This is a genomic window from Prosthecobacter vanneervenii (assembly GCF_014203095.1).
In the GTDB taxonomy this organism is placed as follows: Bacteria; Verrucomicrobiota; Verrucomicrobiia; order Verrucomicrobiales; family Verrucomicrobiaceae; genus Prosthecobacter; species Prosthecobacter vanneervenii.
Genome location: NZ_JACHIG010000001.1, coordinates 517,967 through 574,756, shown reverse-complemented (window position 1 = coordinate 574,756; position 56,790 = coordinate 517,967). Strand labels below are relative to the sequence as shown.

48 protein-coding genes and 1 tRNA gene (1 of these 49 running past the window's edge) are annotated in these 56,790 nt (G+C 61.0%); 22 read left to right on the top strand and 27 right to left on the bottom strand.

What is annotated here, in order from left to right:
• Positions 1-333: 333 nt before the first annotated feature.
• The 3 genes from HNQ65_RS02065 to HNQ65_RS02055 all read right to left on the bottom strand — a co-directional run bounded on the left by HNQ65_RS02065 (position 334) and on the right by HNQ65_RS02055 (position 2,643).
• The gene (locus tag HNQ65_RS02065; RefSeq protein WP_184337809.1) at positions 334-819 is read right to left on the bottom strand and encodes a hypothetical protein; all 486 of its coding nucleotides are present in this window, start codon (positions 817-819) and stop codon (positions 334-336) included.
• Positions 820-933: 114 nt separating this feature from the next.
• Positions 934-1,251, bottom strand: a complete 318-nt coding sequence (locus HNQ65_RS02060) for a hypothetical protein (protein WP_184337808.1) — start codon at positions 1,249-1,251, stop codon at positions 934-936.
• Between the two features lie 312 nt (positions 1,252-1,563).
• Entirely contained in the window at positions 1,564-2,643 is a 1,080-nt protein-coding gene (locus tag HNQ65_RS02055) for a substrate-binding domain-containing protein (protein WP_184337807.1), read from the bottom strand.
• Between the two features lie 394 nt (positions 2,644-3,037).
• Between HNQ65_RS02055 and HNQ65_RS02050 the strand changes: the two genes are divergently transcribed.
• Both HNQ65_RS02050 and HNQ65_RS02045 read left to right on the top strand, forming a co-directional pair.
• Positions 3,038-4,240 (top strand): C39 family peptidase, encoded by a 1,203-nt coding sequence (locus HNQ65_RS02050; protein ID WP_184337806.1) that lies wholly within the window; start codon positions 3,038-3,040, stop codon positions 4,238-4,240.
• 109 nt (positions 4,241-4,349) lie between these two features.
• Positions 4,350-5,141, top strand: a complete 792-nt coding sequence (locus HNQ65_RS02045) for a DUF3313 family protein (protein WP_184337805.1) — start codon at positions 4,350-4,352, stop codon at positions 5,139-5,141.
• Positions 5,142-5,162: 21 nt separating this feature from the next.
• On the opposite strand, the gene HNQ65_RS02040 is transcribed toward HNQ65_RS02045, so the two are convergent.
• On the bottom strand, positions 5,163-6,314 hold the full coding sequence (locus HNQ65_RS02040) for a two-component system sensor histidine kinase NtrB (protein ID WP_184337804.1): 1,152 nt from the start codon (positions 6,312-6,314) through the stop codon (positions 5,163-5,165).
• Positions 6,315-6,326: 12 nt separating this feature from the next.
• On the opposite strand from HNQ65_RS02040, the gene cutA reads away from it, so the two are divergent.
• Entirely contained in the window at positions 6,327-6,644 is a 318-nt protein-coding gene (gene cutA, locus HNQ65_RS02035; protein ID WP_184337803.1) for a divalent-cation tolerance protein CutA, read from the top strand.
• A 4-nt stretch (positions 6,645-6,648) separates the two neighbouring features.
• On the opposite strand, the gene HNQ65_RS02030 is transcribed toward cutA, so the two are convergent.
• Positions 6,649-7,104: a hypothetical protein gene (locus tag HNQ65_RS02030; RefSeq protein ID WP_184337802.1), complete on the bottom strand. Its 456-nt coding sequence runs from the start codon at positions 7,102-7,104 to the stop codon at positions 6,649-6,651.
• A gap of 42 nt (positions 7,105-7,146) precedes the next feature.
• Positions 7,147-8,469 carry a glutamate--tRNA ligase gene (locus tag HNQ65_RS02025; RefSeq protein ID WP_184337801.1) on the bottom strand — a complete coding sequence of 441 codons (1,323 nt, stop codon included), beginning with the start codon at positions 8,467-8,469 and terminating at the stop codon, positions 7,147-7,149.
• A gap of 127 nt (positions 8,470-8,596) precedes the next feature.
• On the opposite strand from HNQ65_RS02025, the gene HNQ65_RS02020 reads away from it, so the two are divergent.
• The 4 genes from HNQ65_RS02020 to purH all read left to right on the top strand — a co-directional run bounded on the left by HNQ65_RS02020 (position 8,597) and on the right by purH (position 13,767).
• Entirely contained in the window at positions 8,597-10,006 is a 1,410-nt protein-coding gene (locus tag HNQ65_RS02020) for a hypothetical protein (protein WP_184337800.1), read from the top strand.
• Between the two features lie 74 nt (positions 10,007-10,080).
• On the top strand, positions 10,081-11,121 hold the full coding sequence (gene sppA / locus HNQ65_RS02015) for a signal peptide peptidase SppA (protein ID WP_184337799.1): 1,041 nt from the start codon (positions 10,081-10,083) through the stop codon (positions 11,119-11,121).
• Between the two features lie 2 nt (positions 11,122-11,123).
• Positions 11,124-11,957: a CPBP family intramembrane glutamic endopeptidase gene (locus HNQ65_RS02010; RefSeq protein WP_184337798.1), complete on the top strand. Its 834-nt coding sequence runs from the start codon at positions 11,124-11,126 to the stop codon at positions 11,955-11,957.
• Positions 11,958-12,228: 271 nt separating this feature from the next.
• Entirely contained in the window at positions 12,229-13,767 is a 1,539-nt protein-coding gene (purH, locus tag HNQ65_RS02005) for a bifunctional phosphoribosylaminoimidazolecarboxamide formyltransferase/IMP cyclohydrolase (protein ID WP_184337797.1), read from the top strand.
• Between the two features lie 30 nt (positions 13,768-13,797).
• Here the strand turns inward: purH and HNQ65_RS02000 are convergent, their stop codons facing one another.
• Positions 13,798-14,814: a hypothetical protein gene (locus HNQ65_RS02000; RefSeq protein ID WP_184337796.1), complete on the bottom strand. Its 1,017-nt coding sequence runs from the start codon at positions 14,812-14,814 to the stop codon at positions 13,798-13,800.
• A gap of 220 nt (positions 14,815-15,034) precedes the next feature.
• Between HNQ65_RS02000 and lgt the strand changes: the two genes are divergently transcribed.
• The 4 genes from lgt to HNQ65_RS01980 all read left to right on the top strand — a co-directional run bounded on the left by lgt (position 15,035) and on the right by HNQ65_RS01980 (position 18,221).
• A complete protein-coding gene (lgt, locus tag HNQ65_RS01995; protein ID WP_184337795.1) occupies positions 15,035-15,946 on the top strand; it encodes a prolipoprotein diacylglyceryl transferase in 912 nt (303 codons plus the stop codon).
• A gap of 115 nt (positions 15,947-16,061) precedes the next feature.
• Positions 16,062-16,640, top strand: coding sequence for an RNA polymerase sigma factor (locus tag HNQ65_RS01990; protein WP_184337794.1), 579 nt, complete (start codon positions 16,062-16,064; stop codon positions 16,638-16,640).
• Between the two features lie 8 nt (positions 16,641-16,648).
• A complete protein-coding gene (locus HNQ65_RS01985) occupies positions 16,649-17,125 on the top strand; it encodes a hypothetical protein (protein ID WP_184337793.1) in 477 nt (158 codons plus the stop codon).
• 52 nt (positions 17,126-17,177) lie between these two features.
• Entirely contained in the window at positions 17,178-18,221 is a 1,044-nt protein-coding gene (locus HNQ65_RS01980) for a S1C family serine protease (RefSeq protein WP_184337792.1), read from the top strand.
• Between the two features lie 81 nt (positions 18,222-18,302).
• Here the strand turns inward: HNQ65_RS01980 and HNQ65_RS01975 are convergent, their stop codons facing one another.
• From HNQ65_RS01975 to HNQ65_RS01960, 4 genes are all read right to left on the bottom strand, one after another.
• Entirely contained in the window at positions 18,303-18,854 is a 552-nt protein-coding gene (locus HNQ65_RS01975; protein WP_184337791.1) for a glutathione peroxidase, read from the bottom strand.
• Between the two features lie 91 nt (positions 18,855-18,945).
• On the bottom strand, positions 18,946-20,490 hold the full coding sequence (locus HNQ65_RS01970) for a hypothetical protein (protein WP_184337790.1): 1,545 nt from the start codon (positions 20,488-20,490) through the stop codon (positions 18,946-18,948).
• A 70-nt stretch (positions 20,491-20,560) separates the two neighbouring features.
• Complete coding sequence (gene glgB / locus HNQ65_RS01965; protein ID WP_184337789.1) at positions 20,561-22,732, bottom strand: 1,4-alpha-glucan branching protein GlgB; 2,172 nt, start codon at positions 22,730-22,732, stop codon at positions 20,561-20,563.
• Positions 22,733-22,742: 10 nt separating this feature from the next.
• Entirely contained in the window at positions 22,743-23,747 is a 1,005-nt protein-coding gene (locus HNQ65_RS01960) for a glycosyltransferase family 4 protein (RefSeq protein WP_184337788.1), read from the bottom strand.
• Between the two features lie 169 nt (positions 23,748-23,916).
• Here HNQ65_RS01960 and HNQ65_RS01955 point away from each other — a divergent pair, with 169 nt between their 5' ends.
• On the top strand, positions 23,917-24,408 hold the full coding sequence (locus tag HNQ65_RS01955; RefSeq protein WP_184337787.1) for a hypothetical protein: 492 nt from the start codon (positions 23,917-23,919) through the stop codon (positions 24,406-24,408).
• Between the two features lie 31 nt (positions 24,409-24,439).
• On the opposite strand, the gene leuS is transcribed toward HNQ65_RS01955, so the two are convergent.
• Together leuS and HNQ65_RS01945 are read right to left on the bottom strand one after the other, a co-directional pair.
• Positions 24,440-27,061, bottom strand: a complete 2,622-nt coding sequence (leuS, locus tag HNQ65_RS01950) for a leucine--tRNA ligase (RefSeq protein ID WP_184337786.1) — start codon at positions 27,059-27,061, stop codon at positions 24,440-24,442.
• Positions 27,062-27,158: 97 nt separating this feature from the next.
• Entirely contained in the window at positions 27,159-28,160 is a 1,002-nt protein-coding gene (locus HNQ65_RS01945) for a M20/M25/M40 family metallo-hydrolase (protein WP_184337785.1), read from the bottom strand.
• Between the two features lie 127 nt (positions 28,161-28,287).
• On the opposite strand from HNQ65_RS01945, the gene HNQ65_RS01940 reads away from it, so the two are divergent.
• From HNQ65_RS01940 to HNQ65_RS01930, 3 genes are all read left to right on the top strand, one after another.
• Entirely contained in the window at positions 28,288-29,298 is a 1,011-nt protein-coding gene (locus HNQ65_RS01940; RefSeq protein WP_184337784.1) for an LpxL/LpxP family acyltransferase, read from the top strand.
• Positions 29,299-29,385: 87 nt separating this feature from the next.
• The gene (locus tag HNQ65_RS01935; RefSeq protein WP_184337783.1) at positions 29,386-30,816 is read left to right on the top strand and encodes an aldehyde dehydrogenase family protein; all 1,431 of its coding nucleotides are present in this window, start codon (positions 29,386-29,388) and stop codon (positions 30,814-30,816) included.
• A 71-nt stretch (positions 30,817-30,887) separates the two neighbouring features.
• Positions 30,888-32,006: an iron-containing alcohol dehydrogenase gene (locus tag HNQ65_RS01930; protein ID WP_184337782.1), complete on the top strand. Its 1,119-nt coding sequence runs from the start codon at positions 30,888-30,890 to the stop codon at positions 32,004-32,006.
• Positions 32,007-32,040: 34 nt separating this feature from the next.
• Here the strand turns inward: HNQ65_RS01930 and HNQ65_RS01925 are convergent, their stop codons facing one another.
• Positions 32,041-33,564, bottom strand: a complete 1,524-nt coding sequence (locus tag HNQ65_RS01925; RefSeq protein ID WP_184337781.1) for a M64 family metallopeptidase — start codon at positions 33,562-33,564, stop codon at positions 32,041-32,043.
• Complete coding sequence (locus HNQ65_RS01920; protein ID WP_184337780.1) at positions 33,561-34,049, bottom strand: hypothetical protein; 489 nt, start codon at positions 34,047-34,049, stop codon at positions 33,561-33,563. The genes HNQ65_RS01925 and HNQ65_RS01920 overlap by 4 nt, the downstream gene beginning before the upstream one ends.
• A 267-nt stretch (positions 34,050-34,316) precedes the next feature.
• Between HNQ65_RS01920 and HNQ65_RS01915 the strand changes: the two genes are divergently transcribed.
• Entirely contained in the window at positions 34,317-35,288 is a 972-nt protein-coding gene (locus tag HNQ65_RS01915; protein WP_184337779.1) for a tRNA dihydrouridine synthase, read from the top strand.
• A 137-nt stretch (positions 35,289-35,425) separates the two neighbouring features.
• Here HNQ65_RS01915 and HNQ65_RS01910 read toward each other — a convergent pair whose 3' ends face one another.
• Positions 35,426-36,499 carry an NHL repeat-containing protein gene (locus HNQ65_RS01910; RefSeq protein ID WP_184337778.1) on the bottom strand — a complete coding sequence of 358 codons (1,074 nt, stop codon included), beginning with the start codon at positions 36,497-36,499 and terminating at the stop codon, positions 35,426-35,428.
• 128 nt (positions 36,500-36,627) lie between these two features.
• Here HNQ65_RS01910 and HNQ65_RS01905 point away from each other — a divergent pair, with 128 nt between their 5' ends.
• Both HNQ65_RS01905 and HNQ65_RS01900 read left to right on the top strand, forming a co-directional pair.
• A complete protein-coding gene (locus HNQ65_RS01905) occupies positions 36,628-38,586 on the top strand; it encodes a sialate O-acetylesterase (protein WP_184337777.1) in 1,959 nt (652 codons plus the stop codon).
• A 39-nt stretch (positions 38,587-38,625) separates the two neighbouring features.
• Complete coding sequence (locus HNQ65_RS01900; protein ID WP_184337776.1) at positions 38,626-40,026, top strand: MBL fold metallo-hydrolase RNA specificity domain-containing protein; 1,401 nt, start codon at positions 38,626-38,628, stop codon at positions 40,024-40,026.
• A 75-nt stretch (positions 40,027-40,101) separates the two neighbouring features.
• Here HNQ65_RS01900 and HNQ65_RS01895 read toward each other — a convergent pair whose 3' ends face one another.
• The 11 genes from HNQ65_RS01895 to HNQ65_RS01845 form a co-directional block, all read right to left on the bottom strand.
• The gene (locus HNQ65_RS01895; RefSeq protein ID WP_184337775.1) at positions 40,102-40,797 is read right to left on the bottom strand and encodes a hypothetical protein; all 696 of its coding nucleotides are present in this window, start codon (positions 40,795-40,797) and stop codon (positions 40,102-40,104) included.
• Positions 40,798-40,834: 37 nt separating this feature from the next.
• Entirely contained in the window at positions 40,835-41,581 is a 747-nt protein-coding gene (locus HNQ65_RS01890; RefSeq protein WP_184337774.1) for a Bax inhibitor-1/YccA family protein, read from the bottom strand.
• A gap of 219 nt (positions 41,582-41,800) precedes the next feature.
• Positions 41,801-43,420, bottom strand: a complete 1,620-nt coding sequence (locus HNQ65_RS01885; protein ID WP_221306015.1) for a CTP synthase — start codon at positions 43,418-43,420, stop codon at positions 41,801-41,803.
• Positions 43,421-43,454: 34 nt separating this feature from the next.
• Positions 43,455-44,210, bottom strand: a complete 756-nt coding sequence (gene kdsB, locus HNQ65_RS01880; RefSeq protein ID WP_184337773.1) for a 3-deoxy-manno-octulosonate cytidylyltransferase — start codon at positions 44,208-44,210, stop codon at positions 43,455-43,457.
• Positions 44,211-44,359: 149 nt separating this feature from the next.
• Positions 44,360-44,641: an SWIB/MDM2 domain-containing protein gene (locus HNQ65_RS01875; protein ID WP_184337772.1), complete on the bottom strand. Its 282-nt coding sequence runs from the start codon at positions 44,639-44,641 to the stop codon at positions 44,360-44,362.
• Between the two features lie 304 nt (positions 44,642-44,945).
• A complete protein-coding gene (locus HNQ65_RS01870; RefSeq protein ID WP_184337771.1) occupies positions 44,946-45,842 on the bottom strand; it encodes a hypothetical protein in 897 nt (298 codons plus the stop codon).
• Positions 45,843-45,966: 124 nt separating this feature from the next.
• Positions 45,967-47,217, bottom strand: a complete 1,251-nt coding sequence (locus HNQ65_RS01865) for a hypothetical protein (protein WP_184337770.1) — start codon at positions 47,215-47,217, stop codon at positions 45,967-45,969.
• Positions 47,218-47,238: 21 nt separating this feature from the next.
• Positions 47,239-48,402, bottom strand: a complete 1,164-nt coding sequence (locus HNQ65_RS01860) for a hypothetical protein (RefSeq protein ID WP_184337769.1) — start codon at positions 48,400-48,402, stop codon at positions 47,239-47,241.
• 1 nt (position 48,403) lies between these two features.
• Positions 48,404-49,459 carry a zinc-dependent alcohol dehydrogenase gene (locus tag HNQ65_RS01855; RefSeq protein WP_184337768.1) on the bottom strand — a complete coding sequence of 352 codons (1,056 nt, stop codon included), beginning with the start codon at positions 49,457-49,459 and terminating at the stop codon, positions 48,404-48,406.
• Positions 49,460-49,538: 79 nt separating this feature from the next.
• Entirely contained in the window at positions 49,539-50,888 is a 1,350-nt protein-coding gene (locus HNQ65_RS01850) for a phenylacetate--CoA ligase family protein (RefSeq protein ID WP_184337767.1), read from the bottom strand.
• A 208-nt stretch (positions 50,889-51,096) separates the two neighbouring features.
• Positions 51,097-52,491 carry an AMP-binding protein gene (locus HNQ65_RS01845; RefSeq protein WP_184337766.1) on the bottom strand — a complete coding sequence of 465 codons (1,395 nt, stop codon included), beginning with the start codon at positions 52,489-52,491 and terminating at the stop codon, positions 51,097-51,099.
• A 216-nt stretch (positions 52,492-52,707) separates the two neighbouring features.
• Here HNQ65_RS01845 and HNQ65_RS01840 point away from each other — a divergent pair, with 216 nt between their 5' ends.
• From HNQ65_RS01840 to HNQ65_RS01825, 4 genes are all read left to right on the top strand, one after another.
• Positions 52,708-53,607, top strand: a complete 900-nt coding sequence (locus HNQ65_RS01840; protein ID WP_184337765.1) for a sterol desaturase family protein — start codon at positions 52,708-52,710, stop codon at positions 53,605-53,607.
• A 97-nt stretch (positions 53,608-53,704) separates the two neighbouring features.
• Positions 53,705-53,779, top strand: a tRNA-Arg gene (locus tag HNQ65_RS01835).
• A gap of 551 nt (positions 53,780-54,330) precedes the next feature.
• Positions 54,331-55,296, top strand: a complete 966-nt coding sequence (locus HNQ65_RS01830; protein ID WP_184337764.1) for a FecR family protein — start codon at positions 54,331-54,333, stop codon at positions 55,294-55,296.
• Positions 55,297-55,383: 87 nt separating this feature from the next.
• Positions 55,384-56,790, top strand: partial view of a beta strand repeat-containing protein gene (locus tag HNQ65_RS01825; protein ID WP_184337763.1) — the 5' end (the start) only. It continues 3,786 nt past the right edge of the window; only the first 1,407 of its 5,193 coding nucleotides appear in the window; it begins with the start codon at positions 55,384-55,386; the stop codon falls past the right edge of the window.

The window sequence follows — 56,790 nt, the reverse complement described above, 5'->3', positions numbered from 1 at the left end:
ATTTCAAACGACCATACTTAACCTGCCCCCCGGAAAAAGTTTCCAAGTTTCCATCCCTAGACATGGAAACTCGGAAACTTTTGGGGGCGTGACAGCAGATGGCAGGAGGTGGCACCCAGCGCCTCAAGCAGGACGATGCTTGAGGAGTGCCTGGAAAGCGGATGAATGGAGCCGATGGGAGGCTGGCTGGAGGACCTGCCATCGGCTGGGTGGCTGACAAGGCGGGGTGGCGGAGACTGAAGAGCGTTGTGTGTTGGCGGTGTGCTGCGGGCTTGGAGGCCCGCGCGCGCCCTAGCGGCTTGTCTTTCGCCCCCACCTGAGCTGAGTCATGGATCACTTGAGGTGCTTCCGTACCGACTCGCTGACGGCTTCGCCGAGGACTTCGGTGCCGTTCAGCACCTGCACATGGAAGCCGTGGTATTTTTTACCGGATTCTTCCACGAGCTTGTAGCTCCTGCGGCCTGAGCGCTCGCTGTGCGTGCGGACGTAGTCAAAGGCCACCTTGGGGGTCTCCACATCCACATAGTGGCCGCTGGGGTCCACGGTGATCTTCATTTCGCCGGATTTCTCCACGTTGACGGTGTCGGCACCGCGCCGGAGGTTCGCGGCGTAGAGGGCCCATTTCAGCGTCACTCCATCGAGCTTGGTGCTGGTGAAATTGGTGACGCGCACCCTGAGCCAATGGGTGCTGACGTATTCTTCTTTTTTGATGTCGGCTGACTTTTGCTGGACCTCGGGTTTGACGGCGACATCGACTGAACCGGCAAAGGCGGCACTGGCGAGCATGAGGATGCAAAGAATGGAAAGACGGGTGTTCATGGAAGTGGTTGGTGGAATGGGATGACCTCGGCGGGCGACGGACACTTGCGGCCTGAGATGACGAGATCGGCTCAACTCAGCCGCGCAGGGATGAAGGCGGAAACCGCAGCCTCTTCAGCAGCGCTCCTGGCACAGCCAGCGGTGCCGGCGTATGCCCAGGTGAATTTCCCAGCACGCGGCCTCTTTGAGCACTGCCACCCAGCCTGCTGAGATCTGCCGTGACATCCCCTGCCAGCCTGCCGCCGCCAGCGGGTCGCATTCTGAAAGCGGGTGCTCAGGCACCAGGTCCTGCTTGAACTCGGTTTCATCATCATCCAGGACACAGACCAGAGGCGCGGAGCCCTTCACCACGAGGGCCGCGCACCAGCCGGACTGCTCCATGCCGAGCATGAGCAGAATCAGGAGGGTGGGGATGAACAGGCACCAGCGCATGGGATGGCGGATGTGTGTGTCTGTACAACGAAAGGGCGTCGTGGTGGCTATCACAGGCTTTTTAAAGCTTCCTCCGGGGCTGGGGAGCCGCCGGAGGTTCCCACTGAGAACGGTGACTTTGCAGCCTGCCCCTATTGTCCCGGGAAAAGTTTCCAAGTTTCCATGCTATAGGATGGAAACTTGGAAACTTTTTGGGGCATGGCATCCGGGCGCATGAGAGAGAAAAGGAGAGAAGCTGGACTGTGGGTCCACGACCAGCGGAGAGAGGCTGCGCCCAAGGGCCCATGACACAGAGCCCCCCTGCCCCATATCCTAGGCCCGCTGAGCCGCCGCCGGGCCGATGGTGCCGCCGTGGATGAAGGTGGAGGGGGTGTTGATGCAGCGGGTGTCGGGCCGGCCGTGGCTCACGTTGGAGGCCCACTGCGCCACACGGCGGAGCATTGGGCGGGTATCCCACGCGATGCATGAGACAGGCGGATGACAGTGCACAAAGGCGGTCTCGTAGTCGGTGCAGACGAGGGAGACATCTGCAGGCACGCGGATACCACGACCTGCCAGAAACTGCAATGCGGCGACAAAGTAGGTCATTTCATCCACGATGAGCGCGGAGGGCGGCGTCACCCGGAAGAGCGCCTCCAGCAGCCGCTGAAAGCCCTCTGGCGTCTCCTCCCAGTCCGGCAGGTAGTAGTCGCTGGGCGGGATGCCGTGGGCATACATGGCTTCAAGAAAGCCGCGCTCCGAGCGCCCGGGCTCGGGCACGCGGCGCAGGCGGCGGCAGAGCAGCACGATGCGGCGGTGCCCCAGGCGGAGGAGGGTCTCTGTGGCCTCGGCGTAGGAGCTGGCCTTGTCCGGCCCCACGGAGGCGATGGGCACCCCGTGGCGGTGCCCGAAGAGCGCCAGAGCGGACAGCGGCTGGGTGGAAAACCACTCCAATATATTGCGCGAGCCCGACCCGATGATCCAGGCATCCGCCGGGGTGCGGCGCACCAGGGAGGCCACGCGTTTTTCATCAAAGCCCAGGTCCGTCATGGAGCGCTGGGTGTACTCCAGGGTGTGCCCGGCCTCGGTCAGGGCGTTGTGCACCTCGATGACGAGAGGGTATTTGGGATCATGCTTCGGGCTCTCATTGGTCAGAAACATGATGCGCAGCCGGGTGCCGGTGGCGCGCACGCTTTCATGGATGAGGCGGGTGCGCCCGGCGCCGCGACTGACCAGCACTCCGGCGGCCTCCAGCTGCTGCAGCGCGGCCTCCACGGTCTTGTTGTTCACGCCCAGCTCGTTGGCCAGCCGGTGCTTTCCCGGCAGGCTGTGGGTCCAGCGCCCGCGGTGGATCTCTGCCTGCAGATGCGCGGCCACCTGATCGGCGATGCTGAGGAATCCAAAGTTCTTCATTTCAAGCAACAAACTTGGCCGTTTTTAGGCCAGGTGTAAACCCTGCATGAACCTGTTCCTTCTGCAAGGGGGCATGAAAATTGCGCGTGCTTTGCATGAACCTGCAGCAAATCCCCCAATCGCCCTTCCTGCGTGTGGCCACTGGCCAGCTCTATAATGAGCCTGCCCAGCCGCAGGCAGCAGTGATGCCCTCAACCGCCTCGTGTGGCTGCTGGGCAGGGCAGGCGCTGCCGTAGCAGCCCCCTATTTGCCCCCATACCAGCCCAGACAGATGATCGTCCCCTTTCCACCCGTTTTTTCCGAGGCTCCCTCCGCACGCTCAGCCGCGCCATCGCAGTCTATGAGGACCGAGTCGGTGCCTGGGCGCTGTCTCCAGGCTGAACCCTGCGCTGCGGTGGAGGCCCCTGCCCTGACTGAACTGAGGTCCAAGGCCGAGCTGGGCGACTCCGCCGCGCAACTGGCCCTGGCCGTATGCCACCGCGATGGCCGGGGTGTGGAGCGCTGCGGCACCGAGGCGCTGCGCTGGGCCAAAAAAGCCGCCGAGCAGGGCCTGGCGGAGGCGCTGGACTTCATCGGCTCCCTTTACTTCAGCGGCACGCTGGTGGAGCACAATCCCGCGCTGGCGGTGGGCTACTTTGTGGCGGCCTCTGACCAGTGCGCGCAGGCGGCGTGGAATCTGGGCCAGTGCTGGTTTGCCGCCCTGGGCGTGCCGCAGGACATCCCACGGGCGCTGGAGACGTGGGAAAAGGCTGCCGCCATGGGCCATGGCCGCGCCGCCTCCGCCGCAGCCATGGCCTGGCTCTCGGGAGAGGGTGTCTCTCCGGAGCTGGCACGCGCCCGCAGCCTGGCACAGCGTGCCGTGGATCTGGGAGACCCTGCAGGCCACATCGTGCTGGGAGAACTGTGCTTTCAGGAGGGAGAGCTGGACCAGGCGCGTGCGCTGTGGGCACGCGTGGCGCAGATGCACCCCGTGCGCACCAGCAGCAATCCCGAGCTGCCCTCGGGCGAGATGTCTGCCCAGCAAGGCGCGGACCTGCTGCGGCTGCTGGAGGTGAGGCTGGCACGCCCCCGGCCGGGAAGTCAGGCGCTGCTCACAGTGCCGCACGTGCACCAGGGCTGGAACAACTGCGGTGCCACCAGCTGCGCCATCCTGGCCCGGTCACAGGGACACACTGTGGGCGCATGGCAGTTTAAAAAGCTATGCCCCTCGCCAATGGGCACCGGCACCGACTGGGACGAACTCATGAAGGCTGCAGCCAAAATAGGTCTGCGCTGGAAGCTTTCCACCTTCTCGCCTGACGAAGCGGGGTTTGCCCAGGCGGCGGCTTTTGTGCGTAGCGAGGTGGATTCCGGCAGAGCCGTGGTGGTGGACTTTAAGTACACTGGCTCACGCTACCCCAGTGGCGTGGCGGGCCATACGCTGCTCATCGTGGGCTATCTGGCCGCAGAAGACCTCTATATCCTGTGCAATCCCGCCATCGCCACCCCGGGGCTGCAGCTCATCTCTGCGGCCGATCTTGCACACTACTGGTGTTCAGATCACTACAGCCACAAAGCTATGGGCGTGCTCGCGCGGCCGGTGATCTCTCTAGCATGAGCGCATGGATGTGAGAGCCATGCTGAGCCCGTGGTGAAGGCTCTAGGTGTGGCAGAAATCGCCACACTTTTCCCCATGCAGTGCGTGCCCTGCGCGTGCAGAGTCAGCCATGAGCTTTCCCCCCGGCTCTCCCCTTTCCCGCTGGCTGCCGCTGCTGCTGGGCTGTCTGGCGCTGTGCCTGTGCTCGTGCCGCACCGCCAAGAGTGTGGTGGCCGCTGTGGAGGTGAAGCCCTCGGGCTTTCTGACGCACGCCAAGGAGATGAAGGAGGACAAGCGCTCCCCCTTCCTGCTGAACTGGTGGACGACCAGCAAGGCCCAGCAGGCTGCTGCTGACAAGTGCCGCAAGATCTACATCGCCCCCGTGGTGCATGAAAACGTGCGGCCGGACAAAACCGTGGTGGCCGCCGTGGAGCACGATGCCGGCTGGCGCAGACGCCACCTGCCCGCCCTGGCAAAGTACATGCGCAGCCAGTTTGAAGACGCCTTTCGCAAGGCCAAGGACCCGCGCTACACCGTGGTGGACTCCCCTGCCCCCGACGCGCTGACACTGGAGCTGTCCCTCCTGGAATGGGGGCCGAATACCTACACCGGACTGATCACGCGCCAGGCGGTGGACTTTTTCACCCTCAACTTTGGCGGCGAGGTGGCGCTGAGAAACACCCGTGGCTACACCGCCATCGAGGGGCGTGTGGTGGAGCCGCGGTCGCGCCAGCCGGTGTTTGAGTTTGCCGACAAGGAGTACGCGCAGGTGGTGGTGCTCATCTCCATCCAGGACTTTCGACGCTCCGGTCAGGCCCGCTTTGCCACCCAGCAGTGGGCCAGGGAGCTGGAGCAACTGCTGCGAGCCAAGCCGGGCGAAAAAGTGGCCCACAGCCTGCCCGTGGTGTTGTTCAATTATTAGCCGCCTTCTGTCAGGGGCAGTCTAGGCTTTCTCGCTCTTGCTCTCCTCCAGCATGCGGATGCTTTTCTCCACTAGGGGCAGCCAGAGACTCACGCGGGTGCCGAGGCCTTCGCGGCTTTCCACATCGATCTCGCCACCGTGCTCGCGCACGATGCGGCGGACGATGAGGAGGCCCAGACCGGTGCCGGTACTGCGGGTGGTGGAGAAGGGCTGGAAGAGCTTGCCCATCTGCTCGGCATTGATCCCCTTCCCCGTGTCGTCAAAGCTCAGGCGCACCTCGTAGTCGGTGAAGGTGCCGCTGATGGTCAGGGTGCCGCCTTTGGGCATAGCCTGGCAGGCATTGCGGATGAGGTTGTACACCGCCTGCTTCATCTGCCCGGCGTCGAGCAGCAGCGGGGGCAGGTCGGCACGGAGTTCGAGCTTGAGCTTCACCTTGGCGGCCTCGATCTCCGGCTGCAGGAAGCGCACGCACTCGTCCAGCAGCTCGCGCAGCTGCACGCGCTGGAGCTGGGGCTTGGTGGGGCGGATGGCGGCCAGGAACTGGCCGATGATGAAGTCCAGCCGCTTGATCTCGCCGGTGGCCACGTCCAGGTGCTCCTGCAGGCTGGCCCCCTTGGCCCCCATCTTCTTGAGGCGGCGCTCCAGCAACTGCAGGTGAATGGTGAGGGAGTTGAGCGGGTTTCCAAGCTCATGGGCCACCCCGGCGGCCATCAGGGTGAAGGCATTGAGGCGCTCGCTTTCCAGCTGCTCCTCGGTGCGCTTGCGGGTCTCGGTGACGTCGCGGATGAGCATGACAAAGCCCTGCGGGGCGTCGTCGTCGATGCTGGTGATGTAGAAATTGAGGTAGCGGTTTTCCGGGTAGAAGACCTCGAGGTCGCGGCTGACCACGGTGCCGGGAATGAGCAGCTCGTTCCAGTCCAGCCCGCGCACGCCCTGGGCCAGGCGCTGTCCCAGCACCTGATCACGCTCCATGCCAAAGAAGGTGCAGGCGGCGCGGTTCACGTAGGTGACCTTGGCCTCGGCATCCAGCAGGATGACGCCCTCCTGCAGGGCCTCGAAGACCTTCTCCTGAAACTTCTTTTCCCGCGCCAGCTCCAGCACGATGCCCTGCACCTCGCCGGGCTCCAGGCGGTCCATGCGTTTGATAAGCTTGTCGATGAACGCAGATCTCATAGGTTGGCGGGAATGAACGACCTCCTCATTGTCCTTTGCACCTTCCCGGATCTCGGGAAAGCCCGCGAGACTGGCACGGCGCTGGTGGAAGCGCAACTCGCCGCCTGCGTGAATCTCATCCCCGCCGTGGAATCCATCTACCGCTGGGAGGGCAAGGTGGAGACCGCAGCCGAGGTGCTGGCGGTATTTAAGACGACGAGCGGGGCGTGGGAACGCTTTGAATCACGCCTGAAGGAGCTGCACCCGTATGAGGTGCCGGAGATCGTGGCGCTGAGGCCGGAGGAGGTGAACCCAGCGTATGCGCGCTGGGTGGGGGAGAGTGTTGTATAAGATGCTACACGTGAATTGTTAGTCGTCCGTACTCGGGCGACTTGGTTACACGAAAACTCTGACGAAGCCCCTGTTTCATATACTCGCAGATTGGTTGCTCACCGGATTCGACAGCCCGGCACAGATCATAATGTGAGCCGCTTCGGAGCGGCTCATAAACTACAGTGTTTGCCCCAGGTGCTAGGATGGGAGTCTGCAAAACTCCCGCGCCACCACCTCGATAGTAAAAGGTGTTCTCATTGACTGGGAGTTCGAGAGAATCAGCAATGCCTTGCAGCCGCTTCTTGAATTCATCTGGGCTGCAGAAGTTTTTGTTTTGGAAGAGTCTGACCACCGCAGCTCTTGCTGCTTCGGTCTCAATATCTTCATAATGATTGACCATTATGGCTTCCCACGCCGCAGGAAGAAGCTCGTCTTCTGCAGCTTTACGAATGTAGTTAGCCAATTCTGATCGTGACATGCCTCCAGCCAGAACACTCGATTCTTCGCAAAGAAAAACCAATCAAGCTCCCAGCACCTCACTCAGCGCACGCTGAATCCGCGCCAGAGCCTTTTCCTTGCCGATGAGGTGCGCGATGGTCGTCACACCTGGGCCGCGGGACTGCCCGCTGAGGGCGAAGCGGAGGAGGGGCATCATCGCGCCCGGCTTCACGTTCAGCGCCTTCGCAGCTGCTTCGACGGCATCGTGGACGCTTTGCTCAGTCCATTCAGCAGCCTGTGCGAGGTGCTCGCTGGCAGCTTTGAGGAGGCCCGGGTTTTCGGGCTTGGCTTTGAGCTTGGTCACCACATCCGCCTCGAAAGGGTAGTCCTCGCGGAAGAAGTAATGTACCCATTCAGGAAACTCGGTGAGGAGGCTCACCTTTTCGCGCACGCTGTGCACGGCGGCGGCGGCCATGGCGTCATCGGACCATGACAGGCCTGCGTCGGTGAGGAAGCGGCGGGCGCTTGCCAGCAAAGCATCGGGGCTGAGCTCGCGGAGGTACTGCGCGTTGAACCACTGGGCCTTTTTGAGGTCAAACTTGGCGTTGCTGCTGTGGATGGAGCTGGCGTCAAAGAGCGCGGTGAGCTGCTCGCGGCTGAGCTTTTCGCTCTCGGCCTTGGGGGTCCAGCCGAGCATGCAGAGGTAGTTGAACACGGCGTCGGGCAGAAAGCCGGCGTTCATGTAGCTGTGCTCAATGGCGCTGCCGGCATCGCGCTTGCTCATCTTGGTGCCGTCCGGGTTCAGGATCAGCGGGATGTGGGCGTAGGTGGGCGGGGTGGCACCGAAGGCGTTGAAGAGGTCGATGTGCTTCCAGGTGTTGGAGAGGTGGTCTTCGCCGCGCAGGACGTGCGTCATGCGCATTTCGATGTCGTCCACCACGTTCACAAAGTGGAAGATGTAGCTGCCGTCCGGGCGGCGGATGGTCATGTCCGGCTCCTCGGTGGGGGCAAAGGTCACGTCTCCGCACACCAGATCGTGCACGGTGATGGCGGTGCGGCTAAATTTGAAACGCTGCGCGCCATCGGGCTCGGCATAGACGCGGCCTGCGTCTTCCAGCTTCTTGAAGTAGGCGTCGTAGATGTGCTTGCGCTGGCTCTGGAAGTAGGGGCCGCAGTCGCCGCCAGCCTCGGGGCCTTCGTCCCAGTCCAGGCCCAGCCAGCGCAGGCCTTTGATGATGCCAGCGGCGGCTTCGGCGGTGTTGCGTGCGCCGTCGGTGTCTTCCACGCGGAGGATGAAGGTGCCGCCTTCCTTGCGGGCCATGAGCCAGTTGAAGAGGGCCGTGCGGGCACCTCCGACGTGGAGGTCACCGGTGGGGGAAGGAGCAAAGCGGACGCGAATGGACATGGGTGGAAGGTGGTAGTGCGGGCAATCCTGCCCGCTCGTAAGGGGCGGAGACAATAGCCGGGATTCGCCAATTCAAATTTCAAATCTCAAATTTCCAAATGCGGTGCTGTTGTTTATGCTCGGAGCCATGAAGAAGATCTCCCGCATCCTGCTCATCCTCGTCGGCCTGGGACTGCTGCTCGCGGTGGCGGCACCCCTGGGGGGTGTGTGGTGGCTGCGCCAGTATGTGAGCAGAGAGCGGCTCGTGCAGATCACGGAAAAGGCGATCAATGCCCGTGCGGACCTGCAGGATGTGACGCTTTCCGTCTTCACCTGGCCGCCTAGCCTGCGCCTTTCGGGCATCAAGCTGGCGCAGCGCGACCCGCACGCAGGCACCCCACTGGCCTCCCGCCCGCCACTGGAAAACGCCGACGTGAAGATCGAGATGGCCTACCTGGAGTTGGAGCCGAATGCTCTTTGGCGCAGGCAGTTTGAGCCAAGGGTGCTGCGCTTTATCGGTGTGTATGTGGATGAGCGCATCAGCCCGCAGGAGGGCAGCTCCCTGCAGCGGCTCTTTCTTCCCTCCCCAGAAAAGCTGGCGCAGATGCCGCCCCCGCAGGTGCCACCGCAGGAGGAGGTGCCTCGGGCCATCCCCGTGCAGCCTGCGCCGCCTGCCGACCCTGCACCACCCAAGGGCAAGGCGCAGCGTGTGGGCCTGCAGGAGATCAGCATCGAGCAGGCTCACTTTCGCATCTCCAATAGCGGTGCGGAGTCGCAGTTCAATGCGGACGTGAGCGACTTCAGCCTCTCCTTTACGGACATCGACATCGATCCAAACGACCTCATGGCGCACAACCGCCTGCACCTTCGGCTGGCAGCCAAGGCGGTGGTGGATGGCGTGACCAAGATCGGCGGGCAGGTGCGGCAGGTGCGCTTTGCTGACATGACGCTGCATGGCGAGGGCGATGTGAATCCGGTGGACCCTGCCACCATGCTATGGTCGCCTGCGGCGGATCTGAATCTCACGATCGACCGTGGTTCCACCATCGGCGGAAACCTGACGATCGGTGAGACCGCCGGTCAGCACCTGGACAAGCTCATGAAGTATGGCATCGATATCAGCGCGGTGCGCATCGGCGGCACGCTGGCGCAGGATGTGCATGCGCATGTGCTCTATCGTGAGCAGATCATGCGTTTTCTGGACGACACGCAGTTTGTCCTGCCAGATTACGAATACACCATCAAGCGCGAGTCATGGATGGACTTTGCCAAAGACCAGCAGGGGCTGCTGACGCGTCTTTCGTGCGGAGATGCGCTCAAGCACAGTCTCATGCAGGGCATCGCCAGCCGCGGGCTCGGCAGCGCTGTATCCCAGTTTGTGGTGGGGCTGCTGTCAGACAGCCGTGGGCGCCTGAGCTTTGATCTCACCGTCACCGGTTCCCTTTCTCACCCGCAGGTGACGCCGGATATTGTGAAGAAGCTTAACAACATCATCGGTGACGATCTTGAAAACAAGGCCAAGGGACTCATCAATACCTTTAAAGGGCTGTTCAAGTAGCGGGTGAAATAGCAGGAGAATTTGTCTCTTGAGCGCTTGGCAAGGCGGGGGCTGCCGCGTAGCATCCGCGCACTATGAGCAACAAATCCTATGGATGCCTGATCGTGCTGCTGCTGCTCGGGCTCATCGTCAGCCTGGGGCTGAATGTGGGCCTTTTTATGAGCAAGCTGGACTTTGACGTGAACGCGGACACGGGCCTGGTGACGACTGCAGCCAAGCCCAAGCGCAAGCTGCACGAAGTCACCGTGGAGTCCTCCAAGAAAACCACGCAGGACAAGATCGTGCACATCGACCTGGAGGGGGTGATTTCCTCCATGAGCATGAGCGGCCTCTTTGCCGAGGCGATGCCGAGCGTGGAGAGCATCAAGAATGCTTTGGAGCAGGCCGTGGGGGACAAGAACGTGAAGGCCATCGTGCTGCGCATCAACTCTCCCGGCGGTGAGGTCACGGCCTCGGACATTCTTTACAATGCGGTGAAGAAGGCGTCCAAGGAGAAGCCGGTGGTGGTGTATATGGACGCCATGGCGGCCTCCGGCGGCTACTACGTGTCCTGCGGTGCGAGCAAGATCGTGGCCAGCGAGACGACGCTGACCGCCAGCATCGGCGTTATCATTGAGACAATGAATTATAGCGAGCTCTTTGGCAAAGTGGGCCTGTCCATGAACGCCTTTACCAGCGGTGCCTTCAAAGACTCCCTGAGCGGCGCACGCCCCATGCGCGAGGATGAAAAAGCCTATGTGCAGCATCTGGTCATGTCGATGTATGACCGCTTCCTCGGCATCGTGTCTGAGGCACGCGGCGTGCCCAAGGATCAGCTCAAGAGCACCGTGGCCGACGGCCGTGTGGTGACGGGGCGCGAGGCTCTGGCCGCCAAGCTGGTGGACCAGATTGGTTACGTGGAGGACGCCTACGCGCTGGCACGCACGCTGGGCAAGACCACCGATGCCACCGTGGTGAAGTACCGCCATGAAGTGAGCTTTTTTGAGGCCTTCAGCATGGCCTCCGCCAAAGCTGGCGCGCAGCCCGCCAAGGTGCAGCTGGATGTGAGCAGCAGCCTCATGCCCAAGCTGCTGCCAGGTGTGCCCTACTACCTGCCACCCAGCTTTGCCCACTGATCATGCTGGACGTTTACTCATACGGAGTCCTGCACGATCTGGCTGTCTATGTCAGTGTGGCCACGGCTGTGGCGTTGTTTGGTTACCGCATGCTGCGGCAGATGCGCCCGGAGGTGTCGTGGAATCATGAGGGCTCGGTGCTTTCCCGCCCCTATGGTGCGCCAGATCTGCTGGTGCTGGCAGGCATCGGGCTGGTCTTTATCCTCTCCATGCAGCCACAGAAAGCGGAGGGGGCAGCAGCGGCCGCGGCAGTCAGCGACAGCACTCTGATCGTGGGCATGATCTTCAACCTCATCGTCTGTGCCGGGCTGCTGCTTTACCTTTTCCAACTACGCGGGCTGAATCCTGCGGAGCTCTTTGGCCTGCAGCAGGTGCATTGGCGCTCCATCATGTTCACGGTGGGCGTTTTTTCCCTGATCATCCTGCTGACCATCAATCTGGCCTCCGCAGCCACACAGACGTGGCTGCAGGGTTTCTGGCCGGACCTGGAGCCGCAGGAAACGGTGAAGGCGTTTCAGGAGTCAGACGGCATCGGTTTCAAGCTGCTGGTGGTGCTGATGGCAGTGGTGATCGCACCGCTGGCGGAAGAGACGATGTTTCGTGGTTTTGTGTATGGCGTGCTGAAACGCTACACCGACGCGCCCTTTGCCGCGCTAGCTTCCTCGCTGATGTTTGCCATCATCCACCTGCATGTGGGCAGCCTGCTGCCGCTGTGGATGCTGGCCGTACTCTTCTGCCTGGCGTATGAAATCACCGGCTGCCTGCTGGCCCCGATGATCCTGCATGCCATCTTCAATGGCGTGAGCATCCTGGCGATGATGTTTGTGGACAAGTGAGGTGAAACAGAGCGGCCTAAGCCGCGCCCGCTCAGAAGCAAGCTGGGGATGTGGCTGGGGCAGTGGTGAAGGTTTATGGATGTTTAATTGTATGCCTAGGGCATTTATTGGGATGACTGGTGCCGCAAGTCATGTTCGCCCCAATATATTTCTCATGTTTTCGGCACAGGAACGGCTCGTGAATTGAGCTTGGCACCCCCGGATTTCTCCCTTTACTCCGCCCTCCCCAAATCCTTCTTTTTTCTCCCAAGACACATTCCCACTCACGCTCATGCCCATCGCCCGCGCTCTGCTTTCTGTTTCTGATAAAACCGGCCTGCTTGACTTTGCCAAAGGACTGGCGGCGCTGGGAGTGGAACTGCTCTCCACCGGCGGCACCTCGAAGCATCTGAAGGACGGCGGCCTGACGGTAACGGATGTGTCCGACCACACCGGCTTTCCGGAGATGTTTGACGGCCGCGTGAAGACCCTGCACCCCAAGGTGCACGGCGGCCTGCTGCAGCGCCGCGACAATGACGAGGACAAGAAGAACGCCCAGAAGCACAACATCCCCTGCATCGACCTCGTGGTGGTGAACCTCTACCCCTTTGAGCAGACGATCGCCAAGAAGGACGTGACGCTGGAGGAGGCCATCGAAAACATCGACATCGGCGGCCCGTCCATGCTGCGCAGTGCGGCCAAGAACCACCGCTGGGTCACGGTGATCACCGATCCTGCCGACTACGCCGTAGTGCTGGAAGAGATGAAGGAGCATGCCGGCGACACCACGCTGGCCACCCGCGAACGCCTTGCCTGCAAGGTCTTTCAGCGCACCGGAGCGTATGATTCCGCCATCGCCGCGTATCTCAACAAAGAGCAGACCACGCAGAAGACCTTCAACCTCAGCCTGCCGCTCTACGCCGAGCTGCGCTACGGGGACAATCCGCACCAGAAGACCTCCCTCTATGGCAACTTTGGCGACTACTTCGTCAAGTTGCACGGCAAGGACCTCAGCTACACCAATGTGCTGGACATTCATGCAGCGGCGGAGATCGCGCTGGAATTCCGCCGCCCCACGGTGGCCATCCTCAAGCACACCAACCCCTGCGGCGTGGGCTGCGCGGACGAGGATCTGCGCGAGGCCTGGCAGAAGGCCTTTGAAACCGACAAGCAGGCCCCCTTTGGCGGCGTGATCGTGGTGAACCGCAGCATGACCATCGGCCTGGCCCGCATCATTTCCGAGATCTTCACGGACGTGATCATCGCCCCGGACTTTGACGCAGACGCCCGCGCGCTGCTGCAGAAGAAAAAGAACCTGCGCCTGATCCAGATGCTGCCCGGCGTGGCCGAGGCGCTGAGCGAACCCATCATCCGCTCCGCCCCCGGCGGCGTGATGGTGATGGACAGCGACCCCCGTGCGCTGGGCCTGGACGACCTGGAGTCCAAGGTGAAGACCATCCGCCCGCCGACACGCGACGAACTGGAGGCCATGCGCTTCGGCTGGCGTGTGGTGAAGCACGTGAAGTCCAACGCCATCGTCTTTGCCACCCATGACCGCACGCTGGCCATCGGTGCCGGTCAGATGAGCCGTGTGGACTCCTGCCGCATCGCGGTGTGGAAGGCCAAAGAAGCCGGACTTTCTCTCAAGGGCAGCGTGGTGGCTTCAGATGCCATGTTCCCCTTCCCGGACGGCCTCATCGCCGCCGCCGAAGCCGGTGCCACCGCCGCCATCCAGCCCGGCGGCTCGGTGAAGGACGAGGAAGTCATCAAGGCCGCCAACGAGCACAAGCTGGCGATGTGCTTCACCGGCGTTCGCCACTTCCTGCACTAGGAAAGCTGGGCCAGAGAGCCTGGCCCAGCGTTACCTTTTCCGCGCCAGTTCCCTGCCAAACTTGAACGCACGGGCCGCGGCATCTGCGGCCTCCTTGTCCCCCGTGCTGGCGCTGTAATAGAGCAGTGCCAGCACCACCTCGCCGTAGTTGACGCTTTTCTCGTGGCCTAGAAAGGTTTCTCCGCCGGGGCGAACGCGGGTGTTTTCAGCGGTGCTCACCTCGCCACTGGGCAGGATGCGCTCCAGCTCCCATTTCATGCCACGAGCTACCACTTCATCGATGCGGAGATCGGGGAGGTGCATTGCCAGCACTTGGAGTTTGAGCAAGTTCACTGCCTGGTAGCTGGTGTCGCCGCCACCGCGCTCGTCAAATGCGCCGTCCTCCCTCTGCATCTTCAGCCCGGCGGCGATAAAACGTTTTGAGACGGGCACGAGTGATTCATCATGCGTGAGCAGGGCGGCGAAGCCGAAGGCCTTGGCGTCAAAGAAGAGGCGGTTGGGAGCTTTGGAGTCACCACGGGCCAGTTCGGCCTCACCTGCCGCCAGCCAGTGGGCCGCGCTTTTGATCTTGGGCAGCAGGGCGTCGATGCGTTCTTTGAAATGATCGGCCAGCGGGCTCTCGCGCACGACGAGCAGCGCCTCGCACAGCTCGCTGAGCCAGAAGGCAGTGCCGGAGAGGTCATCGCCACGGGATTGAGTCCTGCCCTGGAAGGAGCCGCTCTCAAAATTGCCCTCCGGCTTTTGCCGGGCAAACGCCGTATCGATGGCGCGCCAGGCCTCCTCGGCCGCCGACTTGTCTCCCCGCGCCGCGCCGACGGAGAGCATGAGCATGGCTCCGCGTTGCAGAGCGGCATGGATCCAGCCTTCCCGGCGATTGGTCCCCACGAGTCCGCTTTTGTCCGGCCGCCCGCTGCCTGCCAGGGCGTCCATGATCTCCCGCGGCATGCCAGCCAGCATTTGCGCCTGGGTTTTGCCGCCAGCCCGCAGGGGCGGGCTGGCCAGAAGGACAAGCACAAGCGAAAGCGTGAAGAGAAGACGGTGGCGCATGGTGATGGGAGGCGTCTAATGAAAAGGAGGAGCATGGCGGCTGCACGCTGTCTTTTGGCATAGTTTGCGCGAACCGCTCATGTGCAGCGCCCCCGCCGCAGGGCGGACCTGCATCTGGATGGTTTTGTTCCTTGTGCGGAGGCCGCTCCTGTTCATGCCTTGGTGCATGCCGCTGGCCTATTATCTGCACGACCTCAGTCCTTTTGTATTCCACACCCCCATGCGTTGGTACGGGCTTGCCTACGTCACAGGATTTTATCTGACCTACCGGGTGATGCTGCTGCTGGCAAAGCGCGGACTCTCAGAGATCAAGCCGGACGCGGTGGCGGATTTCATCACGCTGGTGGCGCTTTTCGGTGTCGTGGTGGGCGGACGTCTGGGCTACATGCTGCTCTACGACTTTGACCACTTTATTCATGAACCTTGGTCGTTCTTGATGCTGATGCAGGGGGGCATGTCTGCCCACGGCGGCATCGCGGGGGTGGCGCTCTTCTGCCTTTGGTACTCGTGGAAGCATAAGATCTCCTGGGTGGGGATCGGAGACACCTTGGTGTGTGGCGCGCCGCTGGGCATCTTCCTGGGCCGCATTGCCAATTTCATCAATGGTGAGCTCTTTGGCCGGGTGACAAATGTTTCCTGGGCAATGAAGTTTCCAGGCGAATTGACACACCAGGACTTTGTGACCCAAGGCGGTGATCCAAACCTGGCTCACGAAATCTACATGCGTGGCCTGCAGCACAGCCCGGATATCATCGCCTATTTTGAGCAGCATCGCGGTGGTATCGCGGAGTTGGAGGCCGTGCTGCATCCGCGTCATCCCAGCCAGCTCTATGAGGCGCTGGGAGAGGGGCTGCTGCTGAGTGCGGCGCTCACCTTCATCCGCCTGCGTTTCCCGCGCATGCGCCAGGGCATCATCACCGGCCTGTTTTTCATCCTCTACGCCATCGCCCGCATCTCCCTGGAGTGCGTGCGGCAGCCGGACAGCGGCTCTGAGCCCATCCTAGGCCTGACGAAGGGGCAGTTCTTCTCCACCTTCATGGTGGTGGTGGGCGTGCTCTTCATCGTCTATGGCATTTTCTGGGGCAAGACGCCGTCAGGAATTCCTGTGGCGGCAGAGCCAGAGAAGTCCTGAGGCAGCTGCGGGCGGCTCAGGGGTGGAAAAAACTGTGTTTTCGGCATACAATAGCCGGACCCGGCGGCGTTAGGCCTGTTGGGTAGCATACTCACATACTCCCCCCTGCCCCCGCATGGAAACCGCCTTTGACTGGAAACAAACCTTTGAGCAGCTCTCTCCACAGCTGGTGCTGTACGCACGCCAGCTGGTGGACTCTCGTGCCGATGCGGAGGACGTGGTGCAGCAGGCTTTTGTGCGCTGGTGGCGGCGCTTTCCTGACGGGGACTCCAGCCACATCCCGCTGTTGTATGCCGCCGTGCGGACCATCGCGCTGGATCAGCGCCGCAGCGACCAGCGCCGGGTGAACCGGGAGGCGAAATCCGAGATCGCCGTGGCAGGAGAGCACGCGCCCGCCTTTGATCCGCTGCCAGAGCAGAAGGAGGCGGCTGACATCGTGGAAAAGGCGCTGCAAACACTGCCCGAGGAGCAGCGCGAGGTGGTCACTCTCAAGCTCTGGGGCGACCTGACTTTCAACGAGATCGCCGCGATGACCAAGGAGTCGATCAACACCGTCTCCGGCCGCTACCGCTATGCCCTGCAGGCGCTGCACAAAAAGCTCAGCCATCTGCGTGCCGACCTCCTCGGCGCTGTCCCCTCTCACGCCCCGAACATTCTCCCCTTCTCTCAACCAACAGCCGAAGCAATGCCATGAACAACGACATGAACGACTCCGAACTCGAGAGCCTGCTGCGCGGTCTCTCTCCGGCCAAAGCCTCCCCCGCCCTGATGCGCCGCGTGGATGAAGAACTGCAGCTCGACATGAGCTGGCTGGGCTCCACCGCCAAGCGCCCTGCGCGCCGCGCACCGCGCTGGATCAGCTCAGTGAGCTGGGCAGCCATGGGGGCAGCAGCAGCCGTGACCGTCATGAGCTGGCTGCCGCAGCCCGCTCAGAGCACCGCTACGCTGGCCGCCGCACAGCCTTCCCCTGCTGTGATGCCTGTCTCGACCTCCACCACCAGCCTGCGTGAGTGGGAAGAAGATGAAAGCCCGCGCTACAGCCGCAAGCAGTCTGCGGACAAGCACTTCATCGTCGTCTCCCGCGAGATGCAGACCTGGGGAGATCCCCGCTATGGCGCACAGACGACCATGGAAATCTCCAGCAAGAACAAGTTGCTGGTGCCTGTGACCTTCCACTAAGCGGCCCCGCGCCTGCGCAGTTTTCCAGCCTTCAACCACCACTCATCGAGTCATGAAAATGGCATGCATGCTTCTCTTTGCCTGCATCAGCGCCACGTTTCTGAGCGCACAGCAGGTGGACTCCGGCACTCAGGCCGGCGGCACGAACGCATCCGCACCGCCGGGCCGAGGTCCAGAGCCGCAGTCGCACTCTGAGCAGAAGCTGGTGCCCTACATCAGCGTGCTCACCCGTGAGGTGCCCGCCGAGCTGCGTGCGCAAATCTCATTGCAGGAAGGCTTTGGCCTGTTGGTGAGCGAGGTGATCCCTGACTCCCCGGCCAAGGCTGCTGGCATCAAGGTGCATGACGTGCTCGTCAAGTTTGATGACCAGCGGCTGGTCAACATGGAGCAGCTCATGGCGCTGGTGCACAGCCGAAAGAAAGGCGATGTCGTAAGCCTGAGCGTGATCTCCGGCGGCAAGGAGACTCAAATCACTCTCACTCTTGGCGAACACGAACCGCGGCCTGCGGACCATCAGTCGAAGCACGAAGGCTTTTTCCAGCGCCTCTGGCCACGATTCAACAGCCCGCAGCAGCATGGTGGCAGTGAGGACCTGGGGTCCGTCAAGGAACGGCTAGAACGCCTTAAGCAGGAATTGCGTGAGTTCCAGGAACGCATGCAGCAGTGGTCCGAGAATGGTGCTGGCTCTGTGCAGCAGATTCCGAACTTCAAGCCGGGTGCCCATTCGAAGCGCCGCAACGAAACCGGCATCACCGTGCCACCGGGTTCCTCCCAGCGTTTGAGCTTCCAGCAGTCCCATAACTCCACCAGTGTGACCCGGCGCGATGACTCGGGCGAATACATCCTCAAAAACGAGGATGGCAAAAAGATCTTCACCGTGCGTCCGCCCAATGGCCCGGAACAGAGCTGGCCTATCGAAACTGAAGAGCAGCGCGAGGCCATTCCTGAAAAATTCCGCGACAAGCTGAAGCTCATGGACGGCCCTGGCAGCGGCGTCCGCATAGAGGTGCATCCTGTTCCTGAGCAAGGCGCTCCTAAAGGCGGTGCCAGCGCCCCCGCCTTACCCGCCTCCAAAGGCAAGACAACCTCGGCGTAAGCGCAAAGACCCTATAAACGCGGCGACAGCCTTTCAGCCGTCGCCGTGTTCTGAATAAGAGATGGCTAACGTGAAGTCCTCTTACTTCGCAGCCAGTGCTTCCTTGATCGCGCTGGTGACTTCCGGGGCATCTGGCTCCACGCCGGGCTCAAAGCGCTTGAGGATCTTGCCATCCTTGCCCACGAGGAACTTGCCGAAATTCCATTTCACATCGCCTGGGAAGGGAGAGGTGGGGCCGCTGAGCAGCTGGTAAAGCTCACACTTGTTGGGGCCCTTCACGGCCACCTTGTCAAACATCGGGAAGGTCACCTTGTACTTGAGGGAGCAGAACTCCTTGATCTGCTCATTGGTGCCGGGCTCCTGGCCGCCGAAGTCGTTGCACGGAAAGCCGAGAATGGCCAGGCCGTCTTTCTTGAACTCCTGATTGAGTGCTTCGAGCTTCTTGTACTGCGGAGTCTTGCCGCACTTGGAGGCCACATTCACGATCAGCATCACCTTGCCCTGATAGGTTTTCAAAGAGGTGTCTTTGCCATCAATGTCCTTGAGCGGTACATCATAGACAGACTTGGGGGTATCGGCTGCGCTAAGAGACACGGCCAGAAGAAGGGTGGAGGCTAGGGTGAGAAGTTTCATGGGCCGAAACCAACGCCGCTACCGGCATGAGTGTTGCGCCGAACTTGGTTTTCCTACCCTGAGGAATGAAGCTATCAGCATCCGCTTTGGCTCACTGTGCCGGAGGCAGCACCTTCAGGTGCACAAAGCGCCGTCCGGTGGCGCTGGCAGGCAGCGTGGCCTTCACCTGCTGAATGAGGCCGTTGTCAGAGAGAATGGTTTCAGTGACCCCGGCGCTACTCCACTGGGTGGGGTCCAGGGTGTCGTTCCACTCAACGGCGAAGGTGGTGCCGGAGTTCAGCGCATCCAGGCTGCGGGTGTAGGTGTATTCCAATGATCCTGCGCTGTTCACCGTCGTGGTGGTGCTGGCGCTGTTGTTTGAGAAAGTGGGATTCTTGCCAGTGGCAAACTCAATCAGGTTGGGCACGCCATCTTTGTCCGGGTCGGCATTGTCAGCAGCCGTGTTTGCCCCCTGCGTGGTGCCAAAGAAGGTCTGCCGCCAGTTTTGCAGGATCGTGGGGGTGGTAAATGTGGAGGTGCTGGAGAGGTAGGTGTTGCCCGCGCTGTCGATGGCGTAAACCCGGTAGGCATAGGTGGTGCTGGGAGCTAGCCCGCCTGTCGGCAGACTGAAGCTGCCAGCGGAGCCTGGCTGGCCGCCGAAAGCGATCTTGGTCACGCCGGCTGCTCCCAGGGTGGGGGCGCTGTTGACCGAGTTCTGGGAGTAAATCACACCGCGTTCAACAATGTTCTGGCCATCCACATTTCCGATGCCAATCAGCGACACAACGGCACTGGAGAAACTGCTGCTCGTAGAGGGTTTTCCCACTGGGGTGCTGCCGAGAGTGGCTACATTGATAGTGCCGCCAGTCTGAGTTGTAGTGGAGCCTGAGGTGACCAGAGCCAGCCCGGTATTGCCCAAGGTCGTGCCACCTGCCGCAGTCAGGCTGGTGCTGCCCACCAGGGTCAGACCTGAGACGGAAAGGCCAGCAAGATTGAAAACGCCCCCGCTGCTGATAATGAGCGTGCCGGAGGTGGGAAGAGTCCCGATGGAACTGAGCATGCTGGCCGCTGTGTTTGTTGCAGTGTCATTGAGCACGATCGTGCTGGCGCTTGCATTGGTCAGCAGCGAGGTCGTGCCTGTATTGATCGTCACAGGATTGCTGAGAGTCAGAGTGGCAGCCCCCGTCTTTACGAGTCCGTCATTAGGAGTAGAAATATTCAGGGTATTGCTGACATTGTTAACAAGGGAGATGGTGGCCCCTGAGTAAGCAATACTGCTCATGCTGGTGCCGCCACTGAGCGTCAGCGAACCGCTGGTGCTCGATGAGTCGAAGGTAATGCCAGCAGTGGTAGTGGTGTTTGTGACCACAGCGGGGGCAGAGCCAATGAACAGACTAGACGACATGAACGTGCTGCTGGCTGTCGTCAGCAGGTTACTCCCCGCCAGAGTCAGGCCAGTGGTTCCAAACTGTACCGTGGAATTGCTGAGTGTCAGAGTGGCTCCGCTGATGATCAGCCCTCCGCTGGTGGTTGTGTCCGTGGTCGTGGTGGATGAGTCGGATGTTTGCGCCTGCACCCCTGTCAGCAAGAGCAGCCAGGCACACAAGCATCGCAGCAGAATGCTTGTTGAAAATTCGGAGGGTGAGGCTTTGTGCATGCGCTTATTAGACTAGGACAAATCCTAGACATTCATTCAAGAAATGGGCAAGTCTTAATTTAAAAAGAAATCACCTGCCCAGCACCAGTGTGGCCAGCGGGGGGATGTCCACCACGATGCTCCAGGGCAGGCCCTGCCAGGGAGTCTGCTGGGCCTGGAAACCCGCACCGGCACTCACGCCGGAGCCTGCGTAGCTGGAGGAGTCACTGTTGAGGAGTTCGCGATAGGTGCCCGCTTCAGGCACGCCGACACGGTAGCCTTGGCGTACCACGGGGGTGGCATTGACGAGCACCGTCACCTGATCGCCATCTGGCGCGGATCGGGTGTAGGCAAAGATGCTGTTGTCTGCGTCGTTGGCATCCAGCCAGTGGAAGCCGCCGGGCTCGTGGTCCTTCACATGCAGCGCAGGGCGGCTGGTGTAGAGGTGGTTCAGGTCCTTGATGAGCTGTTGCAGACCACTGTGCTCCTCCCCAAGGAAGAGATGCCAGTCCAGACTGCCGTCGTGCCGCCATTCATTCCACTGGCCAAACTCCCCGCCCATGAAGAGCAGCTTTTTGCCTGGGTGCGTCCACATCCAGGAGAAGAACATGCGCAGATTGGCGAACTTCTGCCAGCGGTCGCCGGGCATCTTGTTGATCAGGGAGCCTTTGCCATGCACCACCTCGTCGTGACTGAGCACGAGGATGAAGTTTTCATCAAAGGCATAGATCATGGAGAAGGTGGCCTCTCCGTGGTGGTACTTCCGGTGCACGGGCTCGTGCGCCATGTAGCGCAGGCTGTCATTCATCCAGCCCATGTTCCACTTGAAGCCGAAGCCCAGGCCGCCGGTGCTCACGGGCTTTGAGACGCCGGGCCATGCGGTGCTCTCCTCGGCGATGACGGTGGTGCCGGGATGCTTGGCGTAGCAGAGGGTGTTCAGCTCGCGCATGAAGGCGATGGCCTCCAGGTTTTCGCGGCCGCCGAGATGGTTCGGCACCCATTGTCCTGCCTCGCGGGAGTAGTCCAGATACAGCATGGAGGCCACGGCATCCACGCGCAGGCCGTCGATGTGAAACTGGTCCAGCCAGTAGAGCGCATTGGAGATGAGGAAATTCTTCACCTCATGGCGGCCGTAGTTGAAGATGAGCGTGCCCCAGTCCATGTGCTCGCCCAGGCGCGGGTCCTCGTGCTCATAGAGGGCGGTGCCGTCAAACTTGGCCAGACCGTGGGAGTCTTTCGGGAAATGCCCCGGCACCCAGTCGAGGATCACCCCCAGGCCCGCCTGATGGCAGCGGTCCACAAACTCGCGAAACTCGTCCGGATTCCCAAAGCGGCTGGTGGGCGCAAAGTAGCCCGTGACCTGGTAGCCCCAGGAGCCGTCAAACGGATGCTCGGCGATGCCCATGATCTCGATATGGGTGAAGCCCAGGCCTTTGACATAGGGGATTAAATCGTCCGCCAGCTCGCGGTAGGAGAGCCAGCGGTTCCCCTGCTCCGCCTTGCGCTTCCATGAGCCGAAATGCACCTCGTACACGCTCATGGGCGTGTGGTAGAGATCGTGCTGCGCACGCTTCTGGATCCATTCATTATCATCCCAGCGGTAGCGGTCCAAATTAAAGACCATGCTGGAGGTCTGCGTGCCATGCTGGGCAAAGGTGGCGTAGGGATCGCTCTTCAGCGTCAGGTGGCCGTGCTTGTCCACCAGCTCAAACTTGTAGTGCATCAGCTCCGTGATGCCGGGGATGAAGATCTCCCAGATGCCGGCCTCGATGCGGTTGCGCATCACATGCACGCGACCGTCCCAGCGGTTCCAGTCGCCCACGACGGAGACACGCTGGGCATTCGGAGCCCAGACGGAGAACAGGCAGCCCGCCACGCCATGCAGGGTTTTGAGCTTGGCGCCCATCATTTCCCAAAGCCGCTGGTGAGTGCCCTCGCGGAAGTAATACATGTCCTGATCTCCCAGCAGCACGCCGAAAGAATAGGGATCGCTGAGACGGGTGGTCTCGCCTTCATGCGTGGTGATCTCCAGCTCGTAGAGGCCCGCAGGGGCCAGCGCCTCAAAGAAGCCGTCCTTGTGCAGCTTCTCAGCGGTCACACGCTCGCCGCCGACGATGACGGTCACCGTCTTCGCGTAGGGCTGCACGGTGCGCACCACCTGCCTCCCGTTTCCGATTTCATGGCCGCCCAGAAAGGCAAACACATTGGAGTGGCGAGCGGTCAGCACAGACTCGATCTCGGCTTTGGGGGAGTATTGGCTCATCTGATGGCATTCATGTATCGTTTCGACCGGAAAGCAACGGTTGTAGCATTTCGTGTACTATTCGTGACCATAACAAACGCATCATCATCTGACGCCGCGCCTGCCGCGCCTGCATGCCTGGATGTGACTTGATCTTGCGCGCCAGTCCTTTGGGAGAAGCGGTGAGCCTGAAGAACGTGGCACCCACCGCCACCTCTTTGTGCGCTGGAATATGCGAACAGAACACAGGTAGACCATGCAGCGCGGCCTCGATCAGCGGCAGCCCGTAGCCCTCCTGCGTGCTGGGAAAGAAAAGCAGGTCGGTCATCTGATATAGGCTGCGCACGTCATCATCTGACAAAGCACCTTCCAGGCCAAGAAAGCGCACGCGCCTAGCCACACCCAGCTCCTTGGCCAGCTTTTTCAGCTCGCGGAAGTACTTCACCCCATCCTTCTGATGGGGATCCGGTGCTGCGGTGACGAGGTAGAGTGCATCCGGCAGTTCGGCCAGCACACGCAGGCCCAGCTCGATGTTCTTCCGCCGAACGAAACGCGTGGGCTGCAGCAGCACCGGGCCGACATGTGCCTCCAGTTTCAGCGCCTGCACCCGTGGTGTCAGCCCCAGCACGGCAGCGGCATCGCAGCCATTGGGGATGACGTGGATCGGCTGCTTCGTCACCCCGGCATATTCCTTCCGTCTGAAATCTGAAACCGCCACATGCACAGCCGCAGGCACCTGGGCCGACCACCGCACGTCATGCACCCAGTTGATCCAGCGAATGTCCGGACGTGAGTGCGTCAACTCGATGAGCTCCTGCGTCCACGGCAGATCGAATGGCATGGTGAAAACGTTGTGAACGATGACGGCGTCTAGAGACTTCCCTTCCAGCATTTCCCTGAAGGCCGACGATTCGTCGGCGCTCCATATCTGCACCTCATGGCCGCAGGCTGTGAGGGCTGCGGCCTGTTCGCCGATCACGCGCTCCACGCCGCCAATGACGGGCGGTTTGGAGTAGTGGAGGATGGCGATGCGCATGCTCCATGATGGAGCGGCGGTGATCTGCCGCCAAAAAGAATCTCCTGCGGCGAGTCGATTCGTGGCGTGCTGCATCTCCATGCCATGGCATGGGCCATCAATGAGTCATTTATAAAAAGAACACGGAAGGATTGACAGAAAGCGAGCTTTTATCCTATGACATAGATATATGAAAAAAACGCTCTCTCTTGCCGGTTTGTTCGTTGCCCTCCTGCTGATCGCCTCAGAAACACTGCAGGCCAAAGATGAACGTGTGCGTCTCTCCTATCCTTCCAAGGTCGAATCTTCCAAGGGCAAAGAGCGCGAAAAGCTCTTCACCCCCTGGATGTCCAACGATGCCCTGCGCACCCAGGTCGAGGAGAAACGGACCAAGGGAGAGCAGATCATCTACTTTGAATACAATAGCGCCACGACGGAGGCTCGCGCCATTTACGTGAACAAGCTCAAGCTGAGCGGCCCGTACTCGCGCTGGTACATGAGCACCGAGCAGGCCATGGAGGACAAGCTCAACAACGAGATGAAAAGCGGTCTGCAGCCGGCCTTCATTGTTCGCAACATCAGCGGCACCTACATCATGTTGTTTGTCTCTCCAGGTGATCTGGAGGCTGTGCGCGCCCAACTCAAAGAGCTGGGCATCGGTGAGCCGAGGCTGAAAAAGTGATTCAGCCCCGGCGAATCCGATTCCACGTGGATCACACCACGATGTTCACCAGCTTGCCGGGAACGACGATGATCTTCTTCGGCGGTTTGCCTTCCATGAACTCCTGCACGCGAGCGCTGGCCAGAGCGATCTTTTCGATCTCGTCCTTGGTGGCCTGAACGGGCACGCGGGCCTTGTCGCGCAGCTTGCCATTGACCTGGAAGACGATTTCCACCTCGTCCTCGATGAGGGCGGCTGGATCATACTTCGGCCATTCGGCATCGCTGAGCAGGCCCTGCACGGCCAGAGCCGGGAACTTGCTGGCGATACGCGCATTCAGCTCCTCTGCCAGATGCGGTGCAAAGGGGCTCAGCACTTTCAGGAAGGTCACGATGGCAGACGCGGGTTTCACTTCCGCGCCGGTGAAGGCATTGGTGCACACCATCATTTGGCTGATGGCGGTGTTGAAGCTGAGCTTCTCGATGTCCTCGCCACACTTCTTGATGGTCTCATGCAGCGCCTTGGTGAGCTGCTTATTGGCAGGCACGTCCTGCAGCGCGGCGGAGACACTCCACACGCCCTCGTCATCCACTTCCATGACCAGACGCCACACGCGGGCCAGGAAGCGGTACACGCCTTCCACGCCCTTCATGCTCCAGGGTTTCACCTGCTCCAGCGGGCCCATGAACATCTCATACAAGCGCAGCGCATCCGCGCCGTAGTCGCGCACGACGTCGTCGGGATTGACCACGTTGCCACGGGACTTGGACATCTTCTGGCCGTCTTCGCCCAGGATGAGTCCTTGGTTTACCAGACGCTGGAAAGGCTCTGGTGTGCTCACGTAGCCCAGATCAAACAGCACTTTGTGCCAGAAACGGGCATACAGCAGGTGCAGCACGGCGTGCTCCGTGCCACCCACATAGAGATCCACACCGCCGGGTTTGCCGCCGCCCATCCAGTACTTCTCCGCAGCTTCGCCGACAAAGCGTTCGCAGTTCTTCGCGTCGCAGTAGCGCAGGTAGTACCAGCAGGAGCCGGCCCACTGCGGCATGGTGTTCAGCTCACGCGTGGCAGTGGCGGAATACTTCACCCACTCCGTTGCTTTGGACAGAGGAGGTTCCGGCGTGCCGGTAGGCTTGAAGTCAGCCAGATCCGGCGGCATCAGCGGCAGTTCGCTTTCAGGAATGCAGCGGTGGCTGCCGTCTTCCCACACGATGGGGAAGGGCTCGCCCCAGTAGCGCTGGCGGCTGAAGAGCCAGTCGCGCAGCTTGAAGTTCACGGTGCCTTTTCCCAGGCCTTTTTCTTCCAGCCAGGCGGCGATCTTCTTCTTGGCTTCGGGGGTTGGAAGGCCGTTGATGTCCACCCCTCCAGGAATTGAAGCGATCGGGGAGCAAACAGCAAAACCTTCGCCCACCAAAGCTTTTTCCAACCATTCGCCTTTCCCAATAGCTCCACGCCCGGGAACAATTTCGTCAATAACCACGATGTTGATCGGCAAACTGAACTTCTGCGCGAACTCAAAGTCACGCTCGTCATGCGCAGGCACGGCCATGATGGCTCCGGTGCCGTAGCCCATGAGGACGTAGTCGGCGATCCAGATGGGGATCTGCTCGCCGTTGACTGGGTTGATGGCATACGCGCCGGTGAAGACACCGCTCTTTTCCTTGGCCAGTTCGGTGCGCTCCAAGTCGCTCTTGCGGCTGGCCTTCTCACGGTACTGCTCGACAGCCGTCCCCTGCTCTTCTGAGACCAGCGAGTCCACGAGGCGATGCTCCGGTGCCAGCACCATGTAGGTGGCTCCAAATAGCGTGTCCGGGCGGGTGGTGAAAACGGTGATCGTCTCCTCACTGCCAGCCACTTTGAACTTCACCTCGGCGCCTTCGCTGCGGCCGATCCAGTTGCGCTGCAGCAGCTTGATGCTCTCCGGCCAATCCAGGCCGTCGAGTTCATCGATGAGGCGCTGGGCATACGCGGTGATGCGCAGCATCCACTGGCGCATGGGGCGGCGCTCCACGGGGAAGCCGCCGACCTCGCTCTTGCCGTCCACCACTTCTTCATTGGCCAGCACCGTGCCCAGCTCCGGGCACCAGTTCACGGGGGCGGAGGACACATAGGCCAGACGGCGTGAGTCAATCTCCTCGCGGCTCAGGCCCTTGGCTTCCAGCTCGGAAATAGGGTGCGCCTTGCCGTCATCTCCCACATACGAATTGTACAGCTTCAGGAAAATCCACTGCGTCCATTTGAAGTAGCCGGGGTCGGTGGTGTTCACCTCGCGGTCCCAGTCGTAGGCAAAGCCCAGGCTCTTGAGTTGCTTGGTGAAGTTGGCCACGTTCTTCTCCGTGGTCACGCGGGGGTGCGTGCCGGTCTTGATGGCATACTGCTCGGCAGGCAGGCCAAAGGCATCCCAGCCCATGGGGTGCAGCACATTGAAGCCGGACATCTTCTTGAAGCGGCCGATGATGTCCGTGGCGGTGTAGCCTTCCGGGTGGCCCACATGCAGGCCCGCGCCGCTGGGATAGGGGAACATATCGAGCACGAAGTACTTCGGCTTCGAGGCGTCGAAATCGGCATCGCCGGGGTTCGGCGTGCGGAAGGCTTTCTTCGCCTCCCACACGTCCTGCCACTTCGGTTCAAACTCGGAGAATGGAAAGGCTTTGCGCTGCTCGCTGCTCATAAGGGGGCGCGAAAGAAGGCGAGGGCGTGCGCAAGGTCAAGGACTGCGCGGACAAGAAGTCAGCGTAATGCAGCCCAGCATTCCGGACAGCCCCACCCTATTTGAACAGCTTCGATCCTGCCTTAAGGTGCTCCGCGTGCTCCTGCATGCGGAGTTCCACACGCTCGCGGATGGTGCGCTCGCCGATGCCGTCATGTTTGGTGGCCACGAGTGCCTTGAGAAGCTGGATCATCGACTTGAGGTCGTCCATCATCACAAATTCCGGCGCGATCTGGCGGGCGTCGTTGAGATTGTGGTAGTTGCCCAGCGGGATGGAGATGCCCACGCTGCGGATGCCTGAGGCCTGGGTGGCGGTGGCTTCGCAGGCGCCGGCGTCCAGCAAGCAGCGCTGCACGCGGATGCCCTGTTCCTTGGCAGTGGTGATGAGCACGGCCATGGCCTCATTGTCAAAGATGGAGACGCGGTCGCCCACACGCAGGATGGGGCCGCCACCCATCACCGCACCGTTTACTGGGCGGCTGGTTTCCAGGGAAAGGAAGACGCTGTCCGTGCCAAAGGGCCAGTTTTGCGCCAGATGCCACGCGCCCAGCCAGCCGACCTCCTCCGCACGGGTAAAGGCAGCATGCACGGTGGTCTGGATGTTCAGGCGGGCCAGTTCCAGGAAAGTCATCACGATGGCTGCGCAGCCGATGATGTCATCGCAAGCGGTGGCCTCGATGCGAGTGTTGGTGATGTTGGTGGGGAAATTCCACGTGGCGATCTGCCCCTTGGCTTTGCGCAGTCCGCGTTTCACCCCCGCATCCACTTCTGCCTGCGGCACTCCGCCCAGGAAATCCCAGGCGTCGCGCTTGGTGCTGCCTGGTGGTTTGATGAAAGCCGGATGGTCCATGTGCGCGCCGAATACCCACGTGGGCTTGCTCTTGGACTTGCCGTTCTTGTATGTGGCCAGAAGATTGCCAAACTTGTCATGCTTCAGCTTCACATGGGGGCAATCTTTCAGCAGGGCCTCGATCTCCGCACGCACATGGTATTCATGAAAGGGAGCCGTGGGCTGCTTGAGGAGGCGCTTGAGAATGCTGTTCAGGTTGGTCATTGGCATGGCTCATCGTAACGCGCTTTTCGTAAATACCAAACGCCTCGTTGTGCAGCGGCATATATTTTCCTGCGGCCAACCGCCATCTTCACGCGGACGTTGAAATATGCCGGGGTGTCGTTAAACAACAGGCGTGAAAAAGCTTCGATACTTCTTCGAGATCCAGTTGCTGGAGCTGGCCGTGTGGCTGCTGCCGCGACTGCCGCGCCACCTGCTCATGTCCCTTTCCCGCGCCCTGGGCACGCTGGCTTTCTGGCTGGATGCTCGCGGACGAACCACGGCGCTGGAAAATCTGCGCTGTGCCTTTGGGGACAAGTATTCTCCAGCCGAAAGGCGGCGTATCGCCTGCGGTTCCTACCAGGTTTTTGCCCGCACTTTTGCGGATCTTTTCTGGTCTCCTAGCCTCACTGCAGGCACCTGGCAGCCGCATTTTGACATCATCGTTCCTCCGGGAATCGAGGAGGCGGCGCGCGAATCTGGCGCCGTATGGGTGACGCCGCATTTTGGCAACTTTGAGCTGATCAGCCAGATCTGGGGCTTTCGCGGTTTCCCCTTCACCGTGGTGGCGCAGGATTTTAAGAATCCGTCCATCACCCATCTTTTCCGGCGGCTGCGTGAGCAGTCGGGCCATACCTTTATCTCTCAGGACAATGCCATGATCAAGCTGATGAAGGCGCTGAAGAAGAAGGGCCACGCCGGACTGCTCACGGATCTGAGCATATCTCCAGGCCGTGCTGCCGTGGCCATTCAGTGCTTTGGCATGTGGACGAGCGTCCCTTCTCTGCATGTGGAGCTGGCCAAGCGCCTTGGCCTTTCCATCATCACAGGCGTCTGCCGCCCGCTGCCAGACGGCCGCTACGAGGGGCGTCTGCTGGAGGTCTTCAGACCTGGGGCGGACGACGACACCCGGGAGGTCGCTCAACGTGTATGGGACCGTTTTGAACAGGAGATTCGCCAGCACCCGGAATGCTGGTTGTGGATGTACAAACAGTGGCGCTATCGCCCTATTGGCGAGCCTGGAGTGCCCCATCCGGGCTATCCGGACTACTCCAATCTGTCCAAGGCCCTGATAGCCATGGTGCCGCCAGAGCTTCTGGCAAAGACTTCTGGGGTAGCGCAGGCCGCCCATGCCGCAGTCGGCTGAAAGACTTGGCCCTACATGCCAGTTTTTTCATTGCCCCGCGTGACTGCTGCTCGTAATTCTCACGCATCTTCAAAAAACAACCAGCCAATGTCCATCCCCCATCTCCCTGCTCTCCGCAAAGGCCGCCCCTATGAGTCGCTCGACAAGGTCCAGGTCAAAGATCACAAAACGGGCGAAGTCTGCGCCGAGGTCAGCCAGGTGAATGCCGGCATCGTGCGCAAGGACCTCGGCAAGATCGCCGAAGCCCGCGCCGCACTGAAGAAGTTCACGGTGGAGCAGCTCATCGAGATCACCGCCAAAGCTGGCGACCTCTTCCTCAATGGCACCCTGCCTCTGGGCGACAAAGGCCACACCCAGAGCCCTCAGGAGTACATCGCCACTCTTTCCCGCACCAGCGGCCTGCCGCACATCATGGTGAAGCGCAACATGACGAAGATCCACTTCGCCATGACGAACATGAAGATGATCCTCAACGGCCTGACCCGTGGGCTGGACCTGAGCGTGATCGACCGCGGCTTTGGCACCCAGGCCGGCTGCCCCGTCTCCTACTTCCCCACCACCAAGTCCCTCGGCCTCGTGATGCCGAGCAATTCCCCGGCGGTGAACTCCCTCTGGCTGCCCTCCATCGCGCTCAAGATCCCTGTAGTGATCAAACCCGGCCGTGAGGAGCCCTGGACCCCCTTCCGTCTCATTCAGGCCTTCATCGCCGCAGGTGCACCCGCAGAGGCATTCGGGTTCTACCCCACCGACCACGAAGGCAGTGGCGAAGTCGTCAAGCTCAGCGGACGCAACCTCGTCTTTGGCGACGTGAACATCGCCAAGATGTACGAAAACAACCCCGCTGTGCAGGTGCACGGCCCGGGCTGGAGCAAGATCATCATCGGCGAGGACAAGATCGAAAACTGGAAGGAATACATCGACGTCATCGTCAGCTCCATCAGCGACAACGGTGGCCGCTCCTGCATCAATGCCTCCGCCGTGATCGTGCCGAAGTATGGCAAGGAGATCGCCACCGCCATCGCCGAGCGCCTGGGCCCGGTGAAGCCCACCGCTGCAGATGACGACAACGCCCGCCTCTCCGGCTTTGCCAATGTGAAGATGGCCGACTACATCGACAGCGCCATTGACAACGACCTGCAGACTCCCGGTGCGGAAGACGTGACCGCGCAGTTCCGCGACGGTCCACGCAAGGTGGAGTTTGAAGGCGGCACCTTCCTGCGCCCCACCATCATCTGGTGCTCGGACAATAAACACCCTCTCGCCAACCGCGAATTCCTCTGCCCCTACGCCAGCGTACTGGAAGTGCCGCAGAGTGAAGTGCTGGGCCGCATCGGCTACTCTCTCATCGTCACCGCCATCACACAGGACGAGAAGTTCATCAATGAGCTGCTCGAATGTGGCGACATCGACCGCCTCAACATCGGGCCGATCAGCACCATGAAGATCAGCTGGGATCAGCCGCACGAAGGGAACATGTTTGAGTTCCTCTACAAGCGCCGCTCCATCGACTGCGCTTGAGTTCGTCATTCAGCCAGCATGCGGCCTGAGCTTGCTGCATGCTGGCCCCACCCCCATACGAACGGAACGGCATGTCCCTCGCCCCCTTTGATCATCAGCCGCGCACGCGTCTCATTTACGGTAATGGCACGCTGGCACGCGTCGGCGAGCTGGCGCGCGACCTTGGCGGCACTCGTGTGCTGGTGGTCAGCGATCCCGGCATCGTCAAGGCTGGCTATGTCACCCGTGCCGTGAGCTTCCTCATTGAAGCCGGTCTGCAGGCCCGCGTGTTTGGTGAGGTGCGCGAGAATCCCAGCACCGTGGATGTGGACGCCTGCGTGGCGGCCGCACGCGAGTTCAAGGCGGATCTCCTGATCGGCCTGGGTGGCGGCAGCAGCATGGACACCGCCAAAGGCTGCAACTTCATCCTGACCAACGGCGGGCGCATTCACGATTACTGGGGCGTGGGCAAGGCCACCAAGCCCATGCTGCCGCTCATCGCCATCCCCACCACCGCAGGCACCGGCAGCGAGTGTCAGAGCTTCGCCCTCATCTCCGATGCGGAAACGCACGTGAAGATGGCCTGCGGCGATCCCAAGGCCGCTGCCAAGGTGGCCATCCTCGATGCCGAGCTGACTGTCTCCCAGCCACAACGTGTGACCGTATGCACCGGGATGGATGCGCTGACCCATGCGCTGGAAACCGCCGTAACGAACAAGCGCAGCGCCTACTCCTCTCTCTTTTCCCGCGAGGGCTTCCGGCTCTGCCACAGCGGCTTCAGCCGCGTGCTGCGCGATCCCGCAGACATCGAAGCGCGCGGCATGATGCTGCTGGGCGCGGCGTATGCCGGCATCGCCATCGAGAACAGCATGCTCGGTGCCGCACACTCCTGTGCCAACCCGCTGACCGCCAGATTCCACGTGGTGCACGGAGAGGCCGTGGGCGTGATGATGCCGCACGTCATCCGCTTTAATTCCAAGCTGCCCGAGATCGCTGCCATCTACGAAAGCTACTTTGACGGCGATCTGGCCGACCGCGTGAGCGAACTCCTGTGGGAAGCTCTCATGCCACGCAAGATCTCCGAATACGGCGTCAAAGAGGAGCACCTGCAGGACCTTGCCGAAATGGCTGCCAAGCAGTGGACCGCGCAGTTCAATCCGCGAGCGCCCAGCGTGGCGGACTTTGTGGAGATGTACCGCGCCGCGCTCTAGGGCCGCGTTTTGAACGCTGATCCGTGCGCACGGGTCACGGCAATGCCTGCACCGCCAGCCTGATAAAACGTGGCGATGAACTGCCCGCAGGCACAGCATCGCGCACGACAAGCTGGGACTCCGTGTCCTGCAGGATGACGGTGTATCCAGCCCCCGACCGCCAGGTGGTCAGATCACTGGAAACTTCGACGGTGTAAGTGGCATCTGTGCGGCGCATGCGGCGTGGAATGGTAAGAGTGAGGTAGTTCTGGCCAGAGCTCGAAGTCAGGCTGCCTGCTGGCAGCTGAGCAGGCGGTGCCACACCCCCTGCATCCAGGCCGAGCGCATATTTGATGAGATTGGGCATGCGGTCAGCAGTGCGCACGGTGGTGTCGGCTCCATAGGTGGTGCGCCAGTTTGCCAGCGTGGCGGGGATCTGGCTGGAGAGCGTCAGATTCCAAGAGACTGTCTGGCTGAGCAGATTGGAAGTATCTAGGCGGACAAAAGCGGTGGGATCCTGCACTGTGGCGCTGACGGTGTGGGATCCGTTGCCAATGAAATCCGAAAGCGTGCTGAAGCTGGTGGCCGTCTGGCCGCTCTGCGTGACGCCATCGATTTTCCAGGTGACACTGAGTGCGACTCCGCTGCTGGGCACCTTGGGCTTGACTGAAAAACTCAGCGGCGAGGGCTGGGTGACGCTGCTGGAGGAAGTGCCAGGAGTGTAGCCGTCGAGCGGATGCACGCGTGAATAGAATTGCAGGACAAACTGCTCCCGGTTGATCTGGCCGCAGGGCCGGTTCAGGTTTTTCATCAGCGAGTTGTTATGCGGGCGATACCAGCCGCTGGTGCGGTACATGGAGCCTTCAAAAAGCCCAGCCAGACTGTCATAGGCCAGGGTCTCAGGAGTAGGTACGGGGGTGGTGGAGTCGATCCAGTAATTCCATCGGATGAGACTGCGGGTGGTCTGAGCCGTGGTGTTGGGCTTCTCCGATGGTGTGTAGATCAGATACTCGGTGTCATACTCATCCGCCAGCAAAGCGAAGGAATGTCCGATTTCATGCTCCACCACGGCGGCGCTGGAGCTGTTGATGGACGCCACGGCGAGACTGCCGCCTGCGCCACCGTATTTAGTGTCATTGACAATCACCACAGGCACATCGTATTCCGGCAGGTAGGTGTTGAGCAGGCTAAATGCACGAGTGCTGCCTGTGCCAGCCAGCGTCAGCAACTGGGTCACAGAAGGGGTATTGAAACCTGCGCTGAAGTAGGTGTCTCGCAACCCGTTGGCGCCGCTGGTGTTGCCATTGTCGCAGCCGCTTTCGTTGGAGGCGATCTCGATGCGATAGACATTGCAGTAGCTGCGATACTGCGCCCACGGCTCCTTGGAGAAAAGGAAGTTCACCGCATTGGTGACATGAGTGGCAAAATTGGGCATGTCGGCCGTGGTGTAGCCTTCAGAGAGAAAGACAAGGTTGATTCGCTCGCTGCGCGGTCCGTTGTCCTGCACGGTAAAGAGCGTCGCAGTCTGCGCATGAAGCGCGGCCGCCAGCATGAGGAAAAGAAAAGCGCGTAGCATCATGGCAGGGGGATCGAGGTGAGCAGCCTGCCCATGGGTTCGGTGTTCCAGTCGGCCCGCTCCATGCCGGAGAGGCGGTACACTTTCAGCCATTTGGCCTCGGGGGTGGGTGGCATGCGCACCTGCAGCATGGCGTCTTCACCGGCTCCGGCGAACTGGGTGACCTGAGGCTTGCCTTTCGCATCCAGATTCTGAGGGTCCAGCACCACGCAAGGCTCATCAGGGGCATTGGCGGTTTCCTCGGCCAGCACACGCATGTTGGCATCCAGCAGTCTTACGCACCACATGCCGGGCATCCAGGCCTGTGGACCGCGACGACGGTGAAAATCCCCCGCGATGCGCTCATTGCCATCCAGTGAAATCACCCCGCCACGCACGACGAGGCGGTAGGCCTGCAACTCGCGTTTGCCATCAGCGCGCAGGTCTCCGACCTGAGACTGGGCTACTGGCGGCTCTGCGGAGAGCGGCTGCGTCTGCTCAGCTGGCATAGGGAATATGGTTTCCTGCTTGGACTGCCGCTGGAGCGCTGCTGTCATCTGTGTCGGGGATCTTTCAGCAATTGTCTGCGGTCTAGTCGAGTGAAGCCAAAACCCCACGAAGATCCCGATCACCAAAAGGCCTATCAGGATGCTTAGAGGGCGTAAATCGCGGCGTGTCATATCTTTAGGAGTTTTACCAGAAGGCGGGCATTTTGCCAAGCGGATGCCATTTTATCCGTGAAGAGTGGTGAAATCCGTGGTTAGACACCCGCCGCTATGACTCCGGTGACACATCTCGAACAGCTTCTAGCACGGCCTGAGCCGCTGCTGGCGCTGGCCCCGATGCAAGATGTAACGGATCTGGAGTTTTGGCGACTGATGACGCGCTATGGCGGTGCAGATGTCTATTACACGGAGTACTTCCGCGTGCACCCGGACTCGCATCTGGACAAGCCCATCCTGGCCTCGCTGATTCACAACCCGACTGGCAAGCCGGCCATCGCGCAGATGATCGGGAACGACATCCCGTCACTCGTGCGCAGCGCCAAAGAGCTGCAGCGCTACAACATCGCCGGAGTGGATCTCAATCTCGGCTGCCCTGCCCCGGTGGTGTACAAGAAATGCGCAGGGGGTGGTCTGCTACGTGATGTGCCGCGCATCGAGGGCATCCTGGGCGCGCTGAGAGAGGCTGTGTCCATCAAGTTCACCGTGAAAACGCGCCTGGGCTTTGACGACACTGAGACTATCGATGCACTGGTGCCGCTGTTTGCCAAGCATGGCGTGGACCTCGTGACCATCCACGGCCGTACCGTGCTGCAGATGTACCGGGATGGCGTGCGCTACGACCTCATCGGTCAGGCCACCTCCGCACTCCCCTGCCCGGTGCTGGCCAACGGCAACGTGCGCACTATTCTCGATGCTGAGGCTGTCAAAAAGCAGACCGGCGTGCACGGACTCATGATCGGCCGTGGTGCCATCAGCAATCCGTGGATCTTTGAGCAGATACGTCAGCAGGCACGTGGAGAGCCCGTCTTCCAGCCTACACCCGCCGACCGCCTCCGTTACGTGGAGGAACTCTACGAAACAGTGACCACTCCCGACACCCGGGAACTGGACATGGTGAACCGCATCAAAAAGCACCTCAACTTCTTCGCGCCCGGTCTGGCGGACTCAGAGGGATTTCTCAATGTCATGCGCCGCTGCACCACGCGTGCAGGCATCATGGAGGTGTGCGCCAGGCATTTCTAGGGTGAATGCGTGGTAGGGCTGGTTGTCCCCAACCAGCCGCGAGAGGTCATAAGGAAGCGAATGACCTGTGGCGTCAAGTGAGCCACTGACCCGCAAACAACGGCGCTCGGAGGCCCAAGCGCCCTACCCGCCTGCAATCACTTCTTCCGCAGCACACGCACACGATGCGTCTCACTATCTCCGATGAAGACGGAGCCGTCGGCATCGCAGTAGATGCCGTGGAGGCGGGCCATCTTGCAGTTCAGAGGGTTGCCATCCGGGCCGTCGCCTTTCTCGCCGGTGCCAGCGATGAGTTCGAGATTGCCGGTCTTTGCATTGATCATGCGCACGCTGTGGCTTTCGGTGTCGGCCAGCCAGGCGTTGCCCTCGGCGTCGATGGAGACGCCCTTGGGGCCGCTGAGGGTGGCCAGCTTGGCGGGGCCGCCATTGCCGCCGAAGCCTTTGGCTCCCGTGCCTGCCACATGGTGGATAATGCCGGCTTTGAGATCGAATTTGAAGACCTGGTTACCTTCGCGGGTGACGAGCCAGAGGTTGCCCTCTTTATCGAAGTCGATGCTGCGCGGGCCTTTCAGCGGAGTGCCTGAGATGGGTGCGCCGTCGGGCGTGGGGCCCGCTTTGCCAGTGCCAGCAAAGGTGCTGATGACGCCCGTCTGCATGTCGATGCGGCGGATGACGTTGTTGCCGATGTCGCAGACATAAAGGCTGCCATCCGGACCAAACTGGATGCTGTGCGGACTCTTGAACTGAGCCTGGGAGGCCAGGCCGCCGTCGCCGCTGTAGCCAGCCACACCTGTGCCGGCAAAGGTGGTGATGAGCTTGGTCTTCATGTCGATTTTGCGAACGGCGTGGTTGGTCATGTCCACCACGTAGAGGTCGCCCCGGGAGTCAAAACGCAGCTCGTGTGGCAGGTTAAAGGTGGCCTGCAGGGCGTGGCCGCCATCGCCGCTGTAGCCCTTCTTTCCTGTGCCTGCGATGGTGCTGATGGTGCCGTCTGCTGCCACGCGGCGAATGCGCTGGCCGGTGTATTCGCAGAACCAGATGGCGCCATCCGGGCCACGCACCACGCCAAACGGATTGTCAATCTGTGCAGCAATGGCAGGGCCTCCATCACCGCTGCCTCCGGCTGTGCCGTTTCCTGCAAAGGTTGAGATGGTCCAATCAGCGGCTGTGGCGCATTGGGCGATGAGGGCAAAGGTAAGTAGGAGGCGCATAGTTGAAGAAGATTAAATGACGATGACGGAGAGGGCACGGAAAGCCAAGCAGGAAATACCTACGTGCAATCAAAGCGCCGTTTCATTGGCACATTTCATCAATCCTGCCAAAATCTCCTCACAACCGCATGAAACCGCTGCTCCTTCTCTCCTGTCTTGCTGTTTTCACCACCGCCCATGCAGCAGTCAGGCTGCCGGCCATTTTCACCGACCACATGGTGCTGCAGCGTGGCATGCCGGTGCCGGTATGGGGCAAGGCCGATCCGGGCGAGGAGGTGACGGTGGAGTTTGCCGGACAGAAGAAATCCACTAAAGCCGATGCCGCTGGGCGCTGGATGGTAAAACTGGACGCCCTGACAGCGAATGATCAGCCGCAGGTGCTGAAAGCAGGCACCGCCACCGTGCAGGATGTGCTGGTGGGCGAGGTGTGGCTGGCATCAGGCCAGTCCAACATGGAGTGGGAAATGCAGATGAAGCCGGATAGCGCTGCAGACATCCCGAAAGCCACGCACCCCAGACTTCGGCTGATTGAAGTTCCCAAGGCTGTGGCTGCCAATCCGCAGGAGGACGTCAAGACTGCCTGGACCCAGTGCACCCCGGCCAGCGCCGCCTCTTTCTCAGCGGTGGCCTATTACTTTGGCCTGCGGCTGCAGGAAGAGCTGAAGGTGCCCGTGGGCATGATCTTGAGCGCCTGGGGAGGAACCCGCATCGAGCCTTGGACGAGCATCGAGGGACTGGATGCCGTGCCTGCGCTGAAGGAGCTGGCTGCAGACATGCACACCAAGATCCCCGGCAGCGACATTTACCGCGCCACCCATGAAAAATACCTGGCGGAGATCGATGCGTGGTCCAAGACCGCGCGTGCTGCGCTGGATCAGAAAAAAGCTGTGCCTGCCTTGCCCAAGCAGCCTGCGGCAGCGCCTTTCAATGAGGTGACTCCGACCTCTCTGTATAATGCCATGATTCACCCGCTCACGCCTTTCGCACTGCGTGGCAGCATCTGGTATCAAGGAGAGTCAAATCATGTGGAAGGCTTTGCCTACATGGAAAAGACCAAGGCGCTGCTGGCCTCCTGGCGTGCGGCCTTCCAACTGCCGGAACTGCCATTTTACTTTGTACAGATCGCTCCCTGGCAATATGGCACTGAGGATGCCGAGATCCTGCCGCAATTCTGGCAGGCGCAGCGCGAGTGCCTTCAGATTCCTCACACCGGCATGGCAGTGATATCCGACATCGGCGAGGTGACCGATATTCACCCCGCGCACAAGAAGGAGGTCGCTCGCAGGCTTTCGCTCTGGGCTTTGGCCAAGGAGTACGGCCACAAGGAGATCGACCCCAACGGCCCGCTGTATGCAGGCTACGCCATCGAAGGCGCGGCAATCCGAGCCAAGTTTGACCATTCCGGCAGCGGCCTGGCCTCGCGCGATGGCAAGCCTCTCTCCCATTTCGAGATCGCCGGGAAAGATGGCGTCTTCCATCCTGCCGAAGCGAAGATCGATGGCAGCAGCATCCTCATCAGCTCCGCCGCTGTGCCGGAGCCGCGCCGCGCCCGCTTTGCCTGGAGCAAGCTGGCCATCCATAATCTGATGAACAACGAAGGACTGCAGGCCACCGCCTTCCACACGCACTGGCCGGTGGATCCCGACATGGGCGACAACCTGGCGCGCGGCTGCACCTGGGAAAGCAGCGACAAAAACACCTATGGCTGGGACACCGGCCTGACCGATGGCTCTGTCGTCGAATATCCTCCAAACTGCTACGCCACAAGCAATAGTGACAAATTTCCGAAACATGTGACTGTGGACCTCAAGAAGCCGAAGCCGGTCAATCTCGTTTGTGTGAGCGTGCCAGCGATCGGTTCCACCAAAACAGTGGCGGTGTCTGTGAGTGTAGACGGCAAGACCTTCCGCGAAGTGGGCCGCCATGCCTTCACCCTTGGCAAAGCCGAGCGCGCCAGAGTCAGCTTCCCGGATGCTGATGCACGCTACATCCGCATCAGCTACCTGGACCACCATGCCAAGCTGGCCGGCGAATATCCCAACACCTTTGCGTTTACCACCGAAGTGGAGGCGTATCATACCAAGTAAGGTCAGGCCAACCAACCAGCCAGCTTTTCCCAACCGACCATGAAACTGACTTTCTGCGGTGCCGCAGGCACAACCACGGGCTCGAAACATCTCATCACCGTCAATGGCCAGCGCATCCTGCTGGACTGCGGCTTGTATCAGGGCCGCCGACAGGAGGCCTTTGAGCGCAATCGTGACTTCCCCTTTGATCCGGCCAAGATCGACGTGGTGGTGCTCTCTCATGCGCACATCGACCACAGCGGAAATCTGCCCCACCTGTGCAAGCGCGGCTTCAACGGCAACATCTTTGCCACTCCTGCCACCCGGGACCTATGCAGCATCATGCTGCCAGATGCGGCACACATCCACGAAAGCGACATCAACTGGCTGAACCGCCATCGCAAGAATGACAAGCTGCCTTTGCTGGAGGCCAGCTACACCATGGCAGATGCTGAACGGTGCATGCGCCAGTTTGTTTCCGTGGGTTACCACCGGCCGATGCTGATCGCAGACGGAGTCACACTGACCTTCATCGACGCCGGGCACGTTCTTGGCTCGGCACAGGTCATTCTGGACATCAATGACCGCGAAACGGGGCGCAAATCCCGCCTGCTATTCTCCGGTGACATTGGTCGCCCAAACAATGATCTCCTCAGTGATCCCGAACCAAGCGAAAAGGTGGACTACATCATCATGGAAAGCACCTACGGCGGGAGGCACCATGAACTGGCCACAGACTCGAATGAGCACATCTGCCGGATTATCCGCCAAATCTTGCAGCAGAAAGGCAAGCTGATCATCCCCGCCTTTGCGGTGGAGCGCACTCAGCAGCTGCTTTACACGCTGGACCAGCTCCGCCATGAAGGCTGCTTTCCGCTCATCCCCACCTTTGTGGACAGCCCATTGGCAGTGAAGGCCACGGAGATCTTCCGGCTGCACGTGGACGAGCTCAAGCCAACGGTGCGCGAAGCCGCATTCATGCGCACAGACCCCTTCGGTTTTGAAGGACTCGCTCTGGTTCGTGATGTGAACGAATCCAAGAACCTGAACAAGCTCAAGGGGGCCGCCGTCATCATCTCCGCCTCAGGCATGGCGGAAACAGGGCGCATCCTGCATCATTTGCGCAACAACATCAGCAATCCGCACAACACCGTCCTCTTTGTGGGCTACTGTGCGGAGCATACCCTGGGCTGGAAGCTGCGGGAAGGACACAAGCATGTGAACATCCTCGGCGATGAATTTGAAGTAAAAGCCGACATTGAAATCCTCGACTCCTTCTCAGGCCACGCCGACCACAACGAGCTGCTTCAGTGGTTTGATCATGTGCAGGGGCCAAAGAGCAACGTTTTCCTGGTGCATGGAGAACCCGAGCGCAGCCAGGCGCTGAAGGTGGCGCTGGATGCCAAGCACTCTGAAAGCAAGGTGCAGGTGGCGGTCATGAACCAGGCGGTGGAGCTGTGAAGTGATGCGGGCATTCCTGCCCGCACGTGCGTTGTGTAATGCTCGTCTTGCAGGCAGGAGTGCCTGCATCACTTGTTAGTTGCCGCTGCTTTTAAACAGACGCTTGAAGAAGTGGCCGACTTCGAGGCCTGTATCGCCAGTCCATTCCCAGGCTCGGCGGGCGGCGCGTTTCACGTCGTCGGCAGCCTTCTCGCCTTTGGAGGCGGGCGGAGTGGCGGGCTCGCCTTCAGCATAACTGGCCAGACCATTGTTCCACTGCTGATGCAGCACAGCACCAGTCTCCGCCGAGATGACGACAAACCCCACTTCTGCCCCATCGGGACCATCGAGAGCCAGGCCCCATTCAGGAGCTCCTGTGGTGGCATTGGCAGCAAGCTGGTAGGCGGCGGTGACAAAATTCACCTTGGCCATGGCCGCATTTTGCTGTGCGATCCTGAGCGCGTCAGAAGAACGGAATTTGATGCGATTAAAGGCAATCGGCTGCGGCGGCACACGAGTCAGCAACTTGCTGCCTGCACCGCTGGCCTTGGGAGCCCAGCCGCTTTTGGCGGAGGTGAGGGTGGAACGCACCAGTTCCCCAGGGCGGAAGGGGTCGCGGGCATAGACAGACCACTGCGTGGGATCCGCCGGGCTGGCGGGAGACTGCAGGAGCACCACTCCTTCGGAGGTGGCGGCACCGTATTCCTGATCAATGATGGTGGCGATCTCGGGATTGGCGTGGCACAGCGAGGCACCAGCCAGCAGCAGACTGAGAATGAGAGAGACTTTCATGATGGGGTAGCTTGGAACTGATACTACGACGCTGTGTTCAATCGCGGCTGCGCAGTTTGGCCAGCAGGCGCAGGATTTCCAAGTAGAGCCACACCAAGGTGACGAGCAGGCCAAAAGCTGCGTACCATTCCATGTGCTTGGGAGCGCCAGCAGCGCAGCCGTTTTCGATGAAGTCAAAGTCCAGGACGAGGTTGAGAGCAGCCAGAATGACAACAAACGCGGAGAAGGCGATGCCGATCACGCCATTGCCAAACAGTCCAGGGATGTGGATGCCAAACATACCCAGCACGAGCGTGGCGAGATAGAAAAGCGCCACTCCTCCTGTGGCGGCCACGATGCCGAGCTTAAAGTTCTCGCTAGGCTTGATCAGGCCCGTGGAATACGCCGCCAGCAAGGCAAACAAGACGCCGCAGGTGAGCACGACCGCCGAGAGAACGATGCCCCCATAGGCTCTTTCATACATGGCGGAGATGATGCCGACGATGATCCCCTTCCCCAGCGCATAAACGGGGGCGAGTGCGGGTGCGGTGGTGGGCTTGAAGGAAATGATCAGCGCCATGACCAGAGGGATGATCCAACCAAAAGTGAGCGCTGAGCCAAACCAAGCAGGCGGATTGCCACTCATGGCCAGCTTCCAGCTCCAACTAGCGGAGGCAACCAGCAGCAGGGTGAGGATGGCTGTTTTAAGAACGGTGCCGTTGAGCGTCATGACGCCATCGGCGGCCAGGCCGGTGCGTGCATTGACAAAGACTTGGTCGTTAAGAGTGGGATTGGTGGAACGCATGATCGTTGAGGCGAGTTTACTGAGGTAGACTAAAAGAGGTTCTGCTGGTTGGTCAATGCGCCACTTTGACGTAAATTTGTCACCGGACGGACGCCTGCGGCAAACTGAACACGCTTCTGCCTACAAAGGATGGAAGCAAAAACCTCCGCCCGGCTTGGCCAGGCGGAGGTCTTGCAGGTGAAAACAAACTCCGTTTTAGAGCCAGTTCCGATGCTGTGATCAGCAAACTGGATCCGCCGCCGCATGGTGCTGCATGGCGGCTCGGACAAAGCCGAAGAAGAGCGGATGCGGGTTGTTTGGCTTGGAGAGGAATTCCGGGTGGAACTGGCAGCCCACGTAGTAGGGATGCGCTGGCAGCTCGATGATCTCGGCCAGATCCCCCTTGGGAGAGGTGCCGGAGATGAGCATGCCCTTCTCCTCCATGAGCTCCTTGTAGTCGGAGTTGAACTCGAAGCGGTGGCGATGGCGCTCGGTGATGGTGGCGCTGTGGTAGAGGTCGAAGGCCTTGCTGCCAGGGACGAGGTCCGTGACCCATGAGCCCAGGCGCATGGTGCCGCCGAGCTGTTTCACCTTCTTCTGCTCCTCCATGAGGCTGATGACCGGGTGCGCGGCCGCCTTGTCAAACTCCGTGCTGGTGGCTCCGGCGAGGCCGCAGACATTGCGGGCAAACTCGATGACGGCGATCTGCATGCCGAGACAGATGCCAAAGTAGGGGATGCCCTTTTCGCGGGCGTAGCGTGCGGAGGTGATCTTGCCTTCTGTGCCGCGATCGCCAAAACCGCCGGGGATCAGGATACCCTGCAGTCCGGCGAGGTAGAGGTCGGGGCCTGCCTTCTCGATGCTCTCGGCATCCACGCGCACGATGTCCACTTTGCAGTCATGGGCGGCACCAGCGTGCGTGAGAGATTCGTAGATGCTCTTGTAGGCATCCTGCAACTCGATGTACTTGCCCACCACGCCGATGCGCACGTGGTGCGTGGGGTGGATGACGCGCTGCACAAAGTTGCGCCAGCGGCTGAGGTCGGGCTGCGGGGTGGTGAGGTTGAGCTGACGGCAGACGTTGTCGTCCAGACGCTCTTCGTGCAGCTTCAGCGGCACCTCGTAGATGGTGTGCTTCACGTCGCGCACCTCGACGACGGAGTCGATGGGCACGTTGCCGAAAAGGGAGATCTTCTCGCGCACGTCGGAGTCCAAAGGGTGCTCGGTGCGGCAGAGGATGATGTTCGGAGCGATACCGATTTCCCGCAGCTTGGCGATGCTCTGCTGCGTGGGCTTGGTCTTCAGCTCCTGGGCGGCCTTGATGTAGGGCACCAGGGTGGCGTGGATGTAGAGCACGTTTCCAGGGCCCACCTCGTGGCCAAACTGGCGGATGGCCTCCAGGAAGGGCAGGCCCTCGATGTCCCCCACGGTGCCGCCGATTTCGGTGATGATGACGTCTCCGCCCATCTTCTCGGTGACTTCCTGCATGCGGGCTTTGATCTCATTGGTCACGTGCGGGATCACCTGCACGGTGCGGCCCTTGTATTTGCCGGCACGTTCCTTGTCCAGCACGCTCTGATACACCTGCCCGGAGGTCAGGTTGTTGAGGCGGGAGAGGTTGGTATGGGTAAAGCGCTCGTAGTGGCCCAGGTCCAGGTCGGTCTCGGCGCCGTCGTCCAGCACGTACACCTCGCCGTGCTCGTACGGGTTCATTGTGCCGGGGTCGATGTTCAGGTACGGGTCAAACTTCTGCATGATGACCCGCAGGCCGCGCAGTTCCAGCAGTGTGCCGAGGGAGGATGCGGCAAGGCCCTTGCCAAGTGAGCTGACGACACCGCCGGTGACAAAAATGTATTTCATGATGCTTCTCGGTTGGAGGTTGTCGGGGCGTTGTTCAAGAAGATTGTTTTTGAAGATGCTTTTCGATGGCCGCTGCCTGCTCGGGAGTGTCCACTCCAGGGGAGAGCTCGTCCGTCAGCACCACCCGAATGCGGGTGCCGTTTTCCACAGCGCGGAGCTGCTCCAGGGACTCGGTCTGCTCCAGTCGGGAGGGCGGCCAGGCCACAAACTGGAAGAGAAAGCTGCGCTGAAAGCCGTAGATGCCCAGATGGCGGTAGCTGCGCGGCCAGGCCTCCGGATTGCGCAGGTAGGGCAGCGGCGAGCGGGAGAAATAGAGCGCATCTCCGTGGGTGTCGAAGATTACCTTCACCACATTGGGGTCGGTGATCTGCGCGGCATCGTGGATCGGCGCAGCGGCAGTGATCATCTTTACGCCGGAATCATCTCGCAGCGTGCGGGCCAGCTCATCGATCAGGACTGGTGAGATGAGGGGCTCGTCTCCCTGCACATTGATGACCACACGGTGGTCGGGGAAGGAGTTTGCCGCCTCGGCGATGCGGTCCGTACCGCTGGGATGATCTGGCGAAGTGAGGACAAATTTGGCACCGAAAGCGGCTGCAGCCTCGGCAATACGGGCGTCATCCGTGGCGATGATCACGTCGTCGATCTGCTTGCAATCCTGGCAGCGCTCCCAGACGTGCTGGACGAGCGGTTTTCCGGCGATGAGGTGGAGCGGTTTGCCCGGGAAGCGGGTGGAACCCCAGCGGGCAGGAATGGCTACGAGAGTGCGTGAAGAGTCGTTGGGTGCCAAGGTGGTGGAGACAGGCGGGTTCCTTTGAGATGACTCGAAAGCGCCTGCGATGCAAGGGAGATTTGGAATTGAGTCTGCTTGTGTCCGCAGCCAAAAAAATGACTCCCCCAGGCAGGCCCGGGGGAGTCATGAGGAAAACCGGAAGACGGTTACTTGACGTGCTGGTTCACCAGCTTGGTCATTTCAAACATGGTCACCTGGCTCTTGCCGCCAAAGACTGCCTTCAGCGCTTCGTCGGCGTTGATGTTGGTCTTCTTGGCCTGGTCCTGGAGACCATGCTGCTTGATGTAGTCCCACAGCTTCTTGGTCAGTTCGCCACGGGAAAGCGGCTCAGAACCGACGACCTTGGCAAGGATCTCATCCGGCTGGACGGGCTTGCTGAGTGCTGGGTTGGGTTTACGGGCGGGTTTGGAAGAGGTTGGTTCAGACATGGGGGGATGAGGCTTGCAGCATCCATGCCCGTGGTCAACCTCTGTGTTCACTGGAATGCCTAAAGAATCTAAAGGGAGACTTTTTCAGGCCTGATAAAGTCATTTTATTTTTAACGTAAAAAAGCCTGCGCTTAAATGATTATCAATTTTTCACACAAAACCTGAGTAGCAGATCATGCGGCTCAATAACGGAGCAAATTTAGGCGCACTTTTTGCAGTCATGCATACAGCCTCACGCGGAAGGAGTGATTTTCCAACGTGCCTAGGCCTATGATTTCAGGCAAATATACTGCGCCAGATCTCTTTACGGCAGCACCATGTAAGAGCCTTCCACAGCTTGTTTTCTATAGCGGCGGCCGTTGTACATGTAGTCCACCGTCAAGGTATTACGATTTTGTTCCTGGATCACCATGGCGGCTGCACCAGCAGTCACATTGCCATTGGTCACGGTGACACCAACGCCACTAGCGGTGGTATAGTTGCCTTGGTCTAGGGCGGCATCGCTCAGCTGGTCGGTGACCTGAATGGAGACTGGCGCGTAAATGGTGCCAGAAGGCACCAGCTTGACGAAGCGGTTTTTGACGTTGCGAGCCTGCTCATTCGGCAGCGAGTAGCGAGCACTGAGCACTTGAATGACGCCAGGGACAAATCCCGGTACTGCCACAGCGGGCGCTGGGGAACCTGCCACTGGCGGAGCGCCCGCCACAGTCCCTGGCATGGGAGCTGGAGGAGGGGCCGCTTCCACCACTGGCATGGGGCGGCGGGTGTTGAGGATCTCAGTGGCCTGAGCCAGCATCTGGTTGCGGGAGTCTGCCGGCACCATGCCTCCGTTGACCATGCCCCCAGAGGGATTAGCGAGGCACCAATCTCGAGTGATGATGGCCTGCTTCACCACCTCCAAGGGGAGGCCTGTCATTTCCATCATCTGCACAGCCTCGCGCTCCTGACGTTGGATCATGGCAGCCTGGGCATTGCCCATCTTGCGTTGCTGAGCTTGGGCAGCTTCGGCAGCGGGGTCGGCCACACCGTATTTGTTACGCACGAAAGGCGGAAGGTCGGACAGGGCAATGGTGGCAAATCCGTCTGCATGCATGATTCGGATTTCGGCAGGTGCCACTTTCATCACCTTGACCTGCTTGTAGGTATGCCCGCTGATGGTCGTGAGAATGGGGTATACATCCTCGGCTTTGACTGTCAGCACACAGGAAAATAACGTGAGGCATGCAAGAAACGTTCTCATAGGGCCCACTTCATCACACCGAGGTATGGCCGTCAAGCGGGGCTTTGCCTAAATGCTGTTCATTTGAATCCAGACCATCTTTGACCTATGGGTGCAGTTTCAATAGCAGGTCTGGACTCTGTGGCACTGCGCGAAGGTCAATGAGGCGAACCTCGGGCGGACAGACAAAGTCTGCGGGAGGCGGCGCAGACAGTAGAATGCGCATGCGGTGAAGCCCTCGCAGCCGTAAGGCGCGGTATTGCTGCTGTAAATTTTCTGCTGTGAGCGGCAAGTCAGGCGGGAAGGCCCAGAGGGCAGAATAGCCGCCACCGGGTTCGTGGTGGATGAGGGAGGTATGGCTGAGAAAGTCCGCCACAGGGCTGCTGAGGCGCGGCCAGCGTAAGAGGAGCGTGTGATTGGCTGAAAGGTAGCCGTCATGCCGGGTCAGGCCGGTGAGCCACTTGGACTTGTAGCGCAGCACTCCGTCATGCAGCGAGGGGCGACTGCCGCCGAGCATGACACGGGTGCAGCCCATCTCCAGGGCCTGCTGCAGCATGAAGACATACATGGCCGCCAGGGCACCATGGCGCAGCAGTTCGTCCGCCTTGTCCTGCCGCAGGCCGTTGACGATGGCGTGGAAGTCGCCGCCGCTGCGATAGACGAGCCCGCCTCCCATTCGCTCCCCCCTCTGTGTAAGCCATTGGATGCCGCCCACACGGTGCACCAGCCGAAGCATGGAGCGTGGCGCCACCTGCACCAGTTCGTTGTGCCTTGTGATCACATAAGGCCGGTAAAAGCGGCTGTAGAAGTCGTCGTACTCCAGGACGTCTCCGACAGAGATGTGGCTGGCAAAGCCCTGCTGACGCACGCGGCGGAAGTCATCGGCCAGCTTGCGGTTTCCACGCAGCAGGGTGGCCACGTCCTTGGGCAGGTGGATGTACGAGCTGATCATGGGCGGCACGGCCAGGGCATCCGCCTGATTGAGGAAAAGGCGTGCAGAGAGATTATTGACAGAGATGAGGGTCAGATCCCCCTCCGGCTGGGAGGTGCGCAGGTGCCTGTCCAGAGACCACACAGGTACGAGCGTGCAGCTCTCCTCCACCGGCTCCACGGCAAAGAAGCGCTGAATGAGATGCGCCGCAGCGTCCGGCCCCACAGCGGCCACACGCAGGCGCACCTCCCGTCCGGTGACGCGCTCGGCACCGCGCAGCAAGCGCACGGGCACTCGCCATTGCAGAAAGGGCAGCAGCAGACGCATGCACCAGATCTGCAGCTTCCGCAGCAGTGCGATGACACGCCCTGAGGCCGGCAACAGAGGCGCTGCCGGTGCGGATGCAGATGGAGGGGCGGGTGTCATGGGATTGCACACCATGTCATATTATGGCATGGTGGAGAGGAGCTGTGCGGAGCCGTAGTGCGCCACAGAGGCCAGCGAGGCAAGCCTCACTTCGGGCGGGCAGGCAAAATCCGCCGGCGGCTCTCCGGGCAGGAGGATGCGGAAGCGGTGCAGGCTGCGTGAATGGAGCCAGGCGTACTGCTGCCGCAGGGTCTCGGCGGTGAGCGGCAGATCGGGTGGAAACACCCACAGGGCGGAGAAGCCATCCCCGTCATGATGAATGAGCGAGGCACGGGTGAGAAACTCCGCCACCGCACCCTCCAAGCGGCACCAGTCTATCTGCATGACCATGTTTCCTGAAACAAAGCCCTCGTGCGCGGAGAGGCCGGTGGCCCACTTTTTCTTGTAGCGGAAGATGCCGTCCTGCAGGGAGGGCAAGGTGCCGCCCATATGCACCTCGGTGCAGCCCAGGCTGGCGGCGGTCTGAAAGGAGAGCACGTAGTCTGAACTCACCGCCCCTTGCTTCAGCAGGTCCATGCAGCCGTCCAGCACGCCGGAGCAGAGCATGAAAAAGCGCCGCCCCTTCACCATGGCGAGACTGCATGCCACACGCACCCCATTCTGGCGCACCCAGAGCAGCAGCCCCTGGCGGAAGAGCATGCGCAGCCGCCAGCGCGGGGTGATGCCCGCCCTGGCACCATGACGCGCTGTGGCAAATGGCAGGTAGTAGCGGTCGTAAAACGCATCAAAATCCTGCGCTGAGCGGCTGATTTCGCAGTCGTATTTCTTGATCCTCACGCGCCGCAGATCCGCGCTGGCGTTCTTGTGGGTGCTGGCATACTCCCGCCAGTCGCAGGGCAGTGTCATCCAGCTGTTCACCCATTCCGGCACCACGATGCCGCGCCCTTTGAGAAACCAGCGTGCGGAGAGGCGGTCCACCCTGACCAGCGTCAGGTCGGCCTCGGGGCGCCAGGCATCCAGCAGGCGCTGCAGCCGCCAGACGGGCACGCGCACCGAGCGCAGCACCTGCGGCTCTGTGGCAAAGAAGTGGCTGAAGATGAAGTCCGAGCCGCCACCCGCGCTGAGCAGCGCCACCGCCCGCCCGCTGCCGGGCGCCGTGCCGCGCAGCAGGCGCACCGGCACGCGCCAGCCGAGCAGCGGCAGCACATACTGCATGATCCAGTGCAGAAAGGACTGCAGAGTCATCTCAAGCCTGTGCCGTGGGGTATTCCAGCAGGGCCTTGATGACCTTGCGATTGGCCACGGCCTTGAATGCGGAGGTGATCTCCCCCACCTGGAAGCGGTGGGTGATGAAGTCTGCGGAGGTCAGCCGCCCTTCACGAATCCACCGGCACAGCATGGCCTGAGACTCCTTTTCGTACCGGCGTGTGGGCCACTGGTGCACGAAGAGGTTGAAGTTGAAGTCGGCTTTCGTTTTGTCGATGTGCAGCACGCCGTGGGTCAGCACGCCGTAGATACAGTGGGAGCCTCCACGGCGCAGTAGCGGCAGGCCCTGCTGCACGATATCGGGGTGGCCCACAGCATCAATCACGGCATCCAGCTTCTTGCCACGGATCTTGGCCAGTTCGCCGATGGCGATGTCTCCCGGGGCAAAGGCGGCGTCAGCGCCAAAGGCCAGCGCCTTGGCCTGCTTGTCGGCATGGCGGTCCACGATGCCGATCCAGCCGAGGCCAAAGAGGCGGCCCAGCTTCACAAAGCTCAGGCCCACAGGACCAGCGCCGTAGATGAGCACGTCGTCTCCGGGCTGCAGATGGAAGTCGCGGAATGCACCGAGAACCTCGCGCCAGGTGCAGAGCAGCACGGCCTGCTCGGGCGGGATGTCGGCGTCCACACGGGTCTGGATCTCAAAGACCTCCACCCAGCCGTGGGCCTCATCCGCCACACCATCGGCCACCATCGCGTCGTGGTCATTGGCCAGGGTGTACTCGCCAAAGCCGCCCCAGCCGGAGTCCACGCCTTCGGTTTGCAGATCAAAGACGAGGCCGCCCACCGCGCGGTCTCCCACCTTGAAGTTCCGCACCTTCTCTCCCACCGCCACCACGATGCCCACGCTCTCGTGCCCGAGGGCAAAGGGAAACTTGTCCTCCATGCCGGGAAACTTCCCCGCGAGCAGCTCGGAGTCTGTGCGGTTGCAGAGGCAGGCGCATTCGGTGCGCACCAGCGCCTGGTAGGGCCCCGGCTGCGGCTGCGGGGTGTCGAGGATGGCGAGTTCTCCAGGGGCGATGGCGATGACGGACTTCATGTGAATGCGCCATCGAACAACGAGGCTCGTGTGTGTGCAAGCGAGGAGATGAAATGCCTTCCTCTGCCGCATGCCCGCCTCATGCAGCGATCTCATCCTTAAGCGGCACCTGCTGCTCCACCTTTCCAGTGCGGGGATCTGGCAGCAGCTCTGGCACGATGCGCGCGGTGCACTGCACGGCCTGGCACTCACAGCCGTCCAGACTCTGACGCATCAGGTCCTCGATCTCCCGGCATAGCACAGACGCATCAGCTCCGGGGCGTGGCACCAGCAGGCACTCGATGGCGGCGGGTGCCGTCTGGCGGAACTGGTAGAGCAGCACGTCGCTGCGATCATCGATGGCAAAGCGGAAACTGTTGCCAAAGAAGGCCTTCTTCTCCGGGGTGTGAAAGTAGTACGTCATGTTGCTGCGGCCATGGATCTCCGTCAGCGTGCGGAAGGGCCAGTGCTCGTGCACCGGGCCGGGGCGCAGGCGGTCATTGATGCGGTAGCGCAGCAGCGGCACGGCTTTGTTGATGAGCGGGGTCACGTAGGCGTGGTCGGAGAGTTCTCCCTCCGCCACGGGGCGGCCAGCCGCGTCCACCGTCTCCAGCACCATCATGTCGTCATGGCAGCAGAGGTGATCCAGCCCGCGCCACTGGCGGGCGATGCTCAGCACCTCCCCGCAGCCGTACATGCTGGAGGGCTCCACGCCAAATGCCTGCCGGCACAGCTCGCGGATGCCGGGGGTCACGGCATCGCCACCGGCCCAGATGTAGCCGCGCTCAGGAGACAGGTGCAGATTCAGCTCTCCGCTGAGCTGGGCCTGAGCCAGACGCCCGAAGACGGAGGAAAAACCCATGAGTGCATCTGGCTGCAGGCGCTGCACCTCCGCCAGGATCTCCGACCACGGAGCCGCCGCATTGATCTTGTGGTAGGTGGAGAAAAGAGAGCCCACCCAAGGCCGTGTGTGCAGCAGCGCGGAGGAGACGGAGGGAGCCTTGCTCATCACGATGGCCAGCACCTTCAGCCGCTTGCGGAAAAATGGCAGGCAGGGCATGGCAGCGCTGTGCGGGGAGTCGCTGTTGCGCACATTCTGGCAGGCGTGGCTGTAGTCCACGGCGGCGATATCGTGCACCACGATGAGGGGCTCGGTGGAGGTGCCGGAGGTGGAGGCCACCAGCCAGCGCCCGTCCTTCACCGTGCCCCAGTTGGCGGGGTCTTTGAGAAAGCGCTGCAGCTCGGCGTAGTGCAGGCGGGAGTCGGGCACGATCTCGTCCCAGTTGTCCCGCAGCAGGCGCTTCGTCATAGGCGGGATGTCGGAGAGGGCGCAGCGCTCCACATCGATCCCCGCCAGATGCCTGCGGTAAAAGGGGCTGACCTGCAGCGCATAGCGCGCCATGGCACGCCACCGCTGCTCCTGCAGCCGCAGCACCTGAGCCCGTGACATAAGCTGAGTTCTCTTGAGATCACGGGTGGCTGACAGGAGGTTGAGAAGGCGGCGCATGCAAGGGCCTGAGCCCCTCTCACGTCACCTATCCAGGGTCAAGAATTCCAATCTAAAGAAATACCCAATCATATCGCGTCGATATAAACGTTTTTAGAGCCTTTATTGATAGGATTGCGTAACTAGGTACTGTGGGAGGCGTGGCTTTATGTTATGCATCTGGCAGCGGCACGTTCTGCTCCACTTTGCCGGTGCGGGGATCTGGCATCAGCTCGCGCACGATGCGCACCGTGCACTGCACTCCGCCACAGCCGGCACTTTCCAGACAGCGGCGCAGATCGGCCTCCAGATCGGGCACCAAGAATGAAGGGCTGATCCCTGGTGAGGACACCGTCAGGCACTCCACCGTAGCAGGTCCGGTCTGGCGGAACTGGAAGGAGGCCACGTCTCGACGCTCATCCATGGTGAAGAGAAAATTCATACCGATGAAGACCCGGACCTCCGGCGTGCGGAAGGTGTAGGCCGTAGTCCCCCGGCCATGCACCTGGGTGAGCGTGCGGAAGGGCCAGTGCTCATGCACAGGACCGAGTCGCAGGCGATCATTCACACGATAGCGCAGCAGTGGCATCGCTTTATTGATCAAAGGAGTGACGTATGCGTGGTCCGCCAGATCGCCCTCGGGGATAGGGCGACCGGCTTCATCTACCGTCTCCAGCACCATCATGTCATCATGACAGCAGAGGTGCTCCATGCCGCGCCACTGGCGTGCGATGCTCAGCACCTCCCCACAGCCGTACATGTTGAAGGGAGTGATGCCAAAGGCTCGCTGGCACTGATCGCGGATGCCAGGTGTCAGCGCATCGCCGCCGCCCCAGATGTAGCCGCCATGCCGCATGTTCAGGTGCAGCTCTCCATTGAGCTGGGCCTGCGCCAGACGCCCCATCACCGAGGAGTAGCCCATAAGGGCGTCCGGCTGCAGTCGTTGCAGCTCCGCCAGGACCTGCTGCCACGGTGCGGCTACATCAATCTGGTGATAGGTAGAAAAAAGCGCGCCCACCCAGGGCCGGGTGGCAAAGAGGCTGGTCGAGGTGGCCGCAGCTTTTGAGGTGACGAGAGCCACCACCTTGAGCCTCCTGCCACCCAGCCGCAGACGCGGCATGGTAGTGGTGCGCGGTGAGACGGAGTTGCGCAAGTTTTGGCTGGCGTGACTATAATCCACCGCCGCGATGTCGTGCACCACCAGTTGTGGTGCGGCCGTGGTGCCCGTGGTGTAGCAGACCATCCAGCGGCCATCTTTTACTTTGCCCCAGTTCGCGGGATCCTGAAGATATTTCTCCAGCTCGGCACGATGCAACCTGACATCTGGCACGATTTCATCCCAGTTCTCAAACAACAGCTCCTTCGTCATGGGCGGGAGATCGGAGAGCTGACAGCGCTCCACATTAATGCCTGCCAGGTGCCTGCGGTAAAAGGGGCTGACCTCGAGTGCGTAGCGCGCCATGGCCCGCCAGCGCCTGTCCTGCAGCCTCAGCACCTCGGCACGGCTCATTAGCTGGGTCTTTTTTAGCTCACGAGTGGCATGCAGAAGATTCAGGAGGCGGCTCATCTAAATGAATACTTACCCTCTGTCATGGCGCAAATGCCGGGTCAAGGAGCAATGCATTAGGAGACTTCTGAAGCGGAATAATTGAGGTCAAATGTGGTCATAGGTGCATCGAGGAGCATGCGAGCGAGAATCCTCCTTGTTCGCAATTCCCGCACACCATCTCACCACATCTGCGCTGGATTCGTGCCCGTTTCTTGCTTTGAAGACATACTGCCCATGTTTCGCACCCTGCTCGACTACCTGCTTTGGCCTCTTCTCCTTGTTGCTGCTGTGATCCCCACCGCCATCGGCATCTCCAGCGGGCACGGGCCTCTGGCATTCAATATCACCTACTTTAGTTTGGCCGCGCTGCTCTATGTATTGGAGCGTGTGCACCCGCATGAAAAGGAATGGCTGGAGTCTGACGGCCAAATGGTGCAGGATTTTGCACACACCGCCTTTACCAAGTCCTTTGTGCAGCTTCTCATCGTCTCAGCCACCGTCATCGGCCTGGCTGATGTGGTAGGCAATGACAGAGGCGGCCCCTACTGGCCCACTCAGTGGCCCATGGCTTGTCAGGTGGCGCTGGGGCTGGTCATCGCTGAGTTTGGTCTTTATTGGGCGCACCGCATCGCGCATGAGTGGATGCCGCTCTGGTATTTCCATGCCGTGCATCACAGCAGCAAAAAGCTTTGGTTTTTCAACACAGGGCGTTTCCATATCGTGGACACTCTCAAGAGCACTATCTTCTCCGCTCCTCTGCTGGCTCTGGCGGGTGCACCTCGGGATATCCTGCTCTGGTTTGGCGCTATCACCGCCTACATCGGCTTTCTCACACATTGCAACATCCAGATGCGCTTTGGCTGGCTCAACTACATCTTCAACACCCCCGCCCTGCACCGCTGGCACCACTCCAAAGACCTGCGTGAAGGAAACAAAAACTACGGCGAAAACCTCATGCTGTGGGATATTATTTTCGGAACGTACTATGATGACACCAAGCGCCGCCCCCCAGTGGATATCGGCATCAAGTCCGCCATGCCCAAGACCTTTTGGGGACAGGTCATCGAGCCCTTCCGCTGGCATAAATTTCAAGCTGCCGCCAAAGATGGCACCACCAAGCATGAACTGATGTGAGCATGCAGGCTGCGCAAAAAAGAGACTCCCGGCATATCGAAACGACTTGCTGCTCACAGCAGCCCATGCGAATCATCGGGCTCTCTGGATACTAAGCGCGCCCGTAGTTCAACGGATAGAATGGTGGTCTCCGAAGCCGCAGATTCAGGTTCGATTCCTGACGGGCGCACCAGAGGAGCATGGCAAGCTAGAAGACAAAGCTCGCCATTAAGCTTGTTTGCAGCTTGAATTTAGAGTCGTGAATTCTGACCGCGCAGACCCGCCGGACAATTCAGGCAAATCAGCCCGATGCGCCAGTGTTAGGTGCTCGGCAGATTTCCCGCCTGCGGCACAAGAAGCTGACTCAGCGCTCTCCAATCACACGTCTGCAACAATTGTGTCCCAAGTTCGGACATACGCTCGTTCTGCGCACTGCTCACACTGGCTCACTCTCCGATCGCCAGTTCGGGGGCTCTAGGTTTGCCCGCTGCAATGGCACGCTGCCGCTGAAGTGATTAACGAAAAGCAGCCACAAGGGTAAGATGGGCCATGCAAGAACTGAGGTTATCATGGCAATCCTGTAAAGAGAGGGCTGTGGCAAGGGCTTACGATTCTTTTACACCCCCACAATTGCCACCCAAATTTTATAGCAAATATTAGGTTTAATGCAAATTAGAGACGCAAATTTGCAAACATTTTGCTTAACCTTTTGACTCCGGCATGAAGAATCACACCTTATCCGCAATGAAATACCTCATTGTCATCGTGTTCCTGGCCCTCGGCGGCATGGGGGTGGCGATGGCTGCAGGCGAGGCTGCAAGCACGGGCACAGTCTCCGTCGCGGTAGGGAAGGTCACCCTGCTGCCAATGGGGGGCGCGGCAGAGACTCCTCTGAAGGTGGGCGATGCCGTCCCGGTGGGCTCAACGGTGAAGACGGGCGCGGCCTCGCGGGCAGTCATCAAGACCACGAAACAGTCCGCCGTGCGCATCGCGGAAAATTCCCAAGCGGTGTTCATGGATCTGGTGGACTCCGACACCGCGCCGAAGGTGCTGGTGGATCTGAAGTCCGGCAGCCTCGGCGCGCTGATCCAGCCGCAGGCGCAGTCCACGATGGATTTTAAAGTGAAGACGCCCAGCGGCATCGCTGCGGCACGCGGCACCATGTTTGCCGTGGCGGTGGAGGACGGGAAAGGCTTTGTGAAAGTGGAGCATGGCAAGGTGGATGTGACCCCCGCCAATGTGAAGAAGCAGCAGCCGCAGATGGGCAAGGTGAACGCCGTGACAGGCAGCGCCACCGAGACGCCCGCAGGCCAGGCCGCGCACCCGCTGAAGGAGGGAGACATCATCGCCGTGGGCAGCACCCTCAAGACGGGCGCGGACTCCAGCGCCACCATCACCATGACGACCACCAGCGCCATCCGCCTGGGGGCCAATGCCGAGGCCGTGGTGGCGGAGATCGTGGAGTCCAAGGAAGAGCCCCGCGTGCTTCTGGACCTGAAGAACGGCACCATCGGCGCGCTGGTAAAGCCGGAGACCTCCGGCAAGATGGACTTTAAGATCAAGACGCCCAGCGGCACCGCCGTGGCCAAGGGCGCGTTTTACTCCGTGTCCGTGGAAAACGGCAAAGGCTACGTGCAGACGAAGGATGGCGAGGTCGTCATCGTGCCGCTGGATGCCGCCTCCACACCCCCTGCCCCGAAGAAGCAATAACACACGCGGATGGCACCGGGATCTCCCAGCACCAGGATGGCGCTCGCCCTTTTTCGGGGCGTGTCGTTATGGCTTTTGTTCAGCGTCTTGGAAATTTCATCGCGGGCGAATCCGACCGGCGGTGTGGTGGTGCAGGGCGGTGCCACCATCGAGGCCAGCGTGCCCGGCCTGACCACGATCCAGCAGCAGAGCGACCGCGCGGTGATCAACTGGAGCAGCTTCTCCATCGGCAGCGGGGAGCGCACGCAGTTCATCCTGCCCAGCGCCACCTCCGCCACGCTGAACCGTGTGCTGGATGCAGGCCCCTCCCTGCTGGACGGCACGCTGACCTCCAACGGGCAGCTCTATCTCATCAATGCCAGCGGCATCGTCTTCGGCCAGGGCGCGGTGGTGGATGTGGCGGGCCTCACCGCCTCCACGCTGAATCTGAGCAACCACGACTTCATGGCAGGAGGTGCCATGACCTACCAGGGCAGCAGCACCGCCGCCGTGAGCAATGCCGGGGCCATCCGCGCCTCCACGGGCGATGTGTTTCTCATCGGCTTTCAGGTGAACAACTCCGGCAGCATCCGCGCGCCGAATGGCACCGTGGGCCTGGCCGCAGGCACGGATGTGCTCATCCAGCCTGTGGGAGACGAGCGCGTGATCGTGCGCAATGCCGCAGGCCCCCAGCGCGGCACCGGCGTGAGCAACACCGGCCTCATCCAGGCCAACGTGGCCGAGCTGAAGGCGCATGGCGGCAATGTCTATGCGCTGGCTATTCAAAACACCGGCCGCATCGCCGCCACGGGGGTGACACGCCAGGGCGGGCGCATCCTGCTGAGTGCGGATGGCGGGCGCATCCAAAACACCGGCAGTCTGGTGGCACGCAGCGCCTCCGGCAGCGGCGGGCAGATCCGTGTGCGAGCAGGCAGCGGCGGCAGCGTGGACCTGGGCGGGCGTGTGGATGTGAGCAGCCGCACCGGCAGCGGAGGCCGCATCGATGTGGAAGGCGGAGAGATCACCGTGCGCCGCGCCATCGTGGTGAATGCGGACGGCGAAACCGCAGGCGGCGAGATCAGCATCGGCACCACGGCAGGCACGATGAGCACGGTCATCGAGGGAAGCATCAGCGCCAGCAGTACGGGAGGTTCGGGTGGCGTCATCCGGCTGGGCGGAGAATCCCTCACACTCGGCGGCAGCGCGCTCATTCAGGCAGACGGTGCCACGGGCGGCGGCAGCATCTTCGCCGGAGGCGGCGTGCAGGGGCTGGATGCCAGCATGGTCAATTCCACCCAGGCGCAGATCCAGTCTGGTGCGGTGCTATCTGCCAATGCCACCCGCAGCGGAGATGGCGGCACGGTGGTGGCCTTTGCCAGCGGGCAGCTCAGTTTTGCCGGCAGCCTGCAGGCACGCGGCGGCCTCACAGGCGGAGACGGCGGCCAGGCGGAGCTTTCAGGCAAGCAGGCGCTGGTGCTGGAGTCCCTCACCGGCAGCGTGGACCTCAGCGCCCCG

Bases quoted from the DNA above. Each gene is read 5' to 3' on its own strand.
- HNQ65_RS02065 (WP_184337809.1), bottom strand. From the start codon at position 819: ATGAACACCCGTCTTTCCATTCTTTGCATCCTCATGCTCGCCAGTGCC.
- HNQ65_RS02060 (WP_184337808.1), bottom strand. From the start codon at position 1,251: ATGCGCTGGTGCCTGTTCATCCCCACCCTCCTGATTCTGCTCATGCTC.
- HNQ65_RS02055 (WP_184337807.1), bottom strand. From the start codon at position 2,643: ATGAAGAACTTTGGATTCCTCAGCATCGCCGATCAGGTGGCCGCGCAT.
- HNQ65_RS02045 (WP_184337805.1), top strand. From the start codon at position 4,350: ATGAGCTTTCCCCCCGGCTCTCCCCTTTCCCGCTGGCTGCCGCTGCTG.
- HNQ65_RS02040 (WP_184337804.1), bottom strand. From the start codon at position 6,314: ATGAGATCTGCGTTCATCGACAAGCTTATCAAACGCATGGACCGCCTG.
- cutA (WP_184337803.1), top strand. From the start codon at position 6,327: ATGAACGACCTCCTCATTGTCCTTTGCACCTTCCCGGATCTCGGGAAA.
- HNQ65_RS02030 (WP_184337802.1), bottom strand. From the start codon at position 7,104: ATGTCACGATCAGAATTGGCTAACTACATTCGTAAAGCTGCAGAAGAC.
- HNQ65_RS02025 (WP_184337801.1), bottom strand. From the start codon at position 8,469: ATGTCCATTCGCGTCCGCTTTGCTCCTTCCCCCACCGGTGACCTCCAC.
- HNQ65_RS02020 (WP_184337800.1), top strand. From the start codon at position 8,597: ATGAAGAAGATCTCCCGCATCCTGCTCATCCTCGTCGGCCTGGGACTG.
- sppA (WP_184337799.1), top strand. From the start codon at position 10,081: ATGAGCAACAAATCCTATGGATGCCTGATCGTGCTGCTGCTGCTCGGG.
- HNQ65_RS02010 (WP_184337798.1), top strand. From the start codon at position 11,124: ATGCTGGACGTTTACTCATACGGAGTCCTGCACGATCTGGCTGTCTAT.
- purH (WP_184337797.1), top strand. From the start codon at position 12,229: ATGCCCATCGCCCGCGCTCTGCTTTCTGTTTCTGATAAAACCGGCCTG.
- HNQ65_RS02000 (WP_184337796.1), bottom strand. From the start codon at position 14,814: ATGCGCCACCGTCTTCTCTTCACGCTTTCGCTTGTGCTTGTCCTTCTG.
- lgt (WP_184337795.1), top strand. From the start codon at position 15,035: ATGCGTTGGTACGGGCTTGCCTACGTCACAGGATTTTATCTGACCTAC.
- HNQ65_RS01990 (WP_184337794.1), top strand. From the start codon at position 16,062: ATGGAAACCGCCTTTGACTGGAAACAAACCTTTGAGCAGCTCTCTCCA.
- HNQ65_RS01985 (WP_184337793.1), top strand. From the start codon at position 16,649: ATGAACGACTCCGAACTCGAGAGCCTGCTGCGCGGTCTCTCTCCGGCC.
- HNQ65_RS01980 (WP_184337792.1), top strand. From the start codon at position 17,178: ATGAAAATGGCATGCATGCTTCTCTTTGCCTGCATCAGCGCCACGTTT.
- HNQ65_RS01975 (WP_184337791.1), bottom strand. From the start codon at position 18,854: ATGAAACTTCTCACCCTAGCCTCCACCCTTCTTCTGGCCGTGTCTCTT.
- HNQ65_RS01970 (WP_184337790.1), bottom strand. From the start codon at position 20,490: ATGCACAAAGCCTCACCCTCCGAATTTTCAACAAGCATTCTGCTGCGA.
- glgB (WP_184337789.1), bottom strand. From the start codon at position 22,732: ATGAGCCAATACTCCCCCAAAGCCGAGATCGAGTCTGTGCTGACCGCT.
- HNQ65_RS01960 (WP_184337788.1), bottom strand. From the start codon at position 23,747: ATGCGCATCGCCATCCTCCACTACTCCAAACCGCCCGTCATTGGCGGC.
- HNQ65_RS01955 (WP_184337787.1), top strand. From the start codon at position 23,917: ATGAAAAAAACGCTCTCTCTTGCCGGTTTGTTCGTTGCCCTCCTGCTG.
- leuS (WP_184337786.1), bottom strand. From the start codon at position 27,061: ATGAGCAGCGAGCAGCGCAAAGCCTTTCCATTCTCCGAGTTTGAACCG.
- HNQ65_RS01945 (WP_184337785.1), bottom strand. From the start codon at position 28,160: ATGCCAATGACCAACCTGAACAGCATTCTCAAGCGCCTCCTCAAGCAG.
- HNQ65_RS01935 (WP_184337783.1), top strand. From the start codon at position 29,386: ATGTCCATCCCCCATCTCCCTGCTCTCCGCAAAGGCCGCCCCTATGAG.
- HNQ65_RS01930 (WP_184337782.1), top strand. From the start codon at position 30,888: ATGTCCCTCGCCCCCTTTGATCATCAGCCGCGCACGCGTCTCATTTAC.
- HNQ65_RS01925 (WP_184337781.1), bottom strand. From the start codon at position 33,564: ATGATGCTACGCGCTTTTCTTTTCCTCATGCTGGCGGCCGCGCTTCAT.
- HNQ65_RS01920 (WP_184337780.1), bottom strand. From the start codon at position 34,049: ATGCCAGCTGAGCAGACGCAGCCGCTCTCCGCAGAGCCGCCAGTAGCC.
- HNQ65_RS01915 (WP_184337779.1), top strand. From the start codon at position 34,317: ATGACTCCGGTGACACATCTCGAACAGCTTCTAGCACGGCCTGAGCCG.
- HNQ65_RS01910 (WP_184337778.1), bottom strand. From the start codon at position 36,499: ATGCGCCTCCTACTTACCTTTGCCCTCATCGCCCAATGCGCCACAGCC.
- HNQ65_RS01905 (WP_184337777.1), top strand. From the start codon at position 36,628: ATGAAACCGCTGCTCCTTCTCTCCTGTCTTGCTGTTTTCACCACCGCC.
- HNQ65_RS01900 (WP_184337776.1), top strand. From the start codon at position 38,626: ATGAAACTGACTTTCTGCGGTGCCGCAGGCACAACCACGGGCTCGAAA.
- HNQ65_RS01895 (WP_184337775.1), bottom strand. From the start codon at position 40,797: ATGAAAGTCTCTCTCATTCTCAGTCTGCTGCTGGCTGGTGCCTCGCTG.
- HNQ65_RS01890 (WP_184337774.1), bottom strand. From the start codon at position 41,581: ATGCGTTCCACCAATCCCACTCTTAACGACCAAGTCTTTGTCAATGCA.
- HNQ65_RS01885 (WP_221306015.1), bottom strand. From the start codon at position 43,420: ATGAAATACATTTTTGTCACCGGCGGTGTCGTCAGCTCACTTGGCAAG.
- HNQ65_RS01875 (WP_184337772.1), bottom strand. From the start codon at position 44,641: ATGTCTGAACCAACCTCTTCCAAACCCGCCCGTAAACCCAACCCAGCA.
- HNQ65_RS01865 (WP_184337770.1), bottom strand. From the start codon at position 47,217: ATGACACCCGCCCCTCCATCTGCATCCGCACCGGCAGCGCCTCTGTTG.
- HNQ65_RS01860 (WP_184337769.1), bottom strand. From the start codon at position 48,402: ATGACTCTGCAGTCCTTTCTGCACTGGATCATGCAGTATGTGCTGCCG.
- HNQ65_RS01855 (WP_184337768.1), bottom strand. From the start codon at position 49,459: ATGAAGTCCGTCATCGCCATCGCCCCTGGAGAACTCGCCATCCTCGAC.
- HNQ65_RS01850 (WP_184337767.1), bottom strand. From the start codon at position 50,888: ATGTCACGGGCTCAGGTGCTGCGGCTGCAGGAGCAGCGGTGGCGTGCC.
- HNQ65_RS01845 (WP_184337766.1), bottom strand. From the start codon at position 52,491: ATGAGCCGCCTCCTGAATCTTCTGCATGCCACTCGTGAGCTAAAAAAG.
- HNQ65_RS01840 (WP_184337765.1), top strand. From the start codon at position 52,708: ATGTTTCGCACCCTGCTCGACTACCTGCTTTGGCCTCTTCTCCTTGTT.
- HNQ65_RS01830 (WP_184337764.1), top strand. From the start codon at position 54,331: ATGAAATACCTCATTGTCATCGTGTTCCTGGCCCTCGGCGGCATGGGG.